The organism is Streptococcus sp. D7B5, assembly GCF_029691405.1.
In the GTDB taxonomy this organism is placed as follows: domain Bacteria; phylum Bacillota; class Bacilli; order Lactobacillales; family Streptococcaceae; genus Streptococcus.
This window is the reverse complement of sequence record NZ_CP121467.1, coordinates 1,842,633-1,900,303: the sequence shown is the minus strand read 5'-3', so window position 1 is coordinate 1,900,303 and position 57,671 is coordinate 1,842,633. Positions and strand designations below refer to the sequence as shown.

Here is a 57,671-nt window from a genome sequence, read left to right as displayed (position 1 = left end):
GATAATGATTTTTATATTTGAAAAAGAAATAAGCCCCTCCACTATAGGTCTTGTCCATCTCGATTACAATATACAAGTCATCCCACTCAACTGGAATCATATCGTTGACTTGATGAACGATTTCGATAATTTTTTCATTAATCTGGTTTTCCATTTTATCCTCCAATTTGATTTTATCATTGTTACACTACAATCCTAGTATACCACAAAGAATGCTTTCCACGTTTTCCTAGCTAAAAACCACCCTTGGGGTGGTTAAGTCACAATCAGTTTTCTCCTGAATCAGTCCGTTATCAAGAAAGAAACTATCTATAAAAGTATATCTTGAGGACCAATCTCAGACAATAGGCCATTGGTAAATTTTATCCCTAGTCCGTTATCCTTGTCCCAATCACAATCACATAAAAAACCAACTTCTTCAGCAGTTTCATCAAAAGTTAAAGGAAACACAATTTGTTTGGGTTTCAACAGAGAAAAAATTTCTTCTTCATTTCCAATTTTATCTAAAAAGAATTGTTTTTCGTTGCTATCGGTATAACCAGAAACAATCTCTGAGATTTCGTTGTGATAGTAAGATACAACAGCAGTATTCGCTTCTTTTATCATTTCATCTAAGTGCTCTTTAAAAAAGGTATAGGCTCTTTCTTGATTGACTTCAAATTCTCCATCTTCATCTGCATCAATAATCATTTCTAAAACATACTGCTCACCAAAAATAGTGACAGTAAGTTCCCGAGTCCAACCATAATTAAATGTTAGTTTACCAAAAATGTGATGATTCAATTCCATTGTTTACAACTGCCTCTCTAAAAAACTAATAATTTTTAACTGCTGCTTTGTTTAGAGAACCAATTCCCTCACATTCTCTCTTCCTGCAACTGTCCACTTTTAACCAACTTTTTATAGTATCGTTTGCTATACCATTCTTGGTCTGATATCTTTAAATAATTCTTATACTCTTCTGGGTATTTGTAGATATAATAGGCTTGAAAGATATGGACATTAATCATAAAGGCGATAAAATGAGCTCCAATCACAAACCAAACTGGCAAAAATAAGCCTAAAATATAGAAATACCACTGAAGGGGGATTTGATATAGCAGATGATAGACTAGCGACACTGGAAAGAGAACTGCCGTGGTTCCAGCGAGAATCTTAACTAGCTGCTTGAGGATTGACTTCTCCTCTTGATCATTTAGTCTGCGCTTGAGATTCTGGATACTATTGAGAATGATCCAGAGAAAGAGGGCTATGCCTATCCCAAGCTCAAGCCAGAAGCCCAGCCATGTATAAGCATCATAGGCCACTGCACTGGCAAAGTACAGTCCTGATATGAAAGCGCAAATGGACATGGCAAAATAGAAAGGAAAGTAGGTCCAAAGCTGGCTGGTCAAGCGTTTTTTGGGCCAAAAAACAAGCACCATTCCTAGATAGGATATCACATATACCGTCAGATTAAAGGGCTTTAGAAAGCTACTCATGTTATGAATCAGCAATCCTGCTTCCATAGAAATGACATGAACATCGCTATCTACACTTATAAACTCTGGAATCCCGATTAATACGCCATAGATCAGAATCCCTGAAAAGCAAAATCCAAGAATAATCACTGTAAAGAGGCGGTTGATGATGCCCATATGAATGGGGTTGGGCATCCCTGCGGTCAGAGCAAAATCCCCCTGGGTCACAATTCGCTTACTTCTTTCAAAGTCGGCACCGAAAATACGGATGTCTTTCATTTTTCATCTCCAAATTTCATCTGGCAAAACGCCGTATATCCTTGAGAATCCTCCATTTAAGGAGAACATCACATAGCAACTATCGAAACAGCTACACCTCGCTTCGTTAAAGATACAGCACTCACTTTCTGGGATTTGACTCTTCCCTAACACCTAGTTACACGTTTCGCTCTCCGGTTCTTTCTTGAACAAGATTTTCCCTTGACTGTATAGCTTCATAATCTTTACAAAACGAACGGGGTTGTTTTGGTTGTACACCAAAAAGAGCACGAAGAACATTAGACCAGCTCCCCAAAAATCATAGCCGCGTTCGATCGGTTGCCCAAATTTTTGAGTGCAGTCGTAAAAAACATACAAAAGATAGATAACAAAGGCAAGTATGATGTAACGAGTGATTCGATAGATCGTAGCAGATGCCTCAGCTGGATCAAAGTGTTCGTCCCTTACCATCAAATTATGTGACACTGCGTAGTAAAACACCTTCTCCGTTGTTGGCTGAGCCTTGCGCACATTTTTATAAAGTCCTCGCTCAAGAATTGCGGTAAACAATAGAAACTCAGCCAGCCACAATAGTAACACATAGCTCAAACTGATCCAGTTATAGACACCAATATCCAAGGCTGAAAGGAGGCCATAGAGACCAGGTCCACCTGCCATCAGAAAAATAACCATTTCAGGAATGTAAGCATTGGTCTTATAAGCACCTTCCGTATTGAGCAAGACACTCTTTGGAGCAGCCAAGGCCTCCCCAGTCTTTTGGTCATAGTAAACCGCCTGACCATCGCATTCTCCGATAAAAACCCGACGACGTCTCAGAAAAAACATACTCTACCTCTTTCTATCTCACTCTTTCAAAAACGGATCCTAATCCTTTTGCACTTCCTTGATGACAAATTCTTCATCCGTCCCCATACTCACTTCCAGATAGACATCTGGATTGTCGTCTGCTCGACAGATGAGGCTGAGTTTTCTAGCATAAAAGCGGTCCAGGATATCAAATATTCTGGGTAAATTGTTTTGGTTATAAAGAACAAATGTCAAGCCTAATAAAAGTCCTGTTAGGACAATCTTGACAATCTCTCCTCCGATGGGAGTGCCCAACCTCTCTTGGTAATTCCAAATAAAATTATAGGCGTAGAAAAATCCAACCAAGGGAACTAGAGAAAGCAATGCTCTTATCCAGCGAGTAGCATTGCGACTATCTTTTTCACTCATCTCCGCCTCAGCTTCCTTTGTTTCCTCTGACTTTTCCATAAGCGCCAGACAGATAGTTTTAGTAGTCACCTGAGCCCTGTTGACATTTCGATACAAGGCGCGTTCAACAAGGATAGTGATGAAAGCAAACTGCCCTAGCCAAATGAGAAGAACACTCCAGAAGGTAGACATGGTATAGGTTCCTTGTATAAACAAGCGGAAGAAGGAAATCAACCCACTACCACTTGATAACAAGAGGACTACCATTAGGGGGATATGGCGATTCATCTTGCTAGACTTTTCTGTATCCAAGAGCTTGCTCTTTGGTGCCTCCAAAAGTTCGTGGGTTTTGCGATCATAATAAATCGCCTTGTCATAGTATTGGTTAAAAAATATCCGACGTCTTCCTAAAAACATCTCTTTCTCTTTCTAGTTTCTTTCAAGAAAAGGTGCACATTTCTGACCTTCCCCTTTTGACTTGCATAAAAACAGTCTCTCATCCCATAGATAAACTGTCCTACTAGTATACCATAAACCCCATGGACTAGCGTTTGGAAAACAATAAAAGACCACCATGAAGGTAGTCCTTTGTTATCAATCGTCCATTTCATTATTTTACAAGTTCCTCAACTGGATGACCGTAAAAATATTTCATACCTTCCGTCCAGTCTTTGTCTGATAAGTCATCAATATAACCAACCATCAAATCAATTTCATTTTTCGAAATAAGAGTATTTGTGTCCACTGGGACCTGCTTGCCTGTATAAATAGAAAGAAGGGACGCCTGAAGATAAAGATGGTATTTCTGTTCTTTTTGAGCAGCGATGTATAGAGCCGTCATAATTTCTTGTGTAAATAAACCAGGAAAAACCTGAAGAGTTTTATAATAATAGTAATCTAAGTTCTTGTGCTTTATTACATCAAAATATAAACTTCCAACTTCTTCTAATCTTGCATTTTCCTCTATAATTGAACGATAGTTGAGAAAACTATCCAAAGCATCTTGAATAGCGTACTCCACTTCGGTTTCTGTATCTTCCCACTCCTCCCACAGAGTAAGAAGGTAAGGAACGACTTCATAGGACATTGTTTCCACAGCGCCAGCGACAAAAGTAAATACCGCAAATTCTGAAGCCGAACTTAAAAAATGAAAATTTTCAACTTTTTTTAAATCATCATGTGTACAAACTGAACAAAACAATCGAATACAAAGATTGAGCACTGCTTCATCTTTTGTCTGGTTCATCAAGTCAATCAGCAAGTTTTTTACTGTAAAATCTCCCTTTTTTAAGATTTCAGCAATCAGCAATACACATTCTCTCTCATCATTTACTGAAAGTAAGCCCCTTTTTAAATCTTCAAGCGCTACTGAACTAACGTGACCGAACGACATTCCTGGAATTAACAGTTTGTTTCCCATCCCCATTCTCCTTTTATCTCAATACTTTTTTGGAAATTTGTTACTTGCTTTCTGACCGATGCTAAGTTATCACCAAATTTACTGGCTCTACAATCCCAGTATACCATAAAAGACCACCTCGAGGGTGGCCGTTTATCCATGAAACTAGTTCTCGTTATATTTTTGCTGGAAATCTTCCATAGCCTTGAACAACTCAAATTCTTTTTCATTAGCTGGTTGCTTGCCGAGATACTTGTATTCAAAGAAATCCATTTGTTGGCCTGAGGTAAACCTACTCTCAAACCAGGGTGCGTAGGCAAATGTAGCAGTCAATTTTGTACCAATAATCTTTATAACACATGTTGTCCATAAAGCCTGCTCTTCATTTTTAAAGATTTCCCTCAATTCCCAAGCTAATTTGAAGGTGCGTCTTTCATTTTCTCTAAATTCTGAATTAGGCAACTCATACTTCTTGGGAATATAGAGATTATAGATATAGTCACTTTTTCCTTCTTCGTTGAAGAAATAGTAGACTTCTCCACCATCAAAAGTCAGGGTAATATTAATAAAAAGATTTTCCCAAGCTACAGGTATAGTCTTATGGACACTCTGAGCAATTTCCATTACTTTCTCATTAATCTATTTTTCCATATATTCCTCCGGTTTAGATGTATTTTCCCCGTCTCTAGTATCCTTTATCTGTGAATGGTGCCTCGTTCTTACTGATAGGTCACTATCATAAAAACGAGGAGCAATACAAACAAGGCTAGGCTAATCAAGAGGGTCACCATTTTTACCAAGCGGTTGTTCTGCCAGTAGCCTGGTTTTCCGATATTGCTAGTCGCATCCATGGAAAAGAGTTGGCTTTGGCGAGGTTGGATGAGAACCAGGACAATCAAGGCGACGGCTAGGACTATCCCTACAATCATTAAAACTTCCATCATTTTCACCTCAAGATTCCTAATAATGTAAAGATCAGGGTAAGAAGGATAAGCAAGCCGAGTAAAATGGAGAAGGTTTTACTGATCTTTTCTCCTCGGGTAGGCTTTTCTTTCTTAAGCGCTCCTTGCTTTAACTCTTCCATGCGTCCTTCGACATCCTTGTAAAATAAATCTTTTTTAGTCATGGCCTTCCCCTATTATCCTTTCCATCCTCTCTCGGTAAGTAGCCAAGTCCACATAGTTAGCATGACGACCTTGATGCCCAAGGGCTTGCCCCATCTTGTCAAGACTGCTGAGAGCTTCTTGAATCTTCGCAATCATGTCTCCAACAGCCTGCACATCAAAGAGGTGTTCTGGAGCTGTGTAAGGTCTGTTATGAGCTGTCTGATCAAAGGCTAGGATAAGCATATTGTGCTCGAAGGCTTGACGGACAGCATCCAAAAGCTCGTTTCCGTAATTGATATCTAGATAGAGATCCGACAGCTGGTAGAGTTCTCGAATCTTTTGCGGACTGGCGTTTTGATAGAGAACGACATTGGGATAGGAAAGCAAGGTCAGCAACTTGGACGACATTTCAGTCACTGCCGCGATTCGGAAGGTCACCATTGGCAAGGACTCAATCAGAGTTTCGATATGCTGGATCTGATCTGAGTTGGTAACGATCAAGGCATCTGGTCGAACGAAATTTTCTCTCTTAAATTGATAATGATAACCTAGATGGAAAAACTTGTCATGATAGGCTGGGTTGGTCAAGGCCAAGGCCTTTTCATAGGTAGCCTTATCTGGTATGAGGATCTGCTTGGCTCTCAGCCCCTCTTGCTCCAAGAGCAGCTGCATATTCCCAGGAAGGCAATCATCTAGCGGTTCTTGCCAAACCAAGATATCCTGTCCGCTCTTGTCTGGATAATGATATGAGACCAAGAAAGAGGTAGCTAGAGTGTTAAAGAGAAGGTGGCGAGTGTCGATTCCTAAGTCTTGCAAAAAGAAAATCGTGAATTCTACTCGATTTTTAAAATGGCGCAGGGCTTGTCCGGGCAAGGTTAGGAGGATATGGCCTGTCACATGATTTTCTAGGACAATTTCCTGTCCCTTTGCATCCTGGTACTTGGTCAGGATAGCCTGTCCATCTGCACTATAGGTGGTCTTGGCAAAGCAGGCTCCGTATCGGTTATAGTGGTCTGCTTGGTAGATACGGCCGGATAGGTCCTTCCAGTCGACTTGCTTGACCAAACGGGCCTGAGGAGCATCCACATAGTGAATCACGCCCCTCTCCCGAGAATCCTCTAGGATATGCGCAAACTGGTTATTGCCCGCAATCTCCCAAAACTCAGGGACGGCTACTTGGTTGAAATAAAGAGCTTTTCCCGACTCGTAACCTAGATAGTAGGTAAAGGGAGAAAGAATCCCATCTGGGAGAAAGCCATCTGGCTCGATCACAACCGTGACATGAGACAGACCAGCAACTTCTAGACTTTCATGTAAATCTCGGCTTTCCTGGCCATATCGATCAAATAGTTGAATCATGCAGGACCTCCTCTATCGTTTTCTTCCACTTGTCCCTTACTTTGTCTGTTAAAAATCCTCTCGCTAGGTCATAAGATGCTGTTCGCATAGCTGGCAAATGATTTTCCTGATAGAGCTGGCAGATCTTTTCTGCAAAGGCCCTTTTAATCGCCGTTTCTACATGGTCATCCGAACTTGGGATCAAGTAGCCATTTTGACCGTCCTGGATAAAGGTCTGGTTGCCATAGGGTACATCAAAACCAATCAGGGGCAAGCCTGAACCAACTGCCTCCATCAAGGTCAGACCAAACCCTTCGCTGGTTGAAGCTGTCAAATAGACTTCGTACTGGGGATAGATCTGAGATAGGTCTGCATGTCCCTTGAGCTGGATATAGTTCTCCGCTTGGTGAGCCCTGATGATTTCCCTTAAAAGGGATTCCTCGCCCCCACTGCCATAAATGTCAAAGGTAAGCTCTGGAAGGACTTGATGCGCCTGGATAACCGCCTTGACAAGCCAGTCAATGTGTTTTTCCTTGGCCAGACGCGAAGCGGTAATGAGAGAAAAGGGTTTGCGTTCCCTAGCAGGCTCGGTCAGCTGATCAATGCTCCCAACTGGAATCGTGACGATTCGTGGACGATGCTGACTGTACTGGGCAAATTGGCCTTCGAGAACTTCCTTCTGCCGATCCGTGGATACGATAAAACAATCGACCTTGTCCGCGTTTGTAAATTGATACTCATAGTAGTTGTTCCAAAGGAGGTAGTCTTCGTTGCTAGCATTCTCACTATAGTGCTCTGCGTGAACGACAACTGCTAGATGGGCCTTTTGTGCTTCTTCAAAAACAGCCTGACCAATCCCTGTCTCCCTATCCAAGATGACCAAATCAGACTTGCTCAAGTTCAAACTTTGCATAAAATAGCGCATAAGAGCTGGCTTGCCATACAAGATCCGGTCTTTAAATCGATAGACCTCTTCCTGTCCTTCAGTCAGCAAGATATCGTAAGCAGTGCTGCCATCTTCATTGAAAAAGGTTCGTTGATAGAGCCTAGCCACTTGGTCTTTGGGCGCGAAATATTCTGTACAGTAACGCGTGTAGGAGAAATAATCCTTGCGAATCAAGTTACCCCCAAACACATACTCTGCATGCTGCACCAGATTCTTAGTTGAGTCTACCAAGTAGCAGGTCACAAACTTGTCCTCGTCTGAAAAGTAGACACGCAAGACCTTGCCATCCTGCTCCCTATGACTCTCAAGGCCACCAAAAGAGGCCAAGACCTCGTCAACTGTAACACTGGTCGGAGCTAGCTTGATATCTGTAAAATGATTGTAAAGCCAGATTACCTGATCATCCGCAAAGCCGATATTGGCCGTTAAATGCTGGATATTGTCTGCCAAAATCAAGTCGGTAAAGATAAACTTAGATGCTAGGTCTAAACTTCTAAAAATCCCTGCTCGGTAGGCCTGGGCATATTCGACACCACTACTTGCCCAACCGATTCCTAGATTTATATTGTAAATTGTCATATGATCCTCTTTTTATGGAAAATGGGTGAGAATTTCACCTTTGGGCGTTACTTCCACAATCCCCATGAGAAGATTGCGTACCATATCTGTACGGATTTGTTGCTTCATGGTTTCAAAACCAGCATAGGCCTCCTGATAATACTCTACGATAGGGTTCTTTTGAGAAGCAGACTGATTTCCGATTGCTAGACTGAGCTGTTGGAGATAGTCGACTTGCTCAACCCAGTTGTCATCAATAGCTTTAAGCATGGATATTCTCAGAAAAGAATCATAGAGCTGGTGAGGTTGGAGGACTTCCTTTTTAGCTGCGATTTCCTTGGATATTATTTCCTCTAGTAACTCCCGAATCTGATCTGCATCAGCTAAATCCAAATCAGCTGGTAATTCTCTCATCCCAAAGCTAATATTGGTCACGATGAAGTGAAAGAGTTCTTGGAGGCTGCTATAGGCTTTTTCTGAGATTTGTTTGATATAGTCTGCCAGTATATCCTCAAGGATATGCTCTAAATCACGACTCCCATCTAGCAAGCGATCTCTTTCTTTGTAGACCATCTGACGCTGAATATTGACGCTTTCCGCATACTCTAAGGTTTGTCTGCGTGCAGAGCGACTGGCACTATCACTAGCCTCTTGGGCTTTTCTAACGAGATTGCGGTACTTGCGAGCCTTAAGTAGGATGGGTTTGCTAATATCTTCCACTTGGTAGTCTTGATACAGGTCGTGAACCCAAGACGGCCCGAACTTTTTAATCACATCATCTTCAAGCGACACGAAAAATTGAGACATACCTGGATCGCCCTGGCGGCCGGAACGACCTCTGATTTGCAGGTCAATTCGTCGGCTCTCCATTCGCTCGGTACCAATCACAATCAAACCACCCAATTCTGCTACCCTTGGACCGAGCTTGATATCTGTCCCGCGACCTGCCATAGAAGTCGCAACGGTCACGGCTCCCATCTGTCCAGACTCTGCGATGATCTGGGCTTCACGCGCCGCATGATTGGCATTGAGGACATTGTGGGAAATCCCCTCTCGCAAAAGCAAGGATGAGTATAGCTGGGACATTTCAACAGATCCGACAAAGATCAGGAGTGGGTTGCCTTTGGCGTGATAGGTCTTGATAGCTTCCAGAGAGGCATACACCTTCTCAGGGAGGGTAACATAGAGATTGTCTGGATGGTCAATTCGCCTAAGTGGGCGATTGGTTGGGATGCGAATGACGGCCATATTGTAGGTTTCGAAAAATTCTTTTTCTGCCACCTTTCCCGTTCCTGTCATACCTGAGATTTTGCGAAACATCTTAAAGAGACTCTGGTAGGTGATTGAAGCCATGGCTCTGGTTTCAGGAGAAAGTTTCACATGTTCCTTGGCTTCGATGGCTTGATGGAGACCACCTTGAAGCTTGGTCATTTCCATCAAACGCCCTGTTCCTTTGTCTAACAAGACCATTTCTTGCCCTCGAATCAGGTAGTCCTTGTCCTTGGTAAAGAGCGTATGGGCTCTGAGAGCATAGACCAGATGCCGAACATAACTTGCATACTCTTCCTTGTAGAGATGGTCGATTCCTAAGAAACCTTCGACCGTCTGGGCCCCCTTTCGGGTTAACCAAACCTGGTCTTTTTCTTCCTTGTAGATGTAGTCCTCTCCCTCAACCAAGGTCGTCACTAGGGTATCAATCATCCCATAATAGTTAGACTGGACGCGGGGAGAACCTGCGATAATCAAGGGAGTTTGGGCACTATCGAGTAGAATGTCATCGATTTCATCGATGATAACATAGTTAAAGGGAGGCAGGAATTTCCCCTCACGAGTGGAGGCAAGATTGTCATTGAGATAGTCAAATCCCAGTACACTATTGGTCGTGTAGACGATGTCTGATGTGTAGATCTTTCTTTTCTCTTCGGCAGTCAAGTCCTCTTTTGGATCATCTGAAAAGGGCAGACCGACAGTTAGACCTAAAAATTGGTAGACTGGGCCCATTTCGCTTGCATCCCGTCTAGCCAGATAGTCATTGGTCGTGACCAGCATGCTGCCTTTACCCGTTAAGGCATTGAGGTAGAGGGGCATGGTTGCAGTCAAGGTCTTGCCTTCACCTGTATTCATCTCAGCCACATTTCCTTGGTGGATCACGATGGCTCCCATGACTTGCACATCATAGGGAAAGAGACCCAAGATACGTTTATCCGCTTCACGAACAAGGGCATAAGCTTCTACCAATAGCTCCTCCAAGGTTTCTCCCTGGGCAAGACGCTGGCGAAACTCCTCTGTCTTTGCAGCCATTTCCTCATCACTGAGGGCTGCCATCTCTTCTTTGAGGGAATTGATTTGGCTTAAAAGTTTCTTGACCTTTCTCAGTTGTCTTTCCTGATACAAACGATTAAACACCATCATCCTCCTCAATAGAAAACGAAACAAAGTCAAGAGCCTCAAAACCTGCACTAATCAAGGAAAGGCGATAGGTGTAGGCCGTTTCAGGATAGGTGAAGCTAAAAGAAAATTGTCTTTCAATCTTCTCCTCGATGATTTCCTCATAACGGTTTAAAAAAGTGAGTTTGATATAAAGTCCATTGACTGGTTGAACCTGCACCTTCATGGATAGACGATAGGTGTGATTTTTCTTAAGAAGAGGGAGGCTAGGTTGACTTCTAGTAGCCTGGTAATTGACACTAGAAAACCAGGTTTTAAGGGTTTCACCTGAAGCCAGCAAAGGATTTTTCAGGGTAACATGACCGTCTGCATGATAGGTGATCTGGCTACCATAAAGATAAGTGGCTCCCATCTCACCCCACCTAATATCCTCTCTCTTGATGATAATCATGTCTCACCTCTTCCGTATTCTTCTAGTATCATCTTGTAAAAATGAATAAACCAGGCAACGTTTGTTCCTGTATCATCATTGTGTCGACCTGCGGTTCCTTTGGACAAAATCTTGGCTCCTGTCTGACAAAGTGTCTCCACTAGCTGGTCATAGGCACTACTATCCATATCCTCGTCCTTCATGTAAGAAAGGCCGAAGGTCGTCTGGGAAAAATCAGCTTGTTTAAATCGGGTCCAAAAACGTTGATCCAAGTCCTTCATGTCTTTCTGGCTCACTCCTCCTGTCTGAAGGTGCAAGACATCAAAGCTAGTCGGAAAGACTCCTGGCGCCTCTAGTCGGCCCCGCTGTGCGATGGTTCCTAGATTGGTCAAGGGTTTTCCGACTACAATCCCCTTGGGTTCAAAGTAGGCTCCGTAGTAGAGGGCTGGGAAGGTTCCCATTGACAGCCCAGATAGGAGCAAGTCACTTCTATCCAAGCCTAGATAGTCTAGATAGTGTTGGATGGTTGCTTGAATTTTATCTTCTAATTCCTCAGTTCCTAGGTAAAAGGCTCCTCCTTCTAATCGAGGGTCCGAAAAGAGGAGAAAAGGGCATCTGAGATTCTTCATCATCCAGTAACCCTCAAAACCTTCCGCCGGACGGTAACCTGAGAAATAGACTGCTAGAGGTGGCTTGAAATCTCCCGGGTGAAAGAAATAGTTGATTTCCTCACGTTTTTTGTCATGCAGGATATTGCCTCCGAGAACAAACTTTCCAAACTGTTTCCGGCTCCAGCGTTGGTGGAGATTGCCGATGTTGACCTTTCCCTGGCCACGCGCTTCAAGAGAAATGCTCAGATAAGCATCATAGTCTTGCTCCACTATGATTGCTGAGGCAAAGTCTGCTTCCTCAAGGAGAATGTCCTGTCTAATCTCTGAGATGGATCCCGCTGGGATCTTTCGCAAACGCAGACGCAATTCCACGGGTCCAGTTTTTTCATATTCGAGCCAGAGTTCGATTGGCGAATGGGCTTGGACGGTCTGATTGTAGGCCCAAGAGGCTAGCTGGGTATAGGTCTTGCCAAAATCCCCTTCTAACTTCAGATGCTCAAACCCTTGATAGGAGACAGATCCTTGAAAACTCGGGTGAATCCTTATCGTAGCTGGACTCATCTTGTCCCCATAACCACCTTCAAAGAGGGAGGTGGAGAGGTCTCGAACAAAGCCCTGTCTGTCTGACAGGTCCATCGCTTGCATGCAGTGCTGTTTGATGAGGTTTTGAAGACTTTCATCCTGACTTGCAAACTGTTCTGGATAGAAAACCGTATAGGGTTCCAAGCTAGATGCAAAAGGCAACAAATCTACTAGATAAGCCTCATCCGTGAGAATGACAGCATGAAAGTGTTCTAGGTCATTCTCATCCATGATTTTCTGGATGGCAGATGGTGTGTTGGGAGGAACATGATACCAGTCTAGTTGGGCTGGTAGGGCAAGTGTATCTCGCCAATCCTCTGGACCGATTTGCAAGATCTTATACTTCTTTTCCATGAGTCACCTCCTCCAACCACTTTTCTAGCTTGATTAGGAATTGCTCCCCAGTGTGTTCCTTTATCTTTTCAATGGAATGGATTAAAGCATCATTCCACACCTGCAGACTATCGAGATAGTAATGGGCAGCTTGCGCAAAATCAGCTATATTTTCCAACAGATAGCCATTCTTCTGATGGCTGACATACTCTGTTTTGACCCTATTGATTTGAGGGATACCAGCACTAATCCCCGCTATCTGGGTATAAAGAAGAGGCTGCCTGTTCAAATCGACAATCAAACGAACAAATTCCAGCTGCTTGATTAACTCCGATTCATCCTTCATATTGACAAACGAATAGCGCTTGCTCTGATGGCGATTGTCCTCAAGCGGATTTTCAGCTCCTTGGTAATCAACTTCCTTCTCCAGTTCCTGGTCTTGAAACTGCTCTGAGACCATCTCAGCAACTCGTGTTTCCAGTTGTTTCATTTCTTCTTGACTAGCAGCAAAGGTTCCAAAGACCAGCTCCGTATCCTTGTTTTCAGAAAGGAAATGCAAGACCTGATAGAGCGCTTGGTCCTCTATCCCCTGCTCAAAGTCCAGTTGATAGTAGATGAGCGACTCCTTCCGAGTCTGACTCTTTCCCAGCTCCAAGCGGGTATCAAAAGGTGATAAATGACGAAACTTCTCTGATTGATTTGGAAAGGCAAATTGTGCCAAGCGCAAGGTGTCCTCTCTGTCGACTAGAACAAGGTCCACCTTATCCAGCAGACTTGCCAGTTGGGGTAACTGCTCTTGAGGATTTCGTCCGATAAAAAGGCTGAGAACCTTGGTACTTTGACGGGGCAATCGTTCTAAAAGGAAAGTATTATGCTGGTCACACGCAGGCAGAAAATAGGTCGTTCCTTCCTCGGGAAGGTGAGCTATTTTCTTCTCAAAAAACTCCGCAATCAATTCTCCCATATCTCGGTAGGCCTCTTTTTGGAAGCGAAAAGCAAAGATAGGATTGACCTCGATACGGCCATCATCTTGCAAATGCTCTCTAAACTGCCAAATTCCCTTGGGATTGAGATAGTCTTGGTAAATCGCCTGACCCTCTTCATAGTAAATCACACTGGAATCCAGCCCCCGATCATCCATCAGGTAATTAGCAGACAAGAGCCCATCTTCCTTGAAATACTGAATCGTACTGATAAAACCTTCTATCCCATGCTCTACCTGAGCATAGGGCTTGCCATCCTTCAGCACCAGAATGGTAAAGGGACTGTAAACAAACTCGCAGTCCTCTTCCCACTCAATATCTCTTAGTTGCAAGACCTGTGGTCGAATCTCATGAAAATCCTGCAATTCATCAAATAAGGAATAAACCGGTGCTTCTAAAATACCTTGGCGATGGAGAAAATAGCGCAAATGAGGCTGATAGGACAAAAGGAGGACCTGTGCAGGGATTCCTTGGCGTTGCATCAGGCGAATCTGATTAAAGGTGTCATCAAATTCTAGCTTGAAATGAGAAAAATACCAGGGTGTCAAATCAGCATGCCAGGGACGCTCCTTGCCATACCAGGCTGGGATAAAGTAATACATCAAAACCTCCTAGAATAGTGGCCGATACCTTTCATTTAGTCGGAGCGCTTGCAATTCGTCGTGAATCGTAAAGAGCATACCACTCAAAATTAAAAAGAGTCCGGGAATCATGCTGACTTTTAACAAACTCTCATCCTTCAAGACAAACAAGATCGGAAGTCCAGCCAAGGTAACGTTAAAGACTGCACCTATCAGAGCAAATCGTAGAACCAAACGGTTAATAAAGCGACTGGTATCCTCACCCGGATAGACCCCATAGATGTAATCTCCTGATTGCTTCATCCGATCTGCGATCTGTTGTCCACTCACATTGACAAAGGCAAAGGCAATGCTAAAGACAAAGAGGATAAGGATATAAGCGTATATCCACAAGGGTTTCCCCATCGCATACTGCTCCAGTATGGCAGGGTAGAGCGGATTGCCCTTATCCAGATGTTGAAGCAAGAGCAAGAGATAAGAAGGTAAGCCCATGAGACTCATCACATACATATAAGGCATGCCACCAGCAGGATTGAGCATGATTTCCAGATAGGAATAGCGTTTAAAGCGAGAATGAAGGCCTATTTTATTGATAGGGATGCGGTATCTAGCTCGGTAAAAGAGAACGACTAGATAGGTAAAGAGGACTCCAAGTATCAGTAACAGGAAAAGCAGCCAAGGAGAGATCTTATGAACTTGGACCGATTGGATGATGTCCTGAGGGAGTGAAGCCACCATACTCGCCAATAAAATGACGATTGGGCCTCCAACTCCGATAGACGCATTGATGTCAGACAGCCAAACTAAGAAGAAGGTCCCCGCAACCAAAAGGCTGGTATTGAGGAGAAAGACCAAGAAGGGATTGTAGGGAGCTTGGACAGGAAGGTTTGTCGTCAAGGCCAAGGCCTGAATCAAGGCAATCCCTAACGTCAAGTACATTTTCCGTCTATCCTGGACTTCCGAAGAAACCGAGTTTAAGCCCAGTTTCTTTGAAAAGGAAAACATCTGCCACAAGATCATAGCTGACATCCAAGGTGAAAGCCCGATGGAAAAGAGAGAGAGACTGCGAAGATTTCCACCAGTCAGGGCTACTGAAAAGTCCAGATAGGCTGCGCTTCCTCCGAGAAAATCCCGACTATTGAGATCAACAAAAGGAAGAGCCAGACGACTCCCGAGCACATAAATAAAGAGCAAAAATAGGGTGCGCATCCCTTTTTTTACTGCTATCGATGAACGAAATTCTTTCACTAGCTCCTCCTTTTCATTTTATCTTTCTGTCCTGTCACACGGGAACAATCTTGTCCTTCCATCTTAGAATTTTCAAATCTCTATCTCAGTTTTCGTGAGCTTTCTCGTCCAGATAAGCTGTCAGAGCTGCTACCATTTCTTCCGGTCTTTCTGCTGAGAAAATACCCGCATAGGCACTTTCAGGTAGTTCTCGCGACTGGGTATTGTCAAAAGTCAAGATCGGTTTCTCAAAGCGTGAAACATAGTCATAAACAACACTCAACTTGTTATCGTGGTTAATATCTAGGTAGACATCTGTCTGCTGGATCAGTTTCTCGACCAAGAGGGGGAAGGTGTTGGGATAGAGGGTCACATTTTCAAAACGTGACAAGAGCATGAGTTCAGGTGCCATCGTCGTATAGGCTGCGATGTAGAAATGCACCTCTGGCAAGGCTTGAACCAGATAGTCGATTTTCTCAAGATGCCAAGAATTGGTCAAATTAACACAAGTCATAACTGGCTGATAGACTGTGACTGGATAGTCAATTCCGGCCTGACGCCATTTTTCAGTAATAGCAGACCACTCCATCAGATGATAGTGCCACCAAACCTCACGCAAACGCCCAACCGAATGAGTATTCCAAGGTTTGTCCTGAGAGAGGAAATGCAAGATGGCTGGCAGAGGCTCCAAAGGAATCTGGAAGATAAATTCATGTCCATGTGAGGCAGCCCCACTGTCAAAACCAATCTGGAAATTATAGTTTTGATCCAGAGAAGCATAGCTGTCATGAAAGAGCATATTGAGGATGGACTGGTCTCCCTCACTCACATGTTGGTGTTCCCGTTCCGTCAGCTCAACAAGTTTTTTTCTTACAGCTTCTGACCGCCACTTTTTGTTGTTTATCAAGAGAACACCTGCATTAAAGCCAACCCCAACTCCAAAACAAGATGGCGCAGCAGCCAGGTAGTTTTCTCCCAAGTCCATTTCAAAGAGAGCCGTCAGATCAGCCGTCACAACCAAATCACTGTCCAAGTATAGAACCTTATCCTCTTCGACAAAATCAGGGATAAAATAACGGGCAAAGGTCATGTGATTGATATGGGGCAATTTGTTACTCCAGTTCATCTGAAACTGGGCGCCAAGCATCTTGACATCCACTAACTTACCGCCCATTTGCTCTACTATCGGTCTGAGAGCACGGAACCACTCCTGGGGAATATCCTGGTTAAAGATATAGACCTTGACATGACTATTATGATAGCAGAGAGACTTGAGCGCTGTTTCAATCTGGCGGATATAGGCATAATCTCCTGCGAGAACAATTGTTTTTTTCATTTAGTTTCCTTCAGTTTACAACGACTGCTTCTGTGATTCCAAAAGCGTGCGGATAGACTCGATCATTTGATCTACGGCCGCCGGTGAGTAGACATGACTGTAACCACTCGAGTCATGACTAGTGGTCTCAAAAGCAAATATAGGGATTTCTCTTTGCTGCACCTCTTGGATAATGTTTGCAATTTCATCCTCATGATTGATATCCAAGTAAAAGTCAATCTTTTCCAAGATTTTTCTGACATTCATGGGATTAAAGTAAGGATAGAGGCGTACATTCAGATGTGATTGCAAATTCATGATTTCCGGCGCAAAATTGGTATGAGCTAGGATAGAGAACTCTACATCTGGCAGTTCTTGGATCAGGTGTTCGATTCTCTCTATATGACACGTATTGGTAAAAATAGCGGTCGCATACTGGGGAGCCTGAACTAAAGATGCCAATCCTTTATGGAAATCACATTTTTTCATGACGATATCAGACCACTCTAGTCCGTAGTAAAACCACCAGTCCGCCCTGAAACGATTGAGGTTGATTTGGTACCAAGGCTTGTCCCCTGTATAATGGATAATCTGGGCTGTCTTCTCAACAGCAAGAGAATCCCTATACCAAGAATCCATCTGGTAATTTCGGGCCACCGTATCCATACCAACCATAAAATTATAGGTAGCTGGCAGCGGTTTCCAACGACCTTCAAACAGGTGATTTAACACGCCCTGATCGCCAAAAACTTGGTCATGCAGTTGGTCTGTCAAGCTCAGCAAGTGCTCCGTCACCTTTTCTTGACGCCAGAGAGCGACATTGATTAGCATGACTCCAGAATTAAAAGTGCTAGGAACTAGAGCATCTGCGACAGCAGCTACTGGCCAGTCCGCCATATCTTCTAAAAAGAGTTGATCTAAGTTTGATCTAACGATGATATCCGAATCCAGGTACAAGGCTAGGTCTTCGCTGACATACTGAGGAATAAAATAGCGAAAGTAAGCCGCGTAACTTAGATGAGACAAGGGAAGATGATACTCTTTTAAGCCATGATGACTAATCTTGACATTGACGATTTTTGAGGCTAGAGGCTCTAGACGTCTCTCCATGAGCTGAAACCATTCAGATGGCAAATCATCATTGAAAACATAAAAAGTCACTGCTCGGTTATGGGCGCAGATTGACTTGATTGTTGTCTCAATCTTGTCCATATAAGCATTATCACCACCGAGTACAATGGCTTTTTGAAGCTCTTTTTTCATTTCGTCCCCTTTTCTTTTCACATTCTTTTGGCTACTTTTCTACTACTATAGTTCTGATTTTTTCGATGATTATCTCACCTTCCTATTATACCTTTTCCCCTAGTTTATTTCAAACTCAAAAGAGGATTTTCCCCTTCTCACATATAGAAAAAACCTTTGAAAAATCATGTTTTCAAAGGTTTTCCATTTTACTATTTATTCATTGATTTTTATATCTTATCAACGACTTTCTTGATCGTCATTCTGACTCTTCTTGGCAAGAAGACCGATACCTGTCACAGCTGCCAATGCTCCCAACAAAGCAGATGCTACCGAAGTCGACGCTCCTGTATTTGGCAAGGCTTGTTTCGGCTTGCTTGAAGCGGATTGACCTTGGCTTGCAATGCTGGCCATTGAGAGAGAAATGCTTGTTGAAGTAGATACCAGAGCACTTGCTGACGCAGATCCACTAATAGAATCTGAAGCCGAGAGACTAGTACTAATCGACATTGACTCGCTCACTGATATACTTGCTGAAATCGAAGCACTTTCTAGAGTCGATTCACTGGCTAACATGCTAGCTGAGAGTGATGCGCTCGTTGAAATAGATTCGCTCACTGATGTACTTGCTGAGATTGAAGCACTTTCCAATGCTAACTCGGCTGCTAGCATACTTGCAGAAGTTGAAGTACTTGTTGAAGCGGATTGACTCGAACTTGCCGATACAGACTCACTTGTGCTGACTGAGGCTGACTCACTTGCGCTGACTGAAGCAGATTCACTGGTGCTTACAGACGCTGATTGGCTCGAGCTTACTGAGGCTGACTCACTTGCGCTCGCTGATGCAGACTGACTAGCACTCAATGAAGCCGATTCGCTTGAGCTTACTGATGCCGATTGACTTGAGCTTACAGATGCAGATTCACTCGAACTTACTGAAGCTGACTGGCTCGCGCTGACTGAGGCAGACTGGCTCGCGCTGGCTGAAGCGGATTGGCTTGCACTCAATGAAGCCGATTGACTTGAACTTGCAGACGCTGACTGACTGGAGCTTACTGAGGCTGACTCACTCGAACTTGCTGAGGCTGACTGGCTCGAGCTCAATGAAGCTGATTGACTGGCACTCACCGAAGCAGACTGGCTCGAGCTCGCTGAGGCAGACTGGCTGAAGCTGATCGATGCAGACTGACTTGTGCTTACAGATGCCGATTGACTTGCACTCAATGAAGCCGATTGACTGGAGCTTACAGACGCTGACTGGCTCGAGCTCACTGACGCTGATTGACTCGAGCTCGCTGATGCAGATTCACTTGCACTCAATGATGCAGATTGACTCGAGCTTACTGAGGCAGACTGACTTGCGCTCACTGAGGCGGATTGACTTGAGCTCGCTGAAGCGGATTGGCTTGCGCTCGCTGAGGCTGATTCGCTTGAACTTACTGAGGCTGATTGACTTGCGCTTACTGAGGCGGACTGGCTAGCACTAACTGAAGCAGATTGGCTTGAACTTACTGAGGCGGATTGACTAGCGCTGACTGAAGCTGACTGACTAGCGCTGACTGAAGCTGACTGACTAGCGCTGACTGAAGCTGACTGACTCGAACTTGCAGATGCAGACTGACTGGCACTCACTGAGGCTGATTGGCTAGCGCTCGCTGAGGCTGACTCGCTTGAACTTACTGAGGCGGATTGACTTGCGCTGGCTGAGGCTGACTGACTAGAACTTACCGAAGCAGACTGGCTCGCACTTGCAGATGCTGATTGGCTCGCGCTGGCTGAGGCTGACTGGCTGGCGCTCGCTGATGCTGACTCACTTGCACTCAATGATGCGGATTGGCTCGAACTTACTGAAGCAGATTGGCTAGCGCTCGCTGATGCGGATTGACTAGAGCTCACTGACGCTGATTGACTGGCACTCAATGAAGCGGATTGGCTGGAGCTTACTGAAACAGATTGACTAACGCTTATTGAGGCTGACTGGCTCGCACTCACTGAAGCGGATTCGCTTGTGCTTACCGAAGCAGATTGACTCGAACTTGCCGAAGCAGACTGACTTGAGCTTACAGACGCTGATTGACTCGAGCTTACTGATGCTGACTGACTAACGCTCGCTGAAGTGGACTGACTCGAACTTGCAGACGCAGATTGGCTCGAGCTGACTGAAGCGGATTGGCTAGCACTCACTGAAGCGGATTGACTAACGCTTATTGAGGCTGACTGGCTCGCACTCACTGAAGCGGATTCGCTTGTGCTTACCGAAGCAGATTGACTCGAACTTGCCGAAGCGGATTCACTTGCACTTGCAGATGCTGACTGGCTTGAGCTTACTGAAGCGGATTGGCTTGAGCTTACCGAAGCTGACTGGCTGGAGCTTGCAGATGCTGATTGGCTGGCACTTGCAGATGCTGACTCACTTGCGCTGGCTGATGCCGATTGACTAGCACTTACGGAAACTGACTCACTTGCGCTGACTGAGGCTGATCGACTCGCACTGGCTGATGCCGATTCGCTGGAGCTAGCTGAGGCGGATTGACTCGAACTTGCAGATGCTGACTGGCTTGAACTTACTGAGGCAGATTGACTAGCACTCAATGAGGCAGATTGACTCGAACTTGCAGATGCTGACTCACTTGCGCTCGCTGAAGCAGATTCACTTGTGCTTATTGATGCAGACTGGCTCGAGCTCGCTGAAGCAGATTGGCTGGAGCTTACTGAAGCTGACTGGCTGGCACTCGCTGACGCTGATTGGCTAGCGCTCACTGAGGCGGATTGGCTTGAGCTGACCGATGCTGATTGGCTAGCGCTCACTGACGCTGATTGGCTAGCGCTCACTGAGGCGGATTGGCTTGAGCTGACCGATGCTGATTGGCTAACGCTGACTGATGCAAACTGGCTTGCGCTGGCTGAAGCCGATTGACTAGCACTCAATGATGCAGATTGGCTCGAGCTGACTGAAGCGGATTCACTGGAGCTTACTGAGGCTGACTCACTTGCGCTTACTGATGCGGATTGACTCGAGCTGACTGAGGCTGACTGGCTAGCGCTAACTGAAGCAGATTGGCTTGAACTTACTGAGGCGGATTGACTCGAGCTTACTGAGACAGATTGGCTTGAGCTTACGGACGCAGACTGACTTGCGCTCACTGATGCTGATTGACTTGCGCTCGCTGAAGCGGATTGACTTGCGCTCGCTGAGGCGGATTCGCTTGAACTTACTGAGGCGGATTGACTTGCGCTCGCTGAAGCGGATTGGCTCGAACTTGCCGACGCAGATTGACTAGAGCTTACTGAAGCGGATTGACTCGAGCTGACTGAGGCAGACTGGCTAGCGCTGGCTGATGCGGACTGACTTGCGCTTACTGATACGGATTGGCTCGAGCTGACTGAGGCTGACTGGCTGGAGCTTGCTGAGGCAGATTGGCTGGAGCTCGCTGACGCGGACTGGCTCGAACTCGCTGAAGCTGATTGGCTGGAGCTTACAGATGCTGATTGGCTGGCACTTGCTGAAGCGGATTGGCTCGCACTCACTGAAGCTGACTGGCTCGAGCTTACGGACGCTGATTGACTTGAGCTTACGGATGCGGATTGACTGGCACTTACTGATGCAGACTGACTAGCGCTCGCTGAGGCTGATTCGCTTGAACTTACTGAGGCTGATTGACTTGCGCTCGCTGAAGCTGACTGACTTGAGCTAACCGATGCAGATTCACTGGAGCTTACTGAAGCTGACTGACTTGCACTCACTGACGCTGACTGACTCGAACTTGCCGACGCAGATTGACTAGCGCTCGCTGAAGCGGATTGACTGGCACTTGCAGACGCTGATTGACTGGCACTCACTGAAGCTGATCGACTCGCACTCAATGAAGCGGACTGGCTCGAACTTACAGATGCTGATTGGCTCGAACTTACTGAAACAGATTGACTAGCACTTACTGAAGCGGATTCGCTGGCGCTTACTGAGGCTGATTGACTCGAACTTGCAGATGCAGATTGGCTCGAGCTTACTGAAGCGGACTGACTAGCACTTACTGAGGCTGACTCACTTGCACTCAATGATGCGGATTGGCTAGCACTCGCTGAAGCCGATTGACTCGAACTTACTGATGCTGATTCGCTTGAACTTACTGAGGCAGACTGGCTTGAGCTTACGGACGCAGACTGGCTGGCACTTACTGAAGCCGATTCGCTGGAGCTCGCTGAGGCGGATTGACTCGAACTTGCAGAAGCCGACTGGCTTGAACTTACAGACGCAGATTGACTAGCACTCACTGAGGCTGACTGGCTCGCACTCACTGAAGCGGATTGACTCGAGCTTACTGAAGCAGATTGGCTGGAGCTTACTGATGCGGACTGACTCGAACTTACTGATGCTGACTGGCTTGAGCTTACTGATGCAGATTGGCTCGAGCTAGCTGAAGCTGACTGGCTAGCGCTGGCTGACGCAGATTGGCTGGAGCTTACGGACGCTGATTGGCTCGAACTTACTGATGCTGATTGACTTGAACTTACTGATGCTGATTGGCTAGCACTTACCGAAGCTGACTGGCTCGAACTTACTGATGCTGATTGGCTCGAACTCGCTGAAGCAGACTGGCTATTACTTACTGAAATTGACGCTTGATTTGGCGTGATTTGCCCATTAAATGTATCTGAAACCAAACCATCCACAGTCGTACTTGCAGTCACTGGTCCACTTGGAAGTCGTCCTCCATTGCGATCATATACTTTCTTCAAGTCAGTTGCAGTAAAGGTTACACTGGTAGAACTCCCCGTTGCTTGTTTGGTGAATGTTTCCCCTGCAATTGTAAGAGTAACAGTCCCACCTGGAGTCACTCCATCTACCGTAATCGCTTGATTTGTGAGACCACCTTTTTCGTTAAGGAAACGTTCCTCAATTCTAGGTGTCTGAGGGCGAATCTCAATCGGAATCTCTACTTCATCCGTACTTCCATCTGGATAAGTTACTACTGCAGTCAAAGTATGCCGACCAGCAGACAAATTCGTATTGGTTCCAGATTTCCAAGTATAGGTTGTTCTAGTTCCCTTAGTAATTCCTGTAGTAGGTAATTCTGGCGTCCCTGTAGCATTCGTGATGTACTGACTGGCTTCACCAACAGAAACAGTCCCTGAATTGGCCGTTAGAGTAAAGTTTCGATTCACCTCAGCATTGATAGCTGGTTCGTACTTTTCAGACTGAGCATGGACTTCAAATTGAATTGCGGCAGGGTTGGCTGTTAAATCTTTTACAAGACCTACGTCAGTAGTATTTCCGCTAAAATTACCTTCCTGATCATAGGTGAAAACATAACGAGTCCACAAACTATTTACTGCTTGATTTTTTCCAACAGAACCCGTGATTGAAACGGTGAAAGGATTTGATGCTGTAGCATTTCCATCTTTGGCTAGTTTATTTGTCGGAACAATCATGCTGATACTTTGACCATTACTCGTAGTGAATGAGACAACAGTTGAAGTAGCCGGATAGGCCGCGGGAACAGCAGTAGGAACAAATTTTGCATGTTCAATTCGACCACTGTTATCAGTAAACTCAATGGTCGCAGAAAAATTTTCTTCTCGATAAATTTTAAATTTTTGTCCTTCTAGAATTGCGCCACCTGTAACGGTTATTTTCTGAAGTTCTGGCTTCTCTGTATCCCTAGCAGCTCTGAAGCTAGCGGTATTTGAAGCTTTGGTCAAAGCTTGTCCGTTTCTGCTGTCACGAAGTCCAGAGTTGGCACGTAACACAGCATTTGCAATGCTATTTCGAGCTTCTGTAGCTTTTTGTAGGATAGTGGCAAGGTTAGAAGCCTCCCCTTTCAAGGCCTCTGCTATCTCATTCTTAGCTAGACTAGCCTTGGCAATTGCCTCATCCGAGTTTGGAAGTCCCTGAGCTTGAGCTAGAAACTGCCCAATCTCAGCAGACAAGGCCTCTAATTTCTTCCGTTTTTCTTCACTTTGCTTTTCTGTCAAGGCTACAGAAGTCATTGTGAAACTCGATTCAGCCGTCACACCTTCATTCTTTACACGACCAGACCGACTTTGAGGCAAGGATTCTGTAGAAAAATCAACTGCTTTTAATTCTTTTGAAGGTTGTGATTCTTTCACTGTCTCCCGAGCTGACTCACTTGCTTGGTACTGACTTTGAACACCAACTGAAGCTCTCTCTGACAGATTACTATTCGCTTGATTTTGTGTTCCAAGGGATTCACTTGAACTAGCAGTTACACTTTGACTGTTTGCCAAAGATTGACTAGTAGAAGCAGATTGGCTCATCGACTGGCTCACGCTAGAAGAGCTTGAGGCACTGATAGACTGACTTGTAGAGGCAGATTGACTGGCGCTCTGCGAATTGAATTCTGACAATGACTGGCTTTGACTGGTAGACAAAGACAAGCTAGCAGCATCTTGATGATCCTGTGTCGTCCCTAGCACTACTGAATCTCTCGTCGCCAGGGTATCTTTTGATTCGACAGTCTTTTCAACAGCGACTGCATCATTGGCATAAACACGCGTTTGCGTCGCAGCAAAACCACCTAAGATCGTCCCCGTAGCTGCTATCCCTTTCAAAACATCCAAGCCAGTCAACTTCTGACCTTCTTGCTTTTCAACCATTTCGGTCATTACTTGGCTCGTATCCGCACTTCCACGCATCACCTTAAATAAGCCAAAAAGGGAAGTCGAGGCCCGTAGCCAATGCTTCCCTGATTTGATTAATTTGAACCGAGTTACACGGTCTGTTTCTCTATATTCACCCTTCTGGCGTCTAAAAAACATGTTACTTCCCTCTATATGAAAAAGAATTTATTCACCTATAAAAACTATCTCCTTATTATATACCAAATATACCTACAATTCAATATCTATAACTTACTCTGAAGAAAGAAAATGATTTCAAAAATAACTTTATTTCAAAACTATTCTGTTTTTTCAATATAATCTTCATTTTTTGCTCTGTTAATATATTTTATTTGCTTTATAACCATTTCTAAATGCTTAAAAAATCGAGTAACTAATTCCAATCACTCAGGGAATTGATTTTTATTCAGAATATAGAAAAAGTCCATGAATCAATAGCATCCACAGACTTTTAGAAGTAGAGTATTTAAAGGCAGTTTCACAAATGAATCAATGAGGCCAGTAGCTGAAGTAACTTTCTATCCTTTCCAACAAAAAATTCCATACTAATTAATAGCCGTAATCTACGACACTGAGTTTTACAAATCGATTTCATTTATAAAACGTGGTTACGACGGAAAAATCCACGAATCGATAATATTCGTGGATTTTTCCTAGTGAAGCGTTTAGGTAAGCCGATTTTACACTACGACACGGAGTTTGGCAAATCGATTCTATTTGCCAAACGTAGTTAGTAAGGCAGTTAGCTAGTTCGCTTCCTTTATGTTACGACGGCAAAACCCACGAATCGATACCATTCGTGGGTTTTACCCAGTGAAGCGTTTCGGTAAGCCGATTTTACACTACGACACGGAGTTTGGCAAATCTATTCTATTTGCCAAACGTAGTTAGTGAGGCAGTTAGCTAGTTCGCCAAATAGCGACTAGCGTCCAACAATTAGGAACTTTAGTTCCAATTGTTGGTGCTGAGTTACATCTTTTCCTCCAACTCTACGTCTGGATACTTGTCCGCAAACCAGCGAAGGGCAAAGTCATTTTCAAAGAGGAAGACTGGCTGGTCAAAACGGTCCTTGGCCAAGATATTGCGGCTTGAGGACATCCGTTCATCCAAGTCCTCAGGCTTGATCCAACGAACAGTCTTTTTACCCATTGGGCTCATGACTACTTCCGCATTGTATTCGCCTTCCATGCGGTGCTTAAAGACTTCAAACTGGAGTTGTCCGACAGCTCCTAGCATGTACTCACCAGTTTGGTAATTCTTATAAAGCTGAATGGCTCCCTCTTGCACCAGTTGCTCAATCCCCTTGTGGAAGGATTTTTGTTTCATGACGTTCTTGGCAGAAACTTTCATGAAAATCTCAGGGGTAAAGGTTGGCAGTGGTTCAAATTCAAACTTGTTTTTTCCAACCGTCAAGGTGTCTCCAACCTGATAAGTACCGGTATCGTAAACCCCGATGATATCACCTGCTACGGCATTGGTCACATTCTCACGACTTTCAGCCATAAACTGGGTGACATTAGATAGTTTGGCAGTCTTCCCAGTACGAGGCAGATTGACACTCATTCCTCGCTCAAACTCACCTGATACGATACGGACAAAGGCAATGCGGTCACGGTGACGAGGGTCCATGTTGGCTTGGATTTTAAAGACAAATCCTGAGAAATCCTTGTCATAAGGATCCACAATTTCGCCATCTGTTTTCTTGTGTCCATGTGGTTCTGGAGCAAACTTGAGGAAGGTTTCAAGGAAGGTCTGCACCCCAAAGTTAGTGAGGGCTGAACCAAAGAAGACTGGTGTTAATTCACCCGCTAAAATAGCTTCTTCTGAAAATTCATTTCCCGCTTCTTGCAAAAGTTCGATGTCGTCCTTAACCTGAGCGTAGAAAGGATTGCTGCCAAAAAGCTGGTCACCTTCTTCTAGACTAGCAAAACGCTCATCCCCTTTATAGAGCTCTAAACGTTGGTTATAGAGGTCATACAAGCCCTCAAAAGCTTTCCCCATCCCGATTGGCCAGTTCATTGGATAACTTGCAATACCTAGGACTTCTTCTAGTTCTTGCAAGAGATCTAGTGGTTCACGGCCATCACGGTCTAGCTTGTTCATAAAAGTAAAGACTGGGATGCCACGGTGCTTCACAACCTCAAACAATTTCTTGGTTTGGGCCTCGATACCCTTGGCAGAGTCCACGACCATGACCGCAGCATCCACCGCCATCAAGGTCCGATAGGTATCTTCTGAGAAGTCCTCGTGCCCTGGTGTGTCGAGGATATTGACGCGCTTGCCATCGTAGTCAAACTGCATAACAGATGACGTGACCGAAATCCCACGTTGTTTCTCGATATCCATCCAGTCAGACTTGGCAAAAGTCCCTGTTTTCTTTCCTTTAACCGTACCAGCCTCACGAATCTCGCCCCCAAAATAGAGTAATTGCTCTGTAATGGTTGTCTTACCCGCGTCCGGGTGGGAGATGATGGCAAAGGTACGGCGTTTCTTGATTTCTTCTTGAATAGTCATAAGTTCTCTTTCTTTGATTTCTATTTTTAGTTGTTTCAGTTGCTAAGAATGATGTTTACATTGGATTGTACTATTCCTTTCAACTCTCCATTATAGCGGATTTTGGGGAGTTTTTCAATTGCTCGTCTGATGAAAAAGTAAGCTAGAGTACTGATTTTACCTGATTTCTATTTTCCCACCGTTTCTTGAACAAGATATCAAAGAGAACAAGAGCCAGTGAAAGGATGGCCGACACAAGGAGGTACTTTAGCCATAGAGGAGCATTCGAGATAAACGGTGTATCTCTTAAGAGACCATAATTTCCACCCGTCACCTGATTAACCCAAACTAGAAAGAGGTTGAGGATAAAAGTATAGGCTACAATCATATATTTCTTGAGCAGACTCTTGTCATAGTGATTCATCAAGTAAACCAAGGAATTCACCAAAAGGGCATAGTGCCCAATCAAAAATGAAAAACTAGTAATATGGGGAAAATCATAGGGGTCAAAAACGGGGTAAACCAAAGCAAAGACCGCTCCACTTGCTCCTAAGAAGGCAAAATATTGCTTGCTCCGCCATTTATCAGGCAAGAAAACCACCGCAAACATAGCCAAACGGCAATGGTAAAATGGAAGGCTATTAGAAAATGGAATTCCAAAACCAACATACCAACTATATAGGGCTAGCAACTGGAGAATCTGAATCCACTTAAACAAGCGGACAAATTTCGGATTTTTGTGATAAGCAAGTGCTCCATAAATACAAAGCACTAAAAGAAGCATCATAGCCCCATACCAAAAGAGTGGAATAGGAGGAGGAACCGTTTGAGATCTGGTGATAAATTGATGGAACATATTTCTATCCTAACTCTTATTTTTTCTATTCTCTAGTTTAACCATTATAGCGAATTAGAAGCGATTTTTCAATTTCTATTTCTTTTCAGTTTGGCTCCCTTATTTATAGGAAAATATGGTAAAATAGAACAGACTAAAAATCATCATTTCACGAAAGGATGCAAGATGAAAATTACGCAAGAAGAGGTAACACACGTTGCCAATCTTTCAAAATTAAAATTCTCTGAAGAAGAAACTGCTGCCTTTGCGACAACCTTGTCTAAAATTGTTGACATGGTTGAATTGCTGGGCGAAGTCGACACAACTGGTGTCGCACCTACTACAACCATGGCTGACCGCAAGACCGTACTCCGCCCTGATGTGGCCGAAGAAGGAACAGACCGTGACCGCTTGTTTAAAAACGTACCTGAAAAAGAAAACTACTATATCAAGGTACCAGCTATCCTAGATGATGGAGGAGATGCCTAATGACTTTTAATAACAAAACGATTGAAGACTTGCACAACCTCCTTATCTCTAAGGAAATTTCTGCAACTGAATTGACACAAGCCACGCTTGAAGATATCAAGTCTCGCGAGACAGCTATCAACGCTTTTGTCACTATCGCTGAAGAGCAAGCCCTTGCACAAGCTAAAGCTATTGATGAAGCTGGAATCGATGCGGACAATGTTCTTTCTGGTATTCCCCTAGCTGTTAAGGATAACATTTCTACAGATGGTCTCCTTACAACTGCTGCCTCAAAAATGCTCTACAACTACGAGCCTATCTTTGATGCGACAGCCGTTTCCAATGCCAAAGCTAAGGGTATGATTGTTGTTGGAAAAACTAACATGGACGAGTTTGCCATGGGTGGATCCGGTGAAACTTCTTACTACGGTGCCACTAAAAATGCTTGGGACCACAGCAAGGTTCCTGGTGGTTCATCAAGCGGTTCTGCCGCAGCTGTAGCTTCTGGGCAAGTCCGCTTGTCACTTGGTTCTGATACTGGTGGTTCCATCCGCCAACCTGCCGCCTTCAACGGGATTGTTGGTCTCAAACCAACCTACGGAACGGTTTCTCGTTTCGGTCTCATTGCCTTCGGTAGCTCATTAGACCAGATTGGACCTTTTGCACCAACTGTTAAAGAAAATGCTCTCTTGCTTAATGCGATTGCCAGCGAAGACTCCAAGGACTCTACTTCTGCTCCTGTCCGCATCGCTGACTTTACTTCAAAAATCGGGCAAGACATCAAGGGAATGAAAATTGCTTTGCCTAAGGAATACCTTGGTGAAGGGATTGACCCAGATGTTAAGGAAACCATTCTAAATGCAGCCAAACACTTTGAAAAACTTGGTGCTATCGTCGAAGAAGTCAGCCTTCCTCACTCTAAATACGGTGTTGCCGTTTACTACATCATCGCTTCATCAGAAGCCTCATCAAACTTGCAACGCTTTGACGGTATCCGTTACGGCTACCGCGCAGATGATGCAAGCAACCTTGATGAAATCTATGTAAACAGCCGTAGCCAAGGTTTCGGTGAAGAGGTGAAACGCCGTATCATGCTAGGTACTTTCAGCCTTTCATCAGGTTACTATGATGCCTACTACAAGAAAGCTGGTCAGGTCCGTACCCTCATCATCCAAGATTTCGAAAAAGTCTTTGCGGATTACGATTTAATCCTAGGACCAACTGCTCCAAGCGTTGCCTATGACTTGGATTCACTCAACCACGATCCAGTTGCCATGTACTTAGCTGACCTTTTGACCATCCCAGTCAACTTAGCAGGTCTCCCAGGAATTTCGATTCCTGCTGGATTTGCTCAAGGTCTACCAGTCGGTCTCCAATTGATCGGTCCTAAATACTCTGAGGAAACCATTTACCAAGCTGCTGCTGCTTTTGAAGCAACAACAGACTACCACAAACAACAACCCGTGATTTTTGGAGGTGACAACTAATGAACTTTGAAACAGTCATTGGACTTGAAGTCCACGTAGAGCTCAACACCAATTCAAAAATCTTCTCACCTACATCTGCCCACTTTGGAAATGACCAAAACGCCAACACTAACGTGATTGACTGGTCTTTCCCAGGAGTTCTGCCAGTTCTCAATAAAGGGGTTGTCGATGCTGGTATCAAAGCTGCTCTTGCTCTCAACATGGACATCCACAAAAAGATGCACTTTGACCGCAAGAACTACTTCTACCCTGATAATCCAAAAGCCTACCAAATTTCTCAGTTTGATGAGCCAATCGGTTATAACGGCTGGATCGAAGTGGAACTAGAAGATGGTACGACTAAGAAAATCGGTATCGAACGCGCCCACTTAGAAGAAGACGCTGGTAAAAACACCCACGGTACAGATGGCTACTCCTATGTAGACCTCAACCGCCAAGGAGTACCATTGATTGAGATTGTATCTGAAGCCGACATGCGTTCCCCAGAAGAAGCCTACGCTTACCTGACAGCTCTTAAGGAAGTTATCCAGTATGCTGGAATTTCTGACGTTAAGATGGAAGAAGGTTCGATGCGTGTGGATGCCAACATTTCCCTTCGTCCTTATGGTCAAGAAAAATTCGGTACCAAGACTGAGTTGAAGAACCTCAACTCCTTCTCAAACGTTCGTAAGGGTCTTGAATACGAAGTCCAACGCCAAGCTGAAATCCTTCGCTCAGGTGGTCAAATCCGCCAAGAAACACGCCGTTACGATGAAGCTAACAAGGCAACCATCCTCATGCGTGTTAAGGAAGGCGCTGCTGACTACCGCTACTTCCCAGAACCAGACCTACCACTCTTTGAAATCTCTGATGAGTGGATTGAGGAAATGCGTACAGAATTGCCAGAGTTTCCAAAAGAACGCCGTGCGCGCTACGTATCTGACCTTGGCTTGTCAGACTACGATGCCAGCCAGTTGACGGCAAACAAAGTCACTTCTGACTTCTTTGAAAAAGCTGTTGCCCTCGGTGGCGATGCCAAACAAGTCTCTAACTGGCTCCAAGGTGAAGTCGCTCAGTTCTTGAACGCCGAAGGTAAAACACTGGAACAAATCGAATTAACACCAGAAAACTTGGTAGAAATGATTTCCATCATCGAAGACGGCACGATCTCTTCTAAGATTGCCAAGAAAGTCTTTGTCCACCTGGCTAAAAATGGCGGTGGCGCGCGTGAATACGTGGAAAAAGCAGGCTTGGTGCAAATCTCTGATCCAGACATCTTGATTCCAATCATCCATCAAGTCTTTGCCGATAACGAAGCTGCCGTTGCCGACTTCAAGTCAGGCAAACGCAACGCAGACAAGGCCTTCACAGGATTCCTTATGAAGGCAACTAAAGGCCAAGCCAACCCACAAGTTGCCCTTAAACTGCTTGCGCAGGAATTGGCCAAGTTGAAAGAAAGTGAGTAATTCGCTACTAGTCACCCAATAGTCTACTCAGCAAGAGAGAAACTACCTGTTCAATCATATAGTTAGGAGACACATGAAAAAGTTTTACGCTCTTTTAATGACCTGTTTATTACTTGTTTTTCTATCCGTGCCTCAAATCGTTGATGCGGGTGTCGGACATTCCAGAAGTGGAGGGAGTAGCCGCAGTAGCTCCAGAAGTAGCAGCCGCTCAAGTGGAGGTGGAAGTCGTTCTGGTGGCTCATCCTACCACTACTACCGCTCTGGATATGGGTCATCTTCTGACAGTTCTGCTAGCTCTCCCTATCTAGGATTTATGTTCATATTAGTCGGAGGAATCATACTAGTTGTTATCGTCAAATCCTTGCAGAATAAGTCTGGAGATTCAAGTTCAACAGACACTAGTAATGATTCTCAAACGCTCCATCGTCGAGTTGAACACAACACACGGGCCATTAGTCTTGTGAAATACGGAGATCCAAACTTTGACGCGGAAGCTTTCACATCTTGGGTTAAGGAAGTCTACCTTAAATTGCAGGTTGCCTGGACTGAGAAAAATTGGAACTCTGTCCGCGCTTTGGAAAGTACCAGTCTCTACTCCCAACACAGTGCCCAACTCGAAGACCATATTCGTGCTAAAACAACTAATGTTTTAGAGAAAGTTTGTATCGAAAATGTTCGCATCAAGGAGTTTATTGAAAATCCTGACGGAAACGATACCTTAGTGGTGATTCTATCATCAATTTTACGAGACTATGTCATTGACGATGAGACTCGCCGTGTCCTTGAAGGAGACCCTAAAAAAGATCTCTTCACCGTGTATCAATTGAACTTTATCCGCCAACACGGTAGCCAAACGCAAGCAGTCAATACAGACCAAGTTGTGAGCGACCACTGTCCAAACTGTGGCGCCCCATTGAAAATCTCTGCAGTTAGCGAGTGCGACTACTGTGGTGCCAATCTCTCTCGCAGTCCAAACCAATGGGTACTGGATACCTATGATGTTGTGGATGAAGACGAGCTTTATAATTAGGAGGAATTATGGGATTTATACGTGCAGCCTTATCAGCAGGCTTAAATAGTTTTAATGATAGTAAATTCAAGGAAGCCATTGTCCTTCCAGACAATGGCTCTGGCGATGCTTTAGCCATCAAGGGACAATTACTCACAAAAGACCCAGATGGACGTTCTCGTCACAGCAATCAAAATACAGGCCTTTTGTCAGATGGCAGTGTGGTTATCGTTCCTCAAGGTTATACCGCTGTTTTGGTAAACAATGGTACCTTCCTTGGTGAAGTCCTCGAAGCTGGTAGCCACGAATGGCAAGCTGGTGATAATGCCTGGCTCCTTGAAAAAGGTGGTTTAAAAGGCACTTGGGAAAACTTTAAAAACCGTTTCTCTTTCGGTGGACAAGTCATCACCCAACAAGAAATCATCTTTATCCGCATGCAACCCATCGCGGGCAATAAGTTCGGCACACAAAATGCGGTCGAATATTTCAGTGAACGTTACCAACAACTGCTCAACATCCGTTTCTATGGCTTGTTTGATGTAAAAATCGCGGATCCAGTTCTCTTCTATGTGAGCTCTGTTAGTCAGCAAATTACAGATAGCCAACCATATACTCTTCAGGATGTAGCTCAAGGAACGCTCCGTCAAAATATCGCACCGAAAATCGCGATTGCCATTGCCAAATATACCAACGAAAACAAGGTTGATATCTATAGCCTCAATGCCAACCAAGATACCTTTAACGAACTCGCTAAACAAGAGGTCAACAAGGTTTGGACAGGCCTCTACGGTATTGAAGCAACTAATATCTTGCTTGAAGACCTCAGCTACGACCAAGAAAGTCTTGCCATTGTCCGCAAACTTGACAGTGAGCTCGCTGCCATGAAGTATAACACGATTGAGATTGAAGAACGCCGTGCGCGCAACGAAGCGCTTATTGCTGCAGCTGCCAACGAAGGAAATGGCAATGGGATGAACATGTTTATGGGCATGAATCTTGGCCAAACTCTCGGTGGTCAACTAAGTCAACAAGTCCAAAATCAAGCACCGGCTCAAAATGCTGGGCAAGCTACTAGCAAGAATTTTTATATCGAAGTCGATGGAAAATACGTCCTCGTCACCAAAGACGAAGATGGCAATATCGTACCAGTCAACTAATTAAGCTCCTTTTGACATTTGAGTAATGTTGTCTTTTATGGTACAATAAAGAGTAAATTATTTTATTAAAGAGGTAAAAACATGATTGAAGCAAGTAAATTAAAGGCTGGTATGACCTTTGAAACAGCTGACGGAAAATTGATCCGCGTTTTGGAAGCTAGCCACCACAAACCAGGTAAAGGAAATACCATCATGCGTATGAAATTGCGTGATGTCCGTACTGGTTCTACATTTGACACAAGCTACCGTCCAGAGGAAAAATTTGAACAAGCCATCATCGAGACTGTCCCAGCTCAATACTTGTACAAAATGGATGACACAGCCTACTTCATGAATACAGAAACTTACGACCAATACGAAATCCCTGTAGTCAACGTTGAAAACGAGTTGCTTTACATCCTTGAAAACTCAGAAGTGAAGATCCAATTCTACGGAACTGAAGTGATTGGTGTCACCGTTCCTACTACTGTTGAATTGACAGTTGCAGAAACTCAACCATCTATCAAAGGTGCTACGGTTACAGGTTCTGGTAAACCAGCAACGATGGAAACTGGACTTGTCGTAAACGTTCCAGACTTCATCGAAGCAGGACAAAAACTCGTTATCAACACTGCAGAAGGAACTTACGTTTCTCGTGCCTAATCTCTAGAAAGAGGTCATTCTATGGGAATTGAAGAACAACTTGGCGAAATCGTTATCGCCCCACGTGTACTTGAAAAAATCATTGCTATTGCTACTGCAAAAGTAGAGGGTGTACACTCTTTTTCAAACAAATCAGTATCTGACACCCTTTCAAAACTTTCTCTTGGCCGTGGTGTTTATCTTAAAAACGTGGACGAAGAGCTCACAGCAGATATCTATCTCTATCTTGAGTACGGAGTAAAAGTTCCTAAGGTAGCTGTTGCGATCCAGAAAGCTGTCAAAGATGCAGTCCGCAATATGGCTGATGTAGAACTCGCTGCTATCAATATTCACGTTGCAGGTATCGTTCCAGATAAAACACCAAAACCAGAATTGAAAGATCTATTTGACGAGGACTTCCTCAATGACTAGTCCACTATTAGAATCTAGACGCCAACTCCGTAAATGCGCTTTTCAAGCTCTCATAAGTCTTGAATTCGGTACGGATGTCGAAACTGCTTGTCGTTTCGCCTATACTCATGATCGTGAAGATACGGATGTGCAACTTCCAGCCTTTTTGACAGAGCTAGTTTCTGGTGTTCAAGCTAAAAAGGAAGAACTAGACAAGCAAATCACACAGCATTTAAAAGCAGGTTGGACCATCGAGCGTTTAACACTCGTGGAGAGAAACCTCCTTCGCTTGGGAGTCTTTGAAATCACTTCATTTGATACCCCTCAGCTGGTTGCTGTTAACGAAGCTATCGAGCTTGCAAAGGACTTCTCAGATCAAAAATCTGCCCGTTTTATCAACGGACTGCTCAGCCAGTTTGTAACAGAAGAACAGTAAAAAGAAAAAGTGTTTGATAGATATCAAACACTTTTTTCTTTGCCTTCCACTATCTAAAAAAGTGGTAATAGACATAATTATAAACAAAAATCCAGATGGGTTTTGCATAAATGAGAAAGTTGAAAAAACTATGGCACAGGATGGTAATTTTTAAGTTCTTTGTCCAACGGTAGACAAGGGCATAGAAAAGACCGCCTAAACTATAAATAATCAAACTGATAGGATCTCGGTGAGTTAGGATCAAATGACTAAGTCCAAAGATAAGAGCAGATAGGATAACATCCAGATAGTACTTGGATTGGGGAAAGAAGGTATTCATAAAGTACCCTCTATAAATCAGTTCCTCTAATATAGGTCCGACGATTACTGTTAAACTAAAACTGAGAACAGTTGATAGAAAAGTTGGTTGCCCATTGGAGTATAGAATCGAAAGAATGTCTTGAAAGATATACTTGTTATCAATTAGGTGATGAAACTGTAACTGAAAAGCATCCACCAATTGACGATCAAAATAAGTAGCCACTAGACCAACTACAAGGTAAAAGAATCTTGACTTCTTTGAACCCTTTTTTTCAAAAATATAGAGCATCTCTTTCTTTTGGAGCCAGTAGATAAATAATAGCAAAAGAGCTGTTACTTCAACTGTTAAAAAGATAGAATAGCCATCTATCCCCCATCCTAAAAACTTAGTTAAATGCATGATCCCTAACTCTGGTAGATAAACCGATAGAAATACCAGTGATGTATAGACTCCCAAATGCCCTAGTTTTTTCATACTTACCCCTTTAAATTATTAGAATATTAAGGTATAATTCCGTTACCATAACCAGTCATTCTAGTACGTATTGTACTCGAATCAGTTGCAATGCTGTAAGCATAAGGCCAACTCCAATAATAATCATCAACCAACCAAATCATGCCACCACCTGAAACTTGCTCTAAGTCCTCAGATAAAAGAACTGTAAATGTTTTTGTACCTGTCCTATCAAGTAGCTCCTTAAAATAAATTTTTGTCAGTTTACATCTACAGTATACATCTTTTTGTCTATTTTATAGCCTATCTCCTCAACTGTCAATTTTTCACCCTAAATGGTAGCTTTACTCATTGAGAAATAAGAAATTGATAAAAGAGATTTCTCTATCTTCCCATTAAATTAGAAAAAGTGTTTGACAATTATCAAACACTTTTTCTTTACTTCCTACTATCTAAAAATCAAATAATAAATATAAAATAAGATTGACGGAGCATAGGGAATTGCATTATAGAAACTATGACAAAAAATGGTAAACCGAAGACTACCCGTAACTCGATAAGCGACTGCAAATAGAAGACCAAGAATACTATACATTAGGAGACTGATGGGGTCACGATGAGATAGAACTAAGTGACTAAGCCCGAAGATGAAAGAAGACAAAATCACATCCAAATAAAACTCCGACTTCGGAAAGAAGGTATTCATAAAATAACCTCTATAGATTGTCTCCTCAACAACAGGTACAATCGAAATGTTAAAGATTAAAAATATAAGACTTGATAGAGTCGTTTCTCTTCCGTTTGAGTAAAGTTCTGAAAGAAGGTCTTGGAAAATAAAGCTATTGTCAATCAATCGAATATTCTGCATTCTAAATCCATTTAGAAAAGAATAGATAAGAAAGCAAGCCACTAAGAAAGCGAGATAAGACCAGCGCCAACCCTTTTTCTCGAAGATAAAGAGCATCTTCTTCTTTTTCAACCACAAAACGAATAAAAAGAAAATAAGCAACACTTCTCCAACTAGGAAGATTATATAGCTGTCCATTCCTAAACCAAAGGTCCTAGCTAGAGTTATAGCCCCTAATGGCGTTAAATAAATGTACAGGAACATTAAAATCATACAGATTCCTAAATGTATTGTCTTTTTCATTCTTGCTCTCCTAATGGTAAACTCTCTATTAGGGCAATATAGAGGATATACCATTGATTGTTTTTCTTATTTATCTAGAGTATTCATGTTTATCCATGCTCTATTATCAAAATAGCTAGAACAAAATGTTCTAGCTTTTAAATTTTCTTAGTATTTTCTAAAGCGTTGGTAACGTTCTTCGATAAGTTGGTCGAGTGGTAGTTCTTGCAACCTATCTAGTTCTACACGCAATTCATTTTTAACGCAACCTAGCAGTTCTTTACTTGACAGCCCTGCTTCTGAGATTACCTTGTCTACGATTCCCATTTCTAGGAGTTCATGTGAAGTGATTTTCATCAACTCCGCCGCTTCCATAGCACGACTTCCATCCTTCCAAAGGATAGAGGCAAATCCTTCAGGGCTAAGTACGGCGTAGATTGAGTTTTCTAACATCCAGACACGGTTAGCTACGGCTAGAGCTAGGGCCCCACCAGATCCACCTTCACCGATAATAATCGCGATGATTGGAACCTTGAGGTCACTCATTTCCATCAGGTTTCGGGCAATTGCTTCCCCTTGTCCACGTTCCTCGGCTCCAACACCTGGGTAAGCACCCGCCGTATTGATAAAGGTCACAATTGGACGACCAAACTTTTCTGCCTGTTTCATCAAGCGTAAGGCCTTACGATAACCTTCTGGATGAGGTTGCCCGAAATTCCGTTTGAGGTTGTCATGAAGACTCTTCCCCTTCTGGATACCAACGACAGTTACTGCTTGGTCACCTAACCAACCAATTCCACCGATAACCGCACCATCATCACGAAAAGAGCGATCTCCATGCAATTCGATAAACTCGTCAAAAATTCCATTGGCAAAATCAAGTGCAGTCAAGCGACTCTGCTCGCGTGCCTCTCTGACTATTTTTGCAATATTCATCCGCGACTTCCTCCATGCAATCTTACTAATTTAGCAATTGTTTCAGGCAATTCTCTCCGTTTAACAATTGCATCAACAAATCCATGTTCAAGCAAAAATTCTGCCTTTTGGAAGTCATCCGGCAAGGTCTCACGAACTGTATTTTCGATAACACGACGCCCAGCAAAACCAACCAAACTCTGTGGCTCCGCTAGGATAATATCACCTTCCATAGCAAAAGAAGCGGTCACTCCACCTGTTGTCGGATCGGTTAAAATAGTTAGGTAAAAAAGTCCTGCCTTGGAATGACGTTGAACTGCTGCAGAAATTTTAGCCATCTGCATCAAGCTCTTGATTCCTTCTTGCATACGGGCTCCACCAGAAGCTGTGAAGAGAACGACTGGCAAGTTTTCTACCGTTGCATACTCAAACAAGCGCGTGATTTTTTCACCCACAACGGTTCCCATCGACGCCATGATAAAGTTAGAATCCATGATCCCAAGGGCAACTTTTTGTCCCTTGATGCTAGCTGTACCAGTTAGTACTGCTTCATCCAAACCTGTCTTTTCACGCATTGTTGCAAGTTTTTTCTGGTAGCCAGGAAAGTTTAATGGATCTTGAGTTTCAATACCTGTAAACATCTCCACAAAGCTACCAGAATCAATCGTCAAATCCAAGCGTTCCTGAGCTGAAATACGGAAAGTATAGCTACAATGGGGACAAATTCGTTCGCTCCCAAGATCCTTTTGGTAAATGGTGTGTTTACAACCAGGACACTGGGAGAAGAGTTCATCCGGAACCTCAGGCTTGGCTTGTGGTTTCTGCCTTACGGAACGGTTAGGATTAATCCGAATATACTTATCCTTTTTACTAAATAGAGCCATAACTCCCCCTTTTAGTTCTCATACTGTTTGAAAGTCTATTCTTTTTCTTGGTATTTTGGCAAGAAAGTTTCCATCAAGAAGGAAGTATCGTAGTCACCAGCGATAACTCGGCGGTCTGAAATCAGATCCAACTGGAAGTCTGCATTGGTTTGCACTCCTTCAATATCAAGTTCATAAAGTGCCCGTTGCATCTTCATAAGAGCATCAAAACGATTCTCCCCATGAACAATGATTTTAGCAATCATACTATCATAGTAAGGGGGAATAGTATAACCTGGATAAACTGCTGAGTCCACGCGCAAGCCAACTCCACCACTTGGTAGATAGAGATTGGTAATTTTCCCTGGGCTTGGAGCAAAGTTAAATGCTGGATTTTCTGCATTGATCCGGCACTCGATAGCATGACCTCGTAGGACGATATCTTCTTGTTTGAAAGGTAAAGGTTGACCGGCAGCAATGCGAATCTGCTCTTTCACGATATCAACACCTGAAACAAACTCTGTGACTGGGTGTTCCACTTGCACACGAGTATTCATTTCCATGAAGTAGAAATTGCCACTCGCTTCATCGAGTAGAAATTCAATCGTTCCTGCATTTTCGTAGCCTACAGACTCTGCAGCACGAACGGCGGCAGCACCAATTTCATGACGAAGGGTTTTGCCAATCGCAATGGATGGGCTTTCTTCTAAGACCTTTTGGTTATTCCGTTGGAGTGAACAGTCCCGTTCACCAAGATGGACAACATGACCCTCTTGATCCGCAAGAATCTGAACTTCGATATGACGAGCTGGATAAATCACACGCTCAAGATACATAGCACCATTTCCAAAATTGGCCTTGGCTTCACTGGATGCTGTTTCAAAGGCTGCGACCAAGTCTTCTGCCTTTTCAACCTTACGAATCCCTTTTCCACCACCACCTGCTGATGCCTTAAGCATGACTGGATAGCCAATTTTTTCTGCAACTGCAAGCGCCTCTTCAGCCGTGTGAACTTCACCATCAGATCCTGGGATAACTGGAACCCCAGCCTTGATCATTTGCTCACGCGCATTGATCTTATCTCCCATGGTATCCATCACAGCACCAGAAGGGCCGATGAACTTAATTCCCACTTCATCACACATCGTGGCAAACTTGGAGTTTTCGCTAAGAAATCCAAAACCTGGATGGATGGCTTCTGCTTCTGTCAAGACTGCAGCAGACAAAATCGCATTGATATTGAGATAAGATTCTGTCGCCTTACCAGGTCCGATACAGATAGCTTCATCCGCTAGGAGTGTGTGAAGAGCTTCCTTATCAGCGGTTGAATAGACTGCTACGGTTGCAATGCCCAATTCACGCGCAGCTCGAATAATGCGAACCGCAATCTCACCACGGTTGGCAATCAAAATTTTACGAAACATGGAGATCCTCCTTAGTTTCCAATTGCAAAGGTAAGAGTACCACTCGCTGCAAGCTTACCATCTACTTCAGCCTTTGCTTCAACCACAGCAATCGTACCACGACGTTTAACAAAAGTAGCCGTCATGACTAATTGGTCACCTGGTACAACTTGCTTCTTGAACTTAACCTTATCCATGCCAGCATAGAAGACCAGCTTTCCTTTGTTTTCAGGCTTAGACAATTCCAAGACACCAGCAGTCTGAGCCAAGGCTTCCATGATAAGAACACCTGGCATGACTGGGTATTGTGGAAAATGACCATTGAAGAAAGGTTCGTTGATGGTCACATTTTTAATGGCAACAATGGTATCCTCGCTCACTTCCAAGACACGATCCACTAGGAGCATGGGGTAGCGATGGGGTAGAGCTTCTTTGATTCCTTGAATATCGATCATTTGATGCGTACCAATCCTTTACCGAACTCAACCATTTCTTCATTTGAAACGAGAATTTCTGTCACCACACCATCCTTAGGTGCAGGAATTTCATTCATGACCTTCATGGCTTCGATGATCACCAAAGTCTGACCTTTTTTAACACTGTCTCCAACTGTGACAAAGGCAGGTTTATCTGGTCCAGCGGCCAAGTAAGCCACCCCTACAAGTGGACTTTCAACGACATCACCCTCTGGAGCAACAGTCGTTTCAGCTGGTGCTGGAGCTTCTTCCACTGCACTCTCTACTGGAGTTGAAGGGGCAGAAACTACTGGACTAGGAGCCACTGCAGCTGGCGCTGGAGCAACTTGAGCTGATGCTTCAGAAGCCATTCTTGCTTCATTCTTACTAAACTGCAATTCGTCCGTTCCATTTTTATAAGAAAATTCTCTCAAACTTGATTGGTCAAATTGAGCCATCAAGTCCTTGATTTCATTTAAATTCATAATTATTTATTCTCCCAACGTTTGAAAGCAAGAACCGCATTGTGTCCACCAAAACCAAAAGTGTTTGAAATAGCATAAGGGATTTCTTGCTCCAAGCCTTGTCCATAAACGACATTCGCTTCGATATAGTCTGATAACTCACTTGTTCCAGCCGTCATTGGTACAAAGTTATGACGCATAGCTTCGATGGTAGCGATGGCTTCTACCGCCCCTGCAGCACCAAGCAAGTGTCCTGTAAAGGACTTAGTTGAAGATACAGGTACTTCTTTACCAAGAACAGCTACGATCGCACCACTTTCTCCTTTTTCATTAGCAGGAGTTGAAGTTCCGTGGGCATTGACGTAAGCCACTTGCTCTGGAGAAATTTCTGCTTCTTCCAAAGCCAACTTCATAGCCTTAATAGCACCTTGACCCTCTGGATGAGGTGAAGTCATGTGGTAAGCATCACAGGTATTACCGTAGCCAACTACTTCAGCCAAGATAGTTGCGCCACGTTTTTCAGCATGTTCAAGACTTTCAAGAACCAACATACCTGAACCTTCTCCCATCACAAAACCATTACGGTCTTTGTCAAATGGGATAGAAGCACGAGTTGGATCCTCTGTAGTTGATAGGGCAGTCAATGCTTGGAAACCAGCGATGGCAAAAGGAGTGATAGATGATTCTGATCCACCAACTAACATGACATCTTGGAAACCAAACTTGATAGAACGGAAGGCATCTCCGATGGCATCATTTGATGAGGCGCAGGCTGTATTGATTGATTTACAGATACCGTTTGCTCCGAAACGCATGGCAACATTTCCTGAAGCCATATTTGGCAAGGCTTTTGGAAGTGTCATTGGTTTAACGCGTTTTGGACCTTTTTCATGAAGACGGATAACCTGATCTTCGATTTCTTTAATTCCCCCAATACCAGAAGCCACGATGACACCAAAGCGATCTTTATCAATTGCTTCTACATCAAGATTTGCATTTGTCACCGCTTCTTGAGCCGCATACAAGGCATACAAAGAATAGTTGTCAAAACGGTTGGTATCTTTTTTGACAAAGTATTTATCAAATGGGAAATCTTGAACTTCTGCCGCATTGTGCACAGCAAATTCGCTGTGGTCAAACTTAGTGATTTCTCCAATTCCAATCTTCCCAGTTTGCAAACTGTTCCAAAATTCTTCTGGAGTATTTCCGATAGGAGAGGTCAATCCGTAACCTGTTACTACAACTCGATTTAGTTTCATCTGTCTTACCTATATCTTTCCTTATTTTTTACATGCTAAGTCCGCCATCAACTGCGAGAACTTGTCCAGTCAAATAATCCTGTCCAGCCAGGAACACTGTAGCATCTGCGATATGTTCTGCTTGACCGAACTGTTTCATTGGGATTTGGGCCAATGTCGCTTCCTTAACCTTATCAGACAAAACAGCAGTCATATCTGACTCGATCATCCCTGGTGCAAGAGCATTTACGCGTACGTTGCGATTGGCAACTTCACGTGCAACTGACTTGGTAAAACCAATCAAACCTGCTTTAGAAGCTGCATAGTTGGCTTGTCCGATATTTCCCATCAAACCGACCACACTAGACATGTTAATAATCGCACCTTCACGTGCCTTGATCATCTGTTTCAATACTGCTTGCGTCATGTTGAAGGCACCTGTCAAGTTGATCTTAATCACTTTTTCAAAGTCTTCTTCGGTCATCTTGAGCATAAGCGTATCTTGAGTGATCCCAGCATTGTTGACCAAGACATCGACAGAACCGAGTTCTGCAATCGCTTGATCTACCATACGCTTGGCATCTGCAAAGTCTGAAACATCACCTGAGATCGGTACTACTTTGACGCCGTAGTTTGAAAACTCAGCCAGCAATTCTTCTGAGATTGCTCCTCGACTATTCAAGACTACATTAGCGCCTAGGTGGGCAAATTTGTGAGCAATGGCAAGTCCGATGCCACGACTTGAACCTGTTACAAAGACATTTTTGTTTGTAAGTTGCATTCTATTTCTCCTGTTTCCTGTTGTATTTTGTGGGAGAAGGGATCATTAGTTTCCTAACAAAGCATCCAAGCTTGCTTGGTCTTCAACGTTAGCTAGCTGAGCTGTTTTATCGATTTTTTTGACAAAGCCTGACAGGACCTTTCCAGGACCAATTTCAATAAAGTTGGTTACCCCAGCATCCTGCATCACAGCAATACTTTCATAAAAACGAACAGGTTCTTTGACCTGACGCGTCAAAAGCTCTTGGATTCGACCTTTTTCCATAACAGCAGCTTCCGTATTGCCGACTAGTGGGCAAGTAAAGTCAGAGAAACTCACTCCTTCAAGAGCTCCAGCTAGTTGCTGACTGGCTGGCTCAAGAAGAGCTGTATGGAAAGGACCAGATACATTTAAAGGAATCAATCGTTTGGCTCCTGCTTCCTGCAAGAGTTGGACCGCACGGTCAACTGCAGCCACCTCACCACCAATGACGATTTGGCTTGGAGTATTGTAGTTAGCTGGAGTGACTATACCGACTTCAGAAGCAGTTTTGCAAGCTTCCTCTATCACATCTACTGGAGTATTGAGGACGGCTACCATCTTGCCTGAACCAGCAGGCGCCGCCTCTTCCATATAAGCCCCGCGCTTAGCAACCAAGGCAACTGCCTCTTCAAAGTCCAAGGCACCGCTTGCTACAAGAGCAGAATATTCACCAAGAGACAATCCTGCTACCATATCCGGCTGATAACCCTTTTCTTTCAATAGTCGGTAAATAGAAACCGAGGTCGCCAAAATAGCTGGCTGTGTATAACGAGTCTGGTTTAACTTTGTTTCTTCCTTATCAATCAAGTCACGAAGGTCATAACCCAGTACTTGACTAGCTTGATCAATGGTTTCCTTGACAATAGGATAGTGTTCATAGAGGTCTCGTCCCATCCCAAGATATTGAGCACCTTGACCGGCAAATAGAAAGGCTGTTTTAGTCATTTCTTACAACTCCTGCCCAACGAGAGGCTTCTTCTTGAATTTTTTTGGCTGCGCCATAGTATAGATCTTTTAAGATTTCTTCGACAGTTTCCTCTTTAGAAACCAAGCCAGCAATCTGACCTGCCATGACAGATCCACCTTCTACATCTCCATGAACAACGGCTTTAGCAAGAGCACCAGCTCCCATTTGTTCAAAGATTTCTAAATCTGGATTTTCTTGTTTAAAGGCATCTTTTTCAGCCTGCTCAAAGTCACGTGTTAACTGATTTTTAATGGCACGAACAGCATGACCAAAGTGTTGAGCTGAAATAGTCGTATCGATGTCACGCGCTTTTAAGATTTTTTCCTTGTATTTTGGATGGGCGTTAGATTCCTTAGCTACCACGAAACGCGTACCAACTTGAACGGCCTCAGCACCAAGCATAAAGCCTGCAGCGACACCTTCACCATCCGCAATTCCTCCAGCTGCGATAACTGGAATTGAAACAGCTGCAGCAACTTGGCGAACCAAGGTCATCGTCGTTAATTTACCAATATGCCCACCGGCTTCCATTCCCTCTGCAATAACTGCATCTGCACCAATTTTTTCCATGCGTTTTGCCAAAGCAACACTTGGAACAACAGGAATAACTGTAATTCCTGCATCATGGAAACGAGTCATGTATTTACTTGGATTTCCTGCACCAGTTGTCACCACCTTGACCCCTTCTTCAATCACGAGATCAACGATGTCTTCTACAAAAGGTGACAAGAGCATGATGTTAACACCAAAAGGTTTGTCCGTAAGTGATTTGATTTTATCGATATTAGCCTTTACGACCTCTTTAGGTGCATTCCCACCACCGATGATCCCTAGACCACCAGCTTTTGATACTGCACCAGCCAAGTCACCATCAGCAACCCAGGCCATTCCTCCTTGAAAAATAGGATAATCAATGTTCAATAATTCTGTAATACGTGTTTTCATAGTGCCTCCATCATTCTTTGCTTACGTAATAGTTCGATGAGTTTATCATTTGAGTTTCAAACTATTACCTAAACAAGAGGGAGTGGGTTTCCCCTACTCCTTCTAGTAATATGTTAATTATTTTGTTTGCTCTTCAACGTAGGCAACCAAGTCACCAACTGTTTTCAAGTTATCTTCTGCTTCGATTTGGATATCGAAAGCATCTTCGATTTCAGAGATTACTTGGAACAAGTCCAATGAATCTGCATCCAAATCATCAAAAGTAGATTCAAGTGTTACTTCTGATGCGTCTTTCCCAAGTTCTTCAACGATAATTTCTTGTACTTTTTCAAATACTGCCATGATAGGACTCCTTTAAAATATAAAAAATTTATAACTATGTGTTTACCACATGATTACCTAGATTGTAAGAATGAGTGTGCCCCATGTCAAACCTCCACCGAAGCCTGATAGGAGAATCGTCTGGCTACCATCTAAACGAATCATGCCATTTTCCACACACTCTGAGAGCAAAATCGGGATACTTGCTGCACTGGTATTTCCATACTCCATCATATTGGCAGGAAGCTTGTCTCGGTCTACACCGATCTTCTTAGCCATCTTATCCAAAATGCGGATATTTGCCTGATGAAGCAAGAGATAATCCAATTCCGATGCTGCGATTGGACCATTTTCAATGGTTTCTTTGATTGATCTAGCAACATCACGATTTGCAAAATCAAAAACTGCTCGTCCATCCATCTTCAAAAAAGCAGGAACTGCTTCTTGATCCGAGAAAGGAGAAGCCAAAGCCGTTTGACCATAGGTCAAACACTCGCTCCGAGAGCCATCTGTATAGAGACTTTCCACAAGGAAGTGCCGTGTTTCGCTCGCTTCCAAGAGAACCCCACCAGCTCCATCTCCAAAGAGAACAGCTGTCGAACGATCTGACCAATCAACTGCCTTGGATAAGGTTTCAGCCCCGATAACAATCCCTTTTTTGAACTGTCCAGAACTTAAAAACTTTTCTGCAGTTGAGAGAGCGAATACAAAGCCACTGCAAGCTGCTGTCAGATCAAAGGCGAAAGCTCTGTGCGCTCCGATATTTGCCTGAACTCGAGCTGCTGTGGAAGGCATCATCGAGTCTGGGGTAATCGTCGCTACAATGATAAAATCAATCTGATCCGCTGTTAAGCTCCCTTTAGCCAGCAAGCTCTTAGCAACTTCTGTCGCCAAGTCACTTGTAGACTCTGTTTTTGAAATATGTCTCTGTTTAATTCCTGTCCGACTTGAAATCCACTCATCGCTTGTGTCCATGATTTGGGCTAAGTCATGATTAGTGACCACTTGCTCTGGAACATAATGAGCAACCTGGCTTATCTTTGCAAAAGCCATTATTTCAAATCCTCCAAAAATTGATAAAGTTTCGTTAAGCCTCTGCCCATGACTTCTTTTTCCTCAGGGCTCATGCCATCGATGATTTTTTCGACCATAGCCTTGTGGAATCGTTTATGAAGGCGGTGAACCAAACGACCTTTCTTTGTCAAATGCAGATAGACCACTCGACGGTCTTGGTCAGAACGAATACGCTCAATATAACCTTTTCTCTCCAGGTTATTCAAACTCGTCGTCACTGTTCCAAGAGTTACCATCAGTTCTTTGGAAACCTTACTTGGCGTTGCCTCCGGGAACTTCCCAATCACATCGATCGTGTGCATTTCTTTGATGGAGATGTCTTTGAATCGACTACCTCGTAAGCTAACCTCCTCAATCACAAGGACGTTATTAAAAATAGATGTTAGATAATCATTTACTTGTTGGTAGTCCAAATCGTTTCCCTCCCCCTCAAAAAGCTTTTACAATCAAAACATTTGATAAAAGAAGTATAACAAACTTCAAAAAATTGTGCAAGTATTTTTTTACATTCCTGTAAATTTCGGTCTTCTTCTTTCAGAATGTGCACGAACCCCTTCTTTAAAATCTTCAGTTAAAGATAACGATTCTTGTAATTTCAATTCTAATTCAGCATAATTCTGCCAATCCTTAAATTGACTTTCCCAAACTAACTTTTTAATCGCTGCGTATGAGTTTGCTGAACCTCTTCTTAATTTTTTCAGAACTTGTTCTCTTGTTTTTTCTAATTTGTCAACTTCACAAACACGGTATACCACGCCCCATTCTAGCGCTTTTTCAGCAGTTAAGGCTTCACCTGTCATAGCAAGTTGTGCAGCCCGTGTTACCCCAATACTACGACTCAAGAGATGAATCCCACCAGCGTCTGGCGCCAAGCCCACTCCGACAAAGGCTTGGATAAATTTTGCCTTGTCAGTCGCCAAACAGAAATCAACTGCTACTGCCATATTTGCTGCAGCACCAGCGACCGCTCCATCTACCTCCATCAAAACAGGTTTAGGAATTTGCTTGATTTTAAAAGAAATTGTATTGACTAATTCTGCAATCTTATTCAAAGAAGGGATATCATCTTCATCTACTGCTCGCTTCATCTCAACCAAGTCTCCCCCAACTGAAAAGACCTTCCCATTCGCATTAATCAAGATGAACTGCACAGCTTGATCCTGATCCGCTAGGGTCAAAGCTTCTAAAATTTCCTCACACATTGGGATATGAAAACCATTTGCCACTTCGGGACGATTCAAAGTAATGATAGCCAGATCATCTACGATCTGATATAAGATATGATTCATAGCTTCTCCTTTTCTTTTATAAGGCAATGAAATTGTTTTATCATCAAAGTATACCTTTTTTTGGATAAAGAGGCAAGGAAAAACTAAAGGAAAGTGTCTCAGCTGATTATTTACCCATCATTTATGAGTGTGAGTAAAATTTGACACTCTTACTTTTAAATCGTTATCGCTTTTCAGAATAAGTTAGTGTTTTCTTCTATTATAATAGGAAGTTATTTTCGTCATTGAAAAATGCCCCTCTTTCTGCTATAATCGTATAAAACACTTACTTGAGGAGTCCTTATGAAGGTTGTAAAATTTGGTGGAAGCTCGCTTGCCTCTGCTGGTCAGTTAGAAAAAGTCTTAAACATCGTTAAAAGTGATAAAGAACGCCGTTTTGTAGTCGTTTCTGCACCCGGCAAACGCAATGCTGAAGATACCAAGGTAACTGATGCCTTGATCAAATACTATCGTGACTATGTGGCTGGAAATGACATCAGTGCTAGCCAAAGCTGGATCATTGACCGTTATGCCGCTATGGTTAGTGAACTTGGGTTAAAACCTGCTGTTTTAGAAAAAATCTCTAAAAGCATTCGGGCCTTGGCAACTCTTCCTATAGAGGACAATGAATTCCTCTATGATACCTTCCTAGCGGCTGGAGAAAATAACAATGCCAAACTCATTGCAGCCTACTTTAACCAAAACGGTATCGATGCACGCTATGTTCACCCAAGAGAAGCTGGAATTGTTGTCACAAGTGAACCTGGAAACGCACGCATCATCCCATCTAGTTATGACAAGATTGAAGGCTTGGCTGATAGCACCGAAGTCCTTGTCATCCCTGGTTTCTTTGGTGTGACTAAGGAAAATCAAATCTGCACTTTTTCACGTGGAGGTTCAGATATCACAGGTTCTATCATTGCAGCAGGTGTTAAGGCTGATCTCTATGAAAACTTTACAGACGTAGATGGTATCTTTGCTGCCCATCCTGGTATTATCCACCAACCACACTCCATTCCTGAATTAACCTACCGTGAAATGCGTGAGTTGGCTTACGCTGGATTTTCAGTCCTTCATGACGAAGCCCTTCTTCCTGCCTACCGAGGAAAAATTCCTCTTGTCATCAAGAATACCAACAACCCTGACCACCCAGGTACGCGCATTGTTTTAGAACACAGTAGTGATAAATTCCCAGTAGTAGGGATTGCAGGTGACTCAGGATTCGTCAGCATCAACATGTCAAAATACCTCATGAACCGCGAAGTCGGGTTTGGTCGCAAGGTTCTGCAAATCCTTGAGGACCTCAACATCGGTTGGGAACACATGCCTACAGGTATTGACGATCTTTCAATCATCCTCCGCTCCCGTGAATTAACTCCTATCAAAGAAGAAGAAATCCTACGTCAACTCGTTCAAAAGGCTGAAGTGGACCATGCTGAAATCGAACATGACCTTTCCATCATTATGATTGTTGGAGAAAAGATGAAGAGCCATATCGGGGTAACTGCTACTGCAACACGTGCTTTGTCTGAGAATAAAATCAACATCCAGATGATGTCCCAAGGTTCAAGTGAAGTTTCCATCATGTTTGTTGTCAATAAAGAGCAAGAAAAAGCAGCTATCAAGGCTCTCTATCATGCCTTTTTCGGTGAAAGTAAGGAAGACTAATCATGGCCCAATCACTCAATCAAGTCATTGACCTCCAAACTACTGGGACATCTTACCTCTCTATCTCTGGAAAAGTTGGAAAATTTCTAGTTGGGGATCAAGCCTTAGAGTTTTATCCTGATGTCAATGTCGAACAATATATCCAAATCCCCTGGTCCAGCATTCAGCAAATCGGAGCCAACGTAAGTGGTCGCAAGATCAGCCGCCACTTTGAAGTCTTCACTGATCAAGGAAAATTCCTTTTTGCTTCAAAAGACTCTGGAGCTATCCTCAAAATCGCTCGTGAAAAATTAGGAAACGACAAGGTTGTCAAACTTCCTACTTTGATTCAGACCATTGGTCAAAAATTTAAAAATCTATTTGCAAAAAAGTAGAAACTTTAGTATAATCATAGCAACGGATAAGTAGGTTATCTCCTTCTTTCAGAAAGTCTGCGGGTGCTGCGAGCAGATAGGAGGGATGGGTGAAATTCTACCGTTATCAACAATTACATACACAATCAAGTGCACACCTGTGAAGTTGGATGGAACCGTGGCCCTGCCACTCCAACACTTTGTCAGGTGTGCTTTTTTCATAAAGGAGTTCTTATGTTAGATATTAAACGTATTCGCACAGATTTTGATGCTGTCGCTAAAAAATTAGCTACACGTGGTGTAGATGCTGCTATCTTAAATGAGATGAAAGAAATCGATGCTAAACGTCGTGACATCTTGGTCAAGGTTGAAACTCTAAAAGCAGAACGTAACACAGTTTCTGCTGAGATTGCCCAAGCTAAGCGCAACAAGGAAAATGCCGATGACAAGATTGCTGCGATGCAAACCCTATCTGCTGAAGTCAAAGCCTTGGATGCTGAATTGGCGGACATCGATGCTAAATTGACAGAATTTACCACTACTCTTCCAAACATCCCTGCTGACAGCGTTCCTGTTGGGGCTGACGAAGATGACAATGTGGAAGTTCGCCGTTGGGGTACTCCACGCGAGTTTGACTTCGAGCCAAAAGCTCACTGGGATCTTGGTGAAGACTTGGGTATCCTTGACTGGGAACGTGGCGGTAAAGTAACGGGCGCTCGTTTCCTCTTCTATAAAGGACTTGGGGCTCGTTTGGAACGTGCTATCTACAACTTTATGTTGGATGAGCATGGTAAAGAAGGCTATACGGAAGTTATCACACCTTACATTGTTAACCATGACTCTATGTTTGGTACTGGTCAATATCCAAAATTCAAGGAAGACACTTTTGAATTGAAAGACACTAATTATGTCCTCATTCCTACAGCTGAAGTGCCTTTGACAAACTACTACCGTGATGAAATCCTTGACGGTAAAGACCTACCAATCTACTTTACCGCTATGAGTCCATCTTTCCGTTCTGAGGCTGGTTCTGCAGGTCGTGATACACGTGGCTTGATTCGTCTACACCAATTCCATAAGGTTGAAATGGTCAAATTTGCCAAACCAGAAGAATCTTATGAAGAATTAGAAAAAATGACAGCCAACGCTGAAAATATTCTTCAAAAACTCAACCTTCCATACCGTGTCGTTGCCCTCTCTACTGGGGACATGGGCTTCTCAGCTGCTAAGACTTACGACTTGGAAGTTTGGATTCCAGCCCAAAATACCTATCGTGAAATCTCAAGCTGTTCAAATACAGAAGATTTCCAAGCCCGTCGTGCCCAAATCCGTTACCGTGATGAAGCAGATGGCAAGGTGAAACTCCTTCACACTTTGAATGGTTCTGGACTTGCAGTTGGACGTACAGTGGCTGCCATTCTTGAAAACTATCAAAACGCAGATGGTTCTGTAACCATTCCAGAAGCTCTTCGTCCATACATGGGTGGCGCTGAAGTTATCAAACCATAAAAAAAGGCCTAGCTATTTCTAGCTAGACCTTTTTTCGTAACCAAATCAGATAACCAACCAAGACAAAAAATAAAATAGTGAGGCAAATAACGGTTTCAGCCAATACCAGATAATCCAGAAATGGAAGTTTCAAAATTCCCTGAGCCATCTTGAGCGAGGTAGCTGTGATAATGGTTGGGAAGGTGAGGGCTGAGAAGGCTGGTTGAAAGCCTTGTTTTAAAATATTGGGCAGACGAGTCAACACAAAGAAAAAGAAGGACTGAGATGCCAAAATCATGACAATCAAGAGCCAAGTCGGTAGGCCTGCTCCTCCAACTCGAACTAGAGAAGCTAAGAGTAGGGAAAAGGGAGCACAGTAGATTCCTTCCTGTCCAAGCAAGGCCACTGGGAGTGGATGTTTCTTTAAATCGCTATAAATAAGGGGATAGAGATAGAAGGTCAAGACAAAACCAAAACTCAAGGTCGCATAGGCAATTTCAATGATTCCGACAAGAGGATAGGTCAAGGCTGCTACTGCTATCCCCACATAGAGTACCGTCCAGCTAGGAGTCGCATTGACCCTCCGACCTGGACAGGCAAATTTGATGGTAAAAGTAGCAATCAAAGCCAAATCCAAGAGAAATGAAAACCACCAGATCCCTTGTGCTACTATAGGAAGAGCAGGGAATACGCGAAAGACATAGGTCGATAAAATCATCCCAGCCATAGGAAAAGTGGCCATCCCAGATAAAAGAGGGGGCCTGGTCAATTCTTTCTTGGTTTCAGACCAATTTCTTAGATGAAGAAGGAGAAAGAAGATCCATAAGACCAATCCAGTCAAACTAAATAAGTGCGATAGAACAGGCCAAGTATCCGCAATCAGGTTTCCTGCACCTGCCAAACCTAACAAACAACCAGAAAATACCAAGGGTAGTTTTTTCATGGCAACCTCCGTTAATCATATTATTATTAGTATAGCATAAAAGCCCTTAAAATAGCATAGAAAAATGAAGACTGGTTTACTCAGCCTTCATTTTTTCTTTATGATTCCAACTAGGCATAGGGTTGCAATTCTGGGTTAATAGGCGTATTGGCTAGGTTATTAGCATAGTTACAAAGGCTGGCTAGACTGACACCGAGAACAACATCCAAGGCATTTTGTTGCGTGTAGCCAGCTTCCAAAAATTCAGCCAAGGCTTCATCTCCTACACGACCCTTAGTATTGATGACCGCCAAGGTAAACTTAGCTAGAGTATCTAGTTTTGGATCTGTTTCAATCGGAGTGCGGTTGCGGAGAGCTTGGAGAAGATCATCATTCATCTGGATTTGTTTGATCGAAAAGGCGGTATGACCAGCCACGCAGAAAGCACAACCATTGGTTACGGCAGCTGTGATTTGTACTACTTCGCGTTCCACTGGTGTCAAGCTATTGCGACGGTTGATGGCTCCGACAGTTCGGTAGGCTTCAAGCGCGGTAGGAGCATTAGCCAAGAGACCGATTAGGTTGGGAATATAGCCGTTGTTGTCTTTTTGTACTGTTTCAAGAACTTCTTTTACTTCTGCTGGTGCTGATTCTACTGTGTGGATGGTAAATGTTGTCATAAGAAACCTCTTTTCATTTTATTGTCATTTAGTCTATCATAGAATTTTCCACTTGGATAATATATATTTTCAATCGCCTTGATAGGAAATGTCTATGAAATGAAAAAAATCACACTAAAAGTGTGATTGGGTTAGTGTTTAAAATACTTTTTAGTCTCAGCAATGACGACTGGCGACAAGACTAAGAGGGCAATCAAGTTTGGTAAAGCCATCAAGGCATTGACGATGTCTGCGATAATCCAAACCATATCCAACTCGATAAATCCTCCCAGCAAGACCATGAGCACAAAGACCACTCGATAGAGCCAGATAAAGCGAACGCCAAACAGAAACTCGAAACAGCGCTCTCCGTAGTAATTCCAGCCGAGAATTGTCGTAAAGGCAAAGAGAACCAGAAATATGGTCAAAAGAGCAGGGCCAAAATGCGAAAAAATTGTTGAGAAGGCTGACTGGGTAAGGGCTACTCCATTCAAATCACCGCTCCAAACCCCAGTTACCAAGATTGTCAGACCTGTCAGAGTACAGATAATCAACGTATCAATAAAGGTCCCTGTCATAGAAATCAAGCCTTGCTCAACAGGCTCATTTGTCTTAGCCGCAGCCGCTGCAATCGGAGCTGAACCAAGACCAGATTCGTTAGAGAAGACTCCTCGCGCCACACCATTTTGAATCGCAGTACGGATAGTCGCACCTGCAAATCCTCCTACTGCAGCTACAGGGCTAAAAGCAGAGGTAAAGATGAGGGCAAGTGTGGCTGGAATTTTCTCGATATTAAAGAGAATGACTGTAAGAGTTCCCAGAATATAGACAATAGCCATAAAAGGGACGACTGCTGTTGAAATCTTGGAAATGGATTTGAGTCCACCAAAGACTGCAATCGCGACAAAAACAGACAAAACGAGAGCTGTGATAGCTGGATCAATTTGAGCTGTATTTTGGATAGATTCTGTAATCGAATTGACTTGGGTAAAGGTACCAATCCCCAGAAGGGCTACCAATACACCAGCTAGGGCAAAGAAGATTGCAAGTGGACGCCACTTTTCTCCCATTCCCAAAAGGATGTAGTGCATGGGGCCTCCAGCTACAGCTCCATTTGCATCCTTGGTGCGGTACTTGATAGCCAGCAAGCCTTCAGCATACTTGGTTGCCATCCCAAAGAAGGCCGCCATCCACATCCAAAAGAGGGCACCTGGTCCCCCAACCTTAATGGCTGTCGCAACTCCGATGATATTTCCCGTACCAACGGTGGCAGCTAGAGCTGTACAAAGAGCTGCAAAGCTCGACACATCGCCATGTCCCTTGTCCTTGGTAAAAATCAACTGAAAGGCCTTAGGGAGACGAGCCACCTGCAAAAGCCCTAGTCGGATGGTCAGATAAATTCCCGTTCCGACCAATAAGATTAAGAGGGGAGGTCCCCAAACGAAAGCATCAAGCGCTTTTAGCAATTCTAACATGTCCTACTCCTATCTTTCAACCCCAAAAGAAAGAGCACATGCAAGATACATGTACTCTGGAATGCTTAGATAAATGCCAAAAAGCGGTCTATCCTAGCTCTGTCCTTTTACCTGAGAGTTTGAGCAGTTTCCTGCCTTGCCCCTTCGGTGCCTTTACGGTCTCTCCAGAGTTCCGTCCATTTACAGTCATGGAAAACAAACCTTTCTCCACTTCTATTAAACTTCATTCGGTGTTGGTATTTAATTTTTTATTATTTTACAAGAAAAGTTAGCTTTTGTCAATATATTATTTGAAAAAAGATGGATTTTCACTTCTTTTTCAAAAAAAGAGAAGCACTCTTTTTTTCTAACCTTTAAAGGTCACAATGGTTGCGCCACTGCCCCCAGCATTCTGAGGAGCATAGCCGAAACTCTTGACATGCTTGTTTCTTTGCAGGTATTTGGTAACTCCTTCACGGATGACTCCCGTTCCGATACCGTGGATGATGTCTACCTGAGCCATATTATTAAGCAGGGCTTGGTCAATAAAGGCGTCCAGCTCATTCATGGCTTCTTCGTACCGTTTGCCTCGGAGATCCAGTCTTGCTTGCGGACCACGTCCAGAAGCACGTTTCACGACATTGACTTGTTTTTTCTTGACTGGGGCTTCTTGTTGAGCCTGAACAAGATCAAATTCTTTCTCTTCCAAGGTCATCTTGATCAAGCCGACTTGGGCTTCCCAGCGGCCGTCCTTAAGCTGATTGGTCAAGGTTCCACGTTGGCCATAACTGAGAACCACGATATCATCTCCCACCTTCGGAGCTCGTTTTTTCTTGGCTTTTTGAAGGACCTTGTTTTTAGACAAGTCGACTTTTTCAGGAGCCAATTTTTTCAGCTCAGCCTTGGCTTCAATGATTTCGTGGGGTTTGAGTTGAGACTTACGGTGGAGGTTTTTCAGGATTTGGTCACTCTCACTTAGCGCTAGTTCCACAATCTCTGCAGCTTGTTCACGCGCCTTGTTAAGCTCAGTTTCCTTTTCACGATTGAGCTCGTTGTAAAGTTTTTTGAGTGCTCGGTTCATCTTAAGGTTTTCTTGCTCTACCTCACGGATATTGTCCAAGCGTTTACGGCTTTCAAGCGTTTGCTCTTCCAATTGTTCAATGATGCGGTTGACATCATTATCTTGGTTGACCTGCTGGCTGGCATCTCCGACGATGACATCTGACAAGCCAAGGCGTTTAGCAATTTCAAAGGCATTGCTTCGGCCAGGAACTCCCTGCATAAAGCGATAGGTCGGACGCAGACTGGCTGTATCAAACTCCATGCTGGCATTTTGCACAAAGGCTGTCTCAATACCGTAGGCCTTGAGTTCTGGATAGTGGGTCGTCGCCATGGTCTTAACCTGACGTAAACGAAGATCCTCCAAAATAGCCATGGCAAGGGCGGCTCCCTCTTGAGGATCTGTACCAGCCCCCAACTCATCCAAGAGTAAGAGTGAATGTTGGTTGACCTTGCCAAGAATATCTACGATATTGGTCATGTGGCTGGAGAAGGTAGACAAGCTTTGTTCGATAGACTGCTCATCTCCAATATCTGCGAAGATTTCTTCAAAAATACCGACACGGCTCCCCTTATCAGCTAAAATGGGCAAGCCTGACTGGGCCATGAGTTGGGTCAAACCCAAGGTTTTGAGCATGATGGTCTTCCCACCTGTATTGGGACCTGTAATGACAATGGCCGTTAATTCCTTACCAAAATGTACATCGTTTGCCACTGCATTTTTGACCAAAGGATGGCGAACATGAAGGAGTTGAATCTCTTGATTCTCTGAAAGTTGAGGAACGACTGCTTGTCTTTCTTGAATGAAACGCACCTTGGCACGAATCAAGTCTAGATGGCCGATAATCCAAGCGTCATTAGCAATATCAGCAGCATGAGGACGAACCCGTTCTGAGAGCTCCTGCAGGATGCGAATCATCTCATAGCGTTCATCAGCTCGCAGACTAGCGATTTCTTCGCTCAGTTTCACAACCTCACGGGGTTCGATATAGACTGTATTCCCACTGGCAGAGATGTCATGGACAACACCTGCAATCTTATTGCGATAGGTGTTCTTGACTGGTAAGACTTGACGGCCATTTCTGCTAGCGATTATGCTTTCCGTCAACATCTGCGATTGTTGCTTGAGCAAGTCTTGCAAGACATCTCGAACTTGACTCTCGCTATCATGGATTTTTCGACGAATGCGTGCTAGTTCTTCGCTGGCAAAATTCTCGATAAATCCTGCATCATTTAGGGCTTGGAGACTCCCTTGCAAGTGTGGAAAATCATGTAGTTTTTCAAACCATCTCGCCAACTGCTCCAAGCGTACGTTTTCAAGATTGGTATAAAAACTTTGCAACTCTCTGCTAGCCAGCAAGACCCGTTTGAGGAGCAGGAACTCCCCGATATTGAGGTCTGCTCCCATCTCCAGACGCTTACAAACCGCTGATATCTCACGCGTCGCTAGGATGGTAAAGTGGGGTTGCTCCACAAATAGAGCTTGCATTTCCTCCATCTCTGTAAAGGCTTGTTTGATCTTATCCACCTTAGCAGTTGGAGCCAAGCCTTTTAGCTCCTCTAATCCTTGTTCTGTCAAGAGATGTGGTTCAAACAAGGCTTTGATTTTATTAAATTCTAAGGTTTCTAGTATTTTTGTATTCATATTTTTTCCTTGTATACTGGTTTACAAGATTATAGCAACTAGAGGTTTTGACCTAGTCGTCCAATCTGTAAACAAAGGGCTAGGAAAAATCCCGCCCTTTTTATCCGATTAAATTTGTCACCCAGAGTTGTTTGATAAGGTTTGTCGTAAAAGGGACACTTTGGATGATGTGTTTGGCTACTGTACTTTTTTCGAGTGAATTTTGAATGACTGCCAGAGGCACTGTTGCAAGGATGGTCAAAGCCATTTGCAAGACAAATAAGGTTACCAATAGAGACAAAAGGCCTGATCCGATACGCAACCATTTGACATCGAGCTTTTTAGTTGGAATCAAGTGCAGGAACAAACCGATAAAACGTCCGATGCTATAACAAATTCCGAAAACTAAAAGGTAGGCTAGGCCTGCATAAAAGACCTTGTCTAGGTGAAACAGCTGGTCTGAAGGGAAGAAAAAGGTGCCCTGTCCTTCCTGAGGATTGGCATAAGGGACAAGCAAGTGGAAATGATCGCCCAGTGATTTATAAAACTGTCCCGCAACAAAGGCTGAAATCACTGCCACGAGGAAATAATAAACTTGCAGGACCAAACCTCTACGGTAGCCGATGTAAAAGCCCCAAGCCAGAACCAATAAGAGTAGGATTGAAATCATAGGGAGTCCTCAATCTTGCTCTGTTCTTGTTTGACAGCAATCAACTTGTGGCGGAGTTCTAACAACTCTTGCTCCTTGTCATCAAATTCAATCTCACGGTTGAGTTGTGTAGACAGACAATTGACCGCCAAAAGAAGCGCAATGGTTTCATCATCCGCCCCAGGCATTTGTTCTTTAATTGCTTGGTATTTTTCAGTCGCAAC

General features: G+C 43.7%; 54 protein-coding genes and 1 riboswitch (2 of these 55 cut by a window edge). Of the genes, 12 read left to right on the top strand and 42 right to left on the bottom strand.

The genetic code is table 11. The features are described from left to right. The 19 genes from P8P68_RS09170 to P8P68_RS09080 all read right to left on the bottom strand — a co-directional run. Positions 1-154, bottom strand: the beginning of a protein-coding gene (locus P8P68_RS09170) for an immunity protein YezG family protein (RefSeq protein ID WP_278275917.1). It extends 332 nt beyond the left edge of the window; 154 of the gene's 486 nt are visible here — the first part of the coding sequence; it begins with the start codon at positions 152-154; the stop codon falls past the left edge of the window. A 155-nt stretch (positions 155-309) separates the two neighbouring features. Further along, positions 310-789, bottom strand: coding sequence for a hypothetical protein (locus tag P8P68_RS09165; protein ID WP_278275916.1), 480 nt, complete (start codon positions 787-789; stop codon positions 310-312). Between the two features lie 68 nt (positions 790-857). Beyond that, positions 858-1,739: a beta-carotene 15,15'-monooxygenase gene (locus P8P68_RS09160; protein WP_278275915.1), complete on the bottom strand. Its 882-nt coding sequence runs from the start codon at positions 1,737-1,739 to the stop codon at positions 858-860. Between the two features lie 153 nt (positions 1,740-1,892). Beyond that, positions 1,893-2,564, bottom strand: a complete 672-nt coding sequence (locus tag P8P68_RS09155; protein ID WP_278275914.1) for a hypothetical protein — start codon at positions 2,562-2,564, stop codon at positions 1,893-1,895. Between the two features lie 39 nt (positions 2,565-2,603). After that, on the bottom strand, positions 2,604-3,350 hold the full coding sequence (locus tag P8P68_RS09150) for a hypothetical protein (protein ID WP_185756284.1): 747 nt from the start codon (positions 3,348-3,350) through the stop codon (positions 2,604-2,606). A 193-nt stretch (positions 3,351-3,543) separates the two neighbouring features. Then, positions 3,544-4,353, bottom strand: a complete 810-nt coding sequence (gene imm47, locus P8P68_RS09145; protein WP_278275913.1) for an Imm47 family immunity protein — start codon at positions 4,351-4,353, stop codon at positions 3,544-3,546. A gap of 144 nt (positions 4,354-4,497) precedes the next feature. Continuing rightward, a complete protein-coding gene (locus tag P8P68_RS09140) occupies positions 4,498-4,956 on the bottom strand; it encodes an immunity protein YezG family protein (protein WP_278275912.1) in 459 nt (152 codons plus the stop codon). A gap of 95 nt (positions 4,957-5,051) precedes the next feature. Further along, positions 5,052-5,276, bottom strand: a complete 225-nt coding sequence (locus P8P68_RS09135; protein WP_278275911.1) for an accessory secretory protein Asp5 — start codon at positions 5,274-5,276, stop codon at positions 5,052-5,054. Between the two features lie 2 nt (positions 5,277-5,278). Then, the gene (gene asp4, locus P8P68_RS09130; RefSeq protein ID WP_000161925.1) at positions 5,279-5,458 is read right to left on the bottom strand and encodes an accessory secretory system protein Asp4; all 180 of its coding nucleotides are present in this window, start codon (positions 5,456-5,458) and stop codon (positions 5,279-5,281) included. Beyond that, positions 5,451-6,797, bottom strand: coding sequence for an accessory Sec system glycosylation chaperone GtfB (gene gtfB / locus P8P68_RS09125; protein ID WP_278275910.1), 1,347 nt, complete (start codon positions 6,795-6,797; stop codon positions 5,451-5,453). The genes asp4 and gtfB overlap by 8 nt, the downstream gene beginning before the upstream one ends. Continuing rightward, the gene (gene gtfA, locus P8P68_RS09120) at positions 6,781-8,301 is read right to left on the bottom strand and encodes an accessory Sec system glycosyltransferase GtfA (RefSeq protein WP_278275909.1); all 1,521 of its coding nucleotides are present in this window, start codon (positions 8,299-8,301) and stop codon (positions 6,781-6,783) included. Before gtfA ends, gtfB begins: the two co-directional genes overlap by 17 nt. 12 nt (positions 8,302-8,313) lie before the next feature. Further along, positions 8,314-10,686, bottom strand: coding sequence for an accessory Sec system translocase SecA2 (secA2, locus tag P8P68_RS09115; protein WP_278275908.1), 2,373 nt, complete (start codon positions 10,684-10,686; stop codon positions 8,314-8,316). Then, on the bottom strand, positions 10,679-11,119 hold the full coding sequence (asp3, locus tag P8P68_RS09110) for an accessory Sec system protein Asp3 (RefSeq protein WP_278275907.1): 441 nt from the start codon (positions 11,117-11,119) through the stop codon (positions 10,679-10,681). Before asp3 ends, secA2 begins: the two co-directional genes overlap by 8 nt. After that, positions 11,116-12,645, bottom strand: a complete 1,530-nt coding sequence (asp2, locus tag P8P68_RS09105; RefSeq protein ID WP_278275906.1) for an accessory Sec system protein Asp2 — start codon at positions 12,643-12,645, stop codon at positions 11,116-11,118. Before asp2 ends, asp3 begins: the two co-directional genes overlap by 4 nt. Continuing rightward, on the bottom strand, positions 12,629-14,209 hold the full coding sequence (gene asp1, locus P8P68_RS09100; protein WP_278275905.1) for an accessory Sec system protein Asp1: 1,581 nt from the start codon (positions 14,207-14,209) through the stop codon (positions 12,629-12,631). The genes asp2 and asp1 overlap by 17 nt, the downstream gene beginning before the upstream one ends. A 9-nt stretch (positions 14,210-14,218) precedes the next feature. Then, the gene (secY2, locus tag P8P68_RS09095) at positions 14,219-15,436 is read right to left on the bottom strand and encodes an accessory Sec system protein translocase subunit SecY2 (RefSeq protein ID WP_278275904.1); all 1,218 of its coding nucleotides are present in this window, start codon (positions 15,434-15,436) and stop codon (positions 14,219-14,221) included. An 85-nt stretch (positions 15,437-15,521) separates the two neighbouring features. Beyond that, positions 15,522-16,751: a glycosyltransferase gene (locus P8P68_RS09090; RefSeq protein WP_278275903.1), complete on the bottom strand. Its 1,230-nt coding sequence runs from the start codon at positions 16,749-16,751 to the stop codon at positions 15,522-15,524. A gap of 15 nt (positions 16,752-16,766) precedes the next feature. Beyond that, entirely contained in the window at positions 16,767-17,993 is a 1,227-nt protein-coding gene (locus P8P68_RS09085; RefSeq protein WP_278275902.1) for a glycosyltransferase, read from the bottom strand. Positions 17,994-18,212: 219 nt separating this feature from the next. After that, positions 18,213-24,749: an accessory Sec-dependent serine-rich glycoprotein adhesin gene (locus P8P68_RS09080; RefSeq protein WP_278275901.1), complete on the bottom strand. Its 6,537-nt coding sequence runs from the start codon at positions 24,747-24,749 to the stop codon at positions 18,213-18,215. A 624-nt stretch (positions 24,750-25,373) separates the two neighbouring features. Between P8P68_RS09080 and P8P68_RS09075 the strand changes: the two genes are divergently transcribed. After that, positions 25,374-25,502: a hypothetical protein gene (locus tag P8P68_RS09075; RefSeq protein WP_278275900.1), complete on the top strand. Its 129-nt coding sequence runs from the start codon at positions 25,374-25,376 to the stop codon at positions 25,500-25,502. Positions 25,503-25,580: 78 nt separating this feature from the next. On the opposite strand, the gene P8P68_RS09070 is transcribed toward P8P68_RS09075, so the two are convergent. Both P8P68_RS09070 and P8P68_RS09065 read right to left on the bottom strand, forming a co-directional pair. Next, positions 25,581-27,125: a peptide chain release factor 3 gene (locus tag P8P68_RS09070; protein ID WP_000155108.1), complete on the bottom strand. Its 1,545-nt coding sequence runs from the start codon at positions 27,123-27,125 to the stop codon at positions 25,581-25,583. Between the two features lie 142 nt (positions 27,126-27,267). Further along, positions 27,268-27,960, bottom strand: coding sequence for a TIGR02206 family membrane protein (locus P8P68_RS09065; RefSeq protein ID WP_278275899.1), 693 nt, complete (start codon positions 27,958-27,960; stop codon positions 27,268-27,270). Positions 27,961-28,125: 165 nt separating this feature from the next. Between P8P68_RS09065 and gatC the strand changes: the two genes are divergently transcribed. The 8 genes from gatC to nusB all read left to right on the top strand — a co-directional run bounded on the left by gatC (position 28,126) and on the right by nusB (position 34,973). Further along, positions 28,126-28,428 (top strand): Asp-tRNA(Asn)/Glu-tRNA(Gln) amidotransferase subunit GatC, encoded by a 303-nt coding sequence (gatC, locus tag P8P68_RS09060; protein ID WP_000705412.1) that lies wholly within the window; start codon positions 28,126-28,128, stop codon positions 28,426-28,428. Next, positions 28,428-29,894, top strand: a complete 1,467-nt coding sequence (gene gatA, locus P8P68_RS09055) for an Asp-tRNA(Asn)/Glu-tRNA(Gln) amidotransferase subunit GatA (protein ID WP_278275898.1) — start codon at positions 28,428-28,430, stop codon at positions 29,892-29,894. The genes gatC and gatA overlap by 1 nt, the downstream gene beginning before the upstream one ends. Further along, positions 29,894-31,339, top strand: coding sequence for an Asp-tRNA(Asn)/Glu-tRNA(Gln) amidotransferase subunit GatB (gene gatB / locus P8P68_RS09050; protein ID WP_125413457.1), 1,446 nt, complete (start codon positions 29,894-29,896; stop codon positions 31,337-31,339). The genes gatA and gatB overlap by 1 nt, the downstream gene beginning before the upstream one ends. A gap of 73 nt (positions 31,340-31,412) precedes the next feature. After that, positions 31,413-32,369, top strand: a complete 957-nt coding sequence (locus P8P68_RS09045) for a zinc-ribbon domain-containing transport protein (RefSeq protein ID WP_000715067.1) — start codon at positions 31,413-31,415, stop codon at positions 32,367-32,369. 8 nt (positions 32,370-32,377) lie between these two features. Further along, positions 32,378-33,505, top strand: coding sequence for an SPFH domain-containing protein (locus tag P8P68_RS09040; protein WP_278275897.1), 1,128 nt, complete (start codon positions 32,378-32,380; stop codon positions 33,503-33,505). Between the two features lie 81 nt (positions 33,506-33,586). Further along, on the top strand, positions 33,587-34,147 hold the full coding sequence (efp, locus tag P8P68_RS09035) for an elongation factor P (RefSeq protein ID WP_000568642.1): 561 nt from the start codon (positions 33,587-33,589) through the stop codon (positions 34,145-34,147). Between the two features lie 21 nt (positions 34,148-34,168). Continuing rightward, positions 34,169-34,558, top strand: a complete 390-nt coding sequence (locus P8P68_RS09030; protein WP_000510584.1) for an Asp23/Gls24 family envelope stress response protein — start codon at positions 34,169-34,171, stop codon at positions 34,556-34,558. Next, positions 34,551-34,973 carry a transcription antitermination factor NusB gene (gene nusB, locus P8P68_RS09025; protein WP_000203650.1) on the top strand — a complete coding sequence of 141 codons (423 nt, stop codon included), beginning with the start codon at positions 34,551-34,553 and terminating at the stop codon, positions 34,971-34,973. Before P8P68_RS09030 ends, nusB begins: the two co-directional genes overlap by 8 nt. Positions 34,974-35,022: 49 nt before the next feature. Here the strand turns inward: nusB and P8P68_RS09020 are convergent, their stop codons facing one another. The 15 genes from P8P68_RS09020 to P8P68_RS08950 all read right to left on the bottom strand — a co-directional run bounded on the left by P8P68_RS09020 (position 35,023) and on the right by P8P68_RS08950 (position 47,592). Beyond that, the gene (locus P8P68_RS09020) at positions 35,023-35,748 is read right to left on the bottom strand and encodes a CPBP family intramembrane glutamic endopeptidase (RefSeq protein WP_101800205.1); all 726 of its coding nucleotides are present in this window, start codon (positions 35,746-35,748) and stop codon (positions 35,023-35,025) included. 427 nt (positions 35,749-36,175) lie between these two features. Next, positions 36,176-36,877 (bottom strand): type II CAAX endopeptidase family protein, encoded by a 702-nt coding sequence (locus P8P68_RS09015; protein ID WP_049519393.1) that lies wholly within the window; start codon positions 36,875-36,877, stop codon positions 36,176-36,178. A 147-nt stretch (positions 36,878-37,024) separates the two neighbouring features. Further along, on the bottom strand, positions 37,025-37,792 hold the full coding sequence (locus tag P8P68_RS09010; protein WP_125384713.1) for an acetyl-CoA carboxylase carboxyl transferase subunit alpha: 768 nt from the start codon (positions 37,790-37,792) through the stop codon (positions 37,025-37,027). Continuing rightward, complete coding sequence (gene accD / locus P8P68_RS09005) at positions 37,789-38,655, bottom strand: acetyl-CoA carboxylase, carboxyltransferase subunit beta (RefSeq protein ID WP_125384714.1); 867 nt, start codon at positions 38,653-38,655, stop codon at positions 37,789-37,791. Before accD ends, P8P68_RS09010 begins: the two co-directional genes overlap by 4 nt. 35 nt (positions 38,656-38,690) lie before the next feature. Next, a complete protein-coding gene (gene accC / locus P8P68_RS09000; RefSeq protein WP_000488663.1) occupies positions 38,691-40,058 on the bottom strand; it encodes an acetyl-CoA carboxylase biotin carboxylase subunit in 1,368 nt (455 codons plus the stop codon). An 11-nt stretch (positions 40,059-40,069) separates the two neighbouring features. Further along, entirely contained in the window at positions 40,070-40,492 is a 423-nt protein-coding gene (gene fabZ / locus P8P68_RS08995; RefSeq protein WP_000565515.1) for a 3-hydroxyacyl-ACP dehydratase FabZ, read from the bottom strand. Continuing rightward, positions 40,489-40,977 carry an acetyl-CoA carboxylase biotin carboxyl carrier protein gene (gene accB / locus P8P68_RS08990; protein ID WP_001052304.1) on the bottom strand — a complete coding sequence of 163 codons (489 nt, stop codon included), beginning with the start codon at positions 40,975-40,977 and terminating at the stop codon, positions 40,489-40,491. Before accB ends, fabZ begins: the two co-directional genes overlap by 4 nt. A 2-nt stretch (positions 40,978-40,979) precedes the next feature. Beyond that, a complete protein-coding gene (gene fabF / locus P8P68_RS08985; protein ID WP_000774051.1) occupies positions 40,980-42,215 on the bottom strand; it encodes a beta-ketoacyl-ACP synthase II in 1,236 nt (411 codons plus the stop codon). Between the two features lie 28 nt (positions 42,216-42,243). Next, positions 42,244-42,975: a 3-oxoacyl-[acyl-carrier-protein] reductase gene (gene fabG / locus P8P68_RS08980; RefSeq protein WP_278275896.1), complete on the bottom strand. Its 732-nt coding sequence runs from the start codon at positions 42,973-42,975 to the stop codon at positions 42,244-42,246. A 45-nt stretch (positions 42,976-43,020) separates the two neighbouring features. Next, on the bottom strand, positions 43,021-43,941 hold the full coding sequence (gene fabD, locus P8P68_RS08975; protein ID WP_000167654.1) for an ACP S-malonyltransferase: 921 nt from the start codon (positions 43,939-43,941) through the stop codon (positions 43,021-43,023). Beyond that, positions 43,934-44,908 (bottom strand): enoyl-[acyl-carrier-protein] reductase FabK, encoded by a 975-nt coding sequence (fabK, locus tag P8P68_RS08970; RefSeq protein ID WP_000857452.1) that lies wholly within the window; start codon positions 44,906-44,908, stop codon positions 43,934-43,936. Before fabK ends, fabD begins: the two co-directional genes overlap by 8 nt. 117 nt (positions 44,909-45,025) lie before the next feature. Beyond that, positions 45,026-45,250 (bottom strand): acyl carrier protein, encoded by a 225-nt coding sequence (locus tag P8P68_RS08965; protein ID WP_000257840.1) that lies wholly within the window; start codon positions 45,248-45,250, stop codon positions 45,026-45,028. Positions 45,251-45,307: 57 nt separating this feature from the next. Beyond that, the gene (locus P8P68_RS08960) at positions 45,308-46,282 is read right to left on the bottom strand and encodes a beta-ketoacyl-ACP synthase III (protein ID WP_000852970.1); all 975 of its coding nucleotides are present in this window, start codon (positions 46,280-46,282) and stop codon (positions 45,308-45,310) included. Then, complete coding sequence (locus P8P68_RS08955) at positions 46,282-46,716, bottom strand: MarR family transcriptional regulator (RefSeq protein ID WP_000386334.1); 435 nt, start codon at positions 46,714-46,716, stop codon at positions 46,282-46,284. Before P8P68_RS08955 ends, P8P68_RS08960 begins: the two co-directional genes overlap by 1 nt. Positions 46,717-46,806: 90 nt before the next feature. Next, positions 46,807-47,592, bottom strand: a complete 786-nt coding sequence (locus P8P68_RS08950; protein ID WP_042902828.1) for an enoyl-CoA hydratase — start codon at positions 47,590-47,592, stop codon at positions 46,807-46,809. Between the two features lie 282 nt (positions 47,593-47,874). Between P8P68_RS08950 and P8P68_RS08945 the strand changes: the two genes are divergently transcribed. From P8P68_RS08945 to serS, 3 genes are all read left to right on the top strand, one after another. Next, the gene (locus P8P68_RS08945; RefSeq protein WP_000869637.1) at positions 47,875-49,239 is read left to right on the top strand and encodes an aspartate kinase; all 1,365 of its coding nucleotides are present in this window, start codon (positions 47,875-47,877) and stop codon (positions 49,237-49,239) included. Positions 49,240-49,241: 2 nt separating this feature from the next. Further along, the gene (locus P8P68_RS08940; RefSeq protein WP_000079378.1) at positions 49,242-49,613 is read left to right on the top strand and encodes a DUF956 family protein; all 372 of its coding nucleotides are present in this window, start codon (positions 49,242-49,244) and stop codon (positions 49,611-49,613) included. Between the two features lie 213 nt (positions 49,614-49,826). Then, a complete protein-coding gene (serS, locus tag P8P68_RS08935) occupies positions 49,827-51,101 on the top strand; it encodes a serine--tRNA ligase (protein WP_278275895.1) in 1,275 nt (424 codons plus the stop codon). Positions 51,102-51,123: 22 nt separating this feature from the next. Here the strand turns inward: serS and P8P68_RS08930 are convergent, their stop codons facing one another. From P8P68_RS08930 to zapA, 6 genes are all read right to left on the bottom strand, one after another. Continuing rightward, positions 51,124-52,023, bottom strand: coding sequence for a TDT family transporter (locus tag P8P68_RS08930; RefSeq protein WP_278275894.1), 900 nt, complete (start codon positions 52,021-52,023; stop codon positions 51,124-51,126). A gap of 110 nt (positions 52,024-52,133) precedes the next feature. Further along, the gene (locus P8P68_RS08925) at positions 52,134-52,682 is read right to left on the bottom strand and encodes a carboxymuconolactone decarboxylase family protein (RefSeq protein ID WP_000206774.1); all 549 of its coding nucleotides are present in this window, start codon (positions 52,680-52,682) and stop codon (positions 52,134-52,136) included. A 131-nt stretch (positions 52,683-52,813) separates the two neighbouring features. After that, positions 52,814-54,136, bottom strand: a complete 1,323-nt coding sequence (locus tag P8P68_RS08920; RefSeq protein WP_084944336.1) for a sodium:alanine symporter family protein — start codon at positions 54,134-54,136, stop codon at positions 52,814-52,816. 89 nt (positions 54,137-54,225) lie between these two features. Continuing rightward, positions 54,226-54,314, bottom strand: a riboswitch (glycine riboswitch). A 168-nt stretch (positions 54,315-54,482) separates the two neighbouring features. Then, positions 54,483-56,819 (bottom strand): endonuclease MutS2, encoded by a 2,337-nt coding sequence (locus P8P68_RS08915; RefSeq protein ID WP_278275893.1) that lies wholly within the window; start codon positions 56,817-56,819, stop codon positions 54,483-54,485. A gap of 100 nt (positions 56,820-56,919) precedes the next feature. After that, a complete protein-coding gene (locus tag P8P68_RS08910) occupies positions 56,920-57,468 on the bottom strand; it encodes a CvpA family protein (RefSeq protein WP_049479296.1) in 549 nt (182 codons plus the stop codon). Further along, positions 57,465-57,671: the 3' portion of a cell division protein ZapA gene (gene zapA / locus P8P68_RS08905; protein ID WP_000002028.1), read on the bottom strand. Its footprint extends 96 nt past the window's final position; the window shows 207 of its 303 coding nt (coding positions 97-303); the start codon falls outside the window, past its right edge; the stop codon is at positions 57,465-57,467. The genes P8P68_RS08910 and zapA overlap by 4 nt, the downstream gene beginning before the upstream one ends.

Coding starts and splice junctions, on each gene's coding strand:
- P8P68_RS09085 (WP_278275902.1), bottom strand. CDS start 17,993: ATGAAAAAAGAGCTTCAAAAAGCCATTGTACTCGGTGGTGATAATGCT.
- fabZ (WP_000565515.1), bottom strand. CDS start 40,492: ATGATCGATATTCAAGGAATCAAAGAAGCTCTACCCCATCGCTACCCC.
- P8P68_RS08925 (WP_000206774.1), bottom strand. CDS start 52,682: ATGACAACATTTACCATCCACACAGTAGAATCAGCACCAGCAGAAGTA.
- fabD (WP_000167654.1), bottom strand. CDS start 43,941: ATGACTAAAACAGCCTTTCTATTTGCCGGTCAAGGTGCTCAATATCTT.
- accD (WP_125384714.1), bottom strand. CDS start 38,655: ATGGCTCTATTTAGTAAAAAGGATAAGTATATTCGGATTAATCCTAAC.
- P8P68_RS09135 (WP_278275911.1), bottom strand. CDS start 5,276: ATGATGGAAGTTTTAATGATTGTAGGGATAGTCCTAGCCGTCGCCTTG.
- gatA (WP_278275898.1), top strand. CDS start 28,428: ATGACTTTTAATAACAAAACGATTGAAGACTTGCACAACCTCCTTATC.
- accB (WP_001052304.1), bottom strand. CDS start 40,977: ATGAATTTAAATGAAATCAAGGACTTGATGGCTCAATTTGACCAATCA.
- asp1 (WP_278275905.1), bottom strand. CDS start 14,209: ATGTATTACTTTATCCCAGCCTGGTATGGCAAGGAGCGTCCCTGGCAT.
- P8P68_RS09010 (WP_125384713.1), bottom strand. CDS start 37,792: ATGAATATTGCAAAAATAGTCAGAGAGGCACGCGAGCAGAGTCGCTTG.
- P8P68_RS09040 (WP_278275897.1), top strand. CDS start 32,378: ATGGGATTTATACGTGCAGCCTTATCAGCAGGCTTAAATAGTTTTAAT.
- P8P68_RS09020 (WP_101800205.1), bottom strand. CDS start 35,748: ATGAAAAAACTAGGGCATTTGGGAGTCTATACATCACTGGTATTTCTA.
- nusB (WP_000203650.1), top strand. CDS start 34,551: ATGACTAGTCCACTATTAGAATCTAGACGCCAACTCCGTAAATGCGCT.
- P8P68_RS08930 (WP_278275894.1), bottom strand. CDS start 52,023: ATGAAAAAACTACCCTTGGTATTTTCTGGTTGTTTGTTAGGTTTGGCA.
- gtfB (WP_278275910.1), bottom strand. CDS start 6,797: ATGATTCAACTATTTGATCGATATGGCCAGGAAAGCCGAGATTTACAT.
- P8P68_RS08965 (WP_000257840.1), bottom strand. CDS start 45,250: ATGGCAGTATTTGAAAAAGTACAAGAAATTATCGTTGAAGAACTTGGG.
- imm47 (WP_278275913.1), bottom strand. CDS start 4,353: ATGGGAAACAAACTGTTAATTCCAGGAATGTCGTTCGGTCACGTTAGT.
- P8P68_RS09165 (WP_278275916.1), bottom strand. CDS start 789: ATGGAATTGAATCATCACATTTTTGGTAAACTAACATTTAATTATGGT.
- P8P68_RS09030 (WP_000510584.1), top strand. CDS start 34,169: ATGGGAATTGAAGAACAACTTGGCGAAATCGTTATCGCCCCACGTGTA.
- P8P68_RS09140 (WP_278275912.1), bottom strand. CDS start 4,956: ATGGAAATTGCTCAGAGTGTCCATAAGACTATACCTGTAGCTTGGGAA.
- P8P68_RS08950 (WP_042902828.1), bottom strand. CDS start 47,592: ATGAATCATATCTTATATCAGATCGTAGATGATCTGGCTATCATTACT.
- fabF (WP_000774051.1), bottom strand. CDS start 42,215: ATGAAACTAAATCGAGTTGTAGTAACAGGTTACGGATTGACCTCTCCT.
- P8P68_RS09150 (WP_185756284.1), bottom strand. CDS start 3,350: ATGTTTTTAGGAAGACGTCGGATATTTTTTAACCAATACTATGACAAG.
- asp4 (WP_000161925.1), bottom strand. CDS start 5,458: ATGACTAAAAAAGATTTATTTTACAAGGATGTCGAAGGACGCATGGAA.
- gtfA (WP_278275909.1), bottom strand. CDS start 8,301: ATGACAATTTACAATATAAATCTAGGAATCGGTTGGGCAAGTAGTGGT.
- efp (WP_000568642.1), top strand. CDS start 33,587: ATGATTGAAGCAAGTAAATTAAAGGCTGGTATGACCTTTGAAACAGCT.
- asp2 (WP_278275906.1), bottom strand. CDS start 12,645: ATGGAAAAGAAGTATAAGATCTTGCAAATCGGTCCAGAGGATTGGCGA.
- P8P68_RS09155 (WP_278275914.1), bottom strand. CDS start 2,564: ATGTTTTTTCTGAGACGTCGTCGGGTTTTTATCGGAGAATGCGATGGT.
- accC (WP_000488663.1), bottom strand. CDS start 40,058: ATGTTTCGTAAAATTTTGATTGCCAACCGTGGTGAGATTGCGGTTCGC.
- gatB (WP_125413457.1), top strand. CDS start 29,894: ATGAACTTTGAAACAGTCATTGGACTTGAAGTCCACGTAGAGCTCAAC.
- P8P68_RS08915 (WP_278275893.1), bottom strand. CDS start 56,819: ATGAATACAAAAATACTAGAAACCTTAGAATTTAATAAAATCAAAGCC.
- fabK (WP_000857452.1), bottom strand. CDS start 44,908: ATGAAAACACGTATTACAGAATTATTGAACATTGATTATCCTATTTTT.
- P8P68_RS09075 (WP_278275900.1), top strand. CDS start 25,374: ATGTTACGACGGCAAAACCCACGAATCGATACCATTCGTGGGTTTTAC.
- P8P68_RS08940 (WP_000079378.1), top strand. CDS start 49,242: ATGGCCCAATCACTCAATCAAGTCATTGACCTCCAAACTACTGGGACA.
- P8P68_RS09080 (WP_278275901.1), bottom strand. CDS start 24,749: ATGTTTTTTAGACGCCAGAAGGGTGAATATAGAGAAACAGACCGTGTA.
- P8P68_RS09045 (WP_000715067.1), top strand. CDS start 31,413: ATGAAAAAGTTTTACGCTCTTTTAATGACCTGTTTATTACTTGTTTTT.
- asp3 (WP_278275907.1), bottom strand. CDS start 11,119: ATGATTATCATCAAGAGAGAGGATATTAGGTGGGGTGAGATGGGAGCC.
- fabG (WP_278275896.1), bottom strand. CDS start 42,975: ATGCAACTTACAAACAAAAATGTCTTTGTAACAGGTTCAAGTCGTGGC.
- P8P68_RS08920 (WP_084944336.1), bottom strand. CDS start 54,136: ATGTTAGAATTGCTAAAAGCGCTTGATGCTTTCGTTTGGGGACCTCCC.
- P8P68_RS09160 (WP_278275915.1), bottom strand. CDS start 1,739: ATGAAAGACATCCGTATTTTCGGTGCCGACTTTGAAAGAAGTAAGCGA.
- P8P68_RS09065 (WP_278275899.1), bottom strand. CDS start 27,960: ATGTTCCATCAATTTATCACCAGATCTCAAACGGTTCCTCCTCCTATT.
- P8P68_RS08960 (WP_000852970.1), bottom strand. CDS start 46,282: ATGGCTTTTGCAAAGATAAGCCAGGTTGCTCATTATGTTCCAGAGCAA.
- P8P68_RS09015 (WP_049519393.1), bottom strand. CDS start 36,877: ATGAAAAAGACAATACATTTAGGAATCTGTATGATTTTAATGTTCCTG.
- P8P68_RS09070 (WP_000155108.1), bottom strand. CDS start 27,125: ATGACTATTCAAGAAGAAATCAAGAAACGCCGTACCTTTGCCATCATC.
- P8P68_RS08945 (WP_000869637.1), top strand. CDS start 47,875: ATGAAGGTTGTAAAATTTGGTGGAAGCTCGCTTGCCTCTGCTGGTCAG.
- serS (WP_278275895.1), top strand. CDS start 49,827: ATGTTAGATATTAAACGTATTCGCACAGATTTTGATGCTGTCGCTAAA.
- gatC (WP_000705412.1), top strand. CDS start 28,126: ATGAAAATTACGCAAGAAGAGGTAACACACGTTGCCAATCTTTCAAAA.
- P8P68_RS09090 (WP_278275903.1), bottom strand. CDS start 16,751: ATGAAAAAAACAATTGTTCTCGCAGGAGATTATGCCTATATCCGCCAG.
- P8P68_RS08910 (WP_049479296.1), bottom strand. CDS start 57,468: ATGATTTCAATCCTACTCTTATTGGTTCTGGCTTGGGGCTTTTACATC.